Here is a 57140-nt window from a genome sequence, read left to right as displayed (position 1 = left end):
GAAAATGATATTTTCGATCTCGTGTACCACGCCACCAAGCTGGCTCTGGCTCAACCGGGCACCGGCGAGCGGCTGTTCGCCTTCGAGGAACCCAAAAACGAGAAGAACAACGAAAAATCCAACAGTTTAGAAAAAGACGAAAATTCGAGCGAAAATACTGTAAAGAAAAACAACTTTACAGGGCTTTCTGCCATCATTCCGGGGCAGGCAGAGCCAGGCACGTTGGAACAGCACCCCAAAACGGCCCCTTCCGTGGCATCCGCTGCACCGGCGGCCCCGGCTCCGGCTGTGCCCGCCCGGCCCGTCCGCCCGGCAGCGGCAGAAGCGGACATCCTGCCGGGGCCGTCCACAGCACCTCCAAGCGAATACAGCTGGACAACGGTTGCAGCCTCGGCTCCCCTGAACCCGGATGTCAGCCTGCACAGCCCGAAGCGGCCGGAAGAGGAGGCAGACCTTGCCGAACCGGTTGCGCCGCGTTTCCGTGCGGCGTCCAGCGAGGCCCAGCTCGACATCGAGCCGGACGCAGACGACCTGCCCGGAGCACAGGACCACATGGCAGCATGGGACCCGGCCCCGCAGCCCAAAACGGCAGAGCCGGAACCCGCTGCGGCCGAACCTGCCGAAACGGAAGAAGCGTCGGCCCCCGCCGGGACGCCCGAACAGATGGGCTTTGATCTTCAGGAGGGGCCGGAGCCGCTCCGCTATGTGGGCGAACTTTTCCGCACCTACATCCTCGCAGAGCGGGGGGACGAGGTGTGCATCATTGATAAACACGCGGCCCACGAGCGTCAGCTCTTTGAAAAGCTGGCCGCGTCCTACGGCGATGTGCCCAGCCAGCTGCTGCTGGAACCGGTGGTGGTGGAGCTTTCGGCCGAGGAGAAGACGGCGCTGCTGGCCAACATCGACCTGCTGGAACGTGCCGGGCTGGAGATCGACGACTTTGGCGGTAATTCGGTCTTTCTGCGCGCGGTCCCTGCCGATGTGGAGCAGAGCAGCGCCGAAGACCTTCTCGTGGAGCTGGCAGCGAAGCTGGCCCACGGCAGCCGCGACGCCCTGAGCGAAAAGACCGAGTGGGTGCTGCATTCTATCTCCTGCCGTGCAGCCATCAAGGCGGGGGACAAGTCCTCGCCGCAGGAACTGCTGGCGCTGGCCGAAAAGATCCTTTCCGGCGAGGTGCCGCCGTTCTGCCCGCATGGCCGCCCCTGCGTACTCAAATTGACCCGGAAGGAGCTGGAAAAGCAGTTTGGCCGAATCGTTTGAAAAAACACCCGGTCCTCGCTGTGGTCGGCCCGACCGCGACCGGCAAGACCGCGCTGGGCGTTGCGCTGGCCGAGCAGTTCGGCGGCGAGATCATCAGCGCAGATTCGATGCAGATCTACAAAGGCCTCGATATCGGCACCGCCAAGGTGACGCCGGAAGAGACCCACGGCATCCCGCATCATGCCGTCGATCTTCTGGAGCCGGACCAGACCTTCAGCGTGGCGGATTTCACTGCGCTGGCCGGAACGCTGGAAGCCGACCTCTCCGCCCGCGGAAAGCTGCCCATCCTTGTGGGCGGCACAGGGCTGTATGTTCAGAGCTTCCTCTACGGCGTCCGCTTCACGGCCGAAAAAGCCCCGGACGGTCTGCGAGAGCAGCTGGCGGCGGAACTGGCTGCAAAGGGCGGTGCTGCCATGTACGAAGAACTGAAGCAGGCCGACCCGGAAGCTGCTGCGGCTATCCACCCGAACAATCAGGTGCGGGTGCTGCGGGCGCTGGAACACTACCGCGTCACAGGCCGACGCCTCAGTGAACAGAAGGCGGAGTCTCTCCCGCCGGAGCGGCCCTACCGCGCACTGGTGCTGGGGCTGGACTTCCCGGAGCGCGCCCAGCTCTACCGCCGCATCGACCTGCGGGTGGACCGGATGATGGACGCGGGCCTTCTGGCCGAGGCCGAAACCGTGTTTGCAAACCGGGCCCGCTTCAAAACGGCGGCGCAGGCCATTGGCTATAAGGAATTCTTTCCCTACTTTATGGGTGAGTCGGAACTGACACCCTGCGTGGAGAAGCTCAAACAGGCTTCCCGCAACTACGCCAAGCGTCAGCTGACTTGGTTCCGCCACATGGACGGCGTGGTCTGGCTGGACGCAGCGGCACCGGACCTCCAGGCCCGCGCCACTGCACTGACGCAGGAATTTATCACGAAAGGATGAGCAGAATGCAGGAAGAGAAGGAAAAACGTGAGCTGCCCGGCGCACTGAAGACGCTGGCAGGCGTTGCCATCGTCTTTTTGCTGCTGGCGGCCGTGTATGTCTTCTATCAGGCCATGCAGGTGCTGTTCCCGCCCAACACCTACGAAACGGCCCTTCTGGCTACGGTGGAAGACACGGTGGATGCCGAGGGTGTGCTGCTGTTCAACGAGAGCTATGTGGCCGGGGACGGCACGCTGGGCTACCTTGTGGCCGATGGTGAGCGCGTCTCGGCGGGCACTGCGGTGGCCGAAGTCTACAGCGATGCTTCTCAGGCCGGTCTGCGCCAGCAGCTGACCCAGATCAACGACCAGATCGACCTGCTGCAGAAATCGCAGAACACCACCTCGGCGCAGATGGAATCCCTGCGCAAAGACCGCTCGGCGGCGCTGTATGATCTGATGGATGCGCTGGATGCCTCCGACTACGAGGACACCGACGCCCAGACGGAGGACTATCTGCTGGCCCAGAACAAGCTCTGGATCATCACCGGTGAGGTCTCCACCTTCTCGGACCAGATCGCCGCGCTGGTGCAGCAGGCGTCCAATGTGCAGGCCCAGCTGGGCAGCCCCACCCAGATCACCGCCCCGCAGACGGGCTATTTCATCCGTTCGGCCAGTTCCGGGCGGCTCAATGCCGGCATGGAGGACATCCTTGCGCTGGGTGCTGCGGACCTGAAAGCCTACATCGAGTCCTCCCCGGAGATCAAACTGGACGGCTGTGCGGGCAAGATCGTCTCCGGCTTCACCTGGTACTACGCGGGCATCTGCTCGGCCAAACAGGGCGAAAAGCTGCTGGGCTCGGATGGAAAACCGCGGAAGACCTCGGTGGAGATCCGTTTCCCCGGCCAGGCGGAAACACCCCTCAAGGCCACCGTGCAGGAAGTGAACATTGACGCGGAGAACGACATGACCCGCTTCGTCCTCTCGTGCGAGGTCATCAACGGCGACGTGCTGCGGCTGAACCGGGCCAATGCGCAGGTCATCGTGGGGCAGAGCACCGGCCTGCGGGTGCCGCAGGCGGCGGTCCACTACCTCAAAGAGGACGGCTCCGAGGCCGAGGGTCAGGGCGAGAACTACATCCCCGGCGTCTACGTCAAGTACGGCAACCTGGCCCGTTTCTGCAAGATCGACCCCGTGGACGACCAGCACCCCCAGGTGCTGGATGGCGATCATCTCATCGTTTTGCCCAGCGGAACGGCCGGTTCGATCAGTCAGGTTCGCCTTTATGACGAAATAATCGTTTCCGGACAAAATTTGTATGATGGAAAGCTTTTGTAGTTATTGACATCTGAGGCAAAAAATCCGATAATAGATAAAGCTATTATTTGCATCTATTTGCAAAGAACGCCAGGCAGCGCCATGCTGCCCGAATGAAAGGAGCAGATTGTATGTCTTTTGTGGATAGTCTGAAGAAGGGGCTTTTCGGCAGCGAGGACGATTACGAGGATCAGTACATTGACGATGGCCCCCAGATGGTAAACAATAACAACGGTCTGGGCGTCGGGGCAGACGAAGAGGATGAGGAGCCCGCAGAGGGCACCCCCAGAAAGAACAAGGTGGTCAACATCAATGCCACCACTCAGCTCAAGGTCGTTCTGGTTAAGCCTGAGCGTTTTGAGGATGCCAGTACTATTGCTGACCACCTGAACAACAAGCGCACCGTGGTGCTCAATCTGGAGTCCACCAACAAGGAAGTGTCCCGCCGTCTGGTGGATTTCCTGTCCGGTGTTGCATATGCAAACAATGGCCAGATCAAGCGCGTGGCCAACAGCACCTTCATCATCACTCCGTACAACGTGGATATCATGGGCGATCTGCTGGACGAGCTGGAGAACAATGGTGCGTTCTATTGATCCTGCCCCCAAAGCCGTGCGGGGCTTCGTCCCCGCCCGCAGCGATGAAGAGCGCTATCTGATGCGGCACATCGAGGATCTGGCCCGCACGGCGGAGAGCTGCGGCATCCCGCGCTATTCCGCCTTTCTGAGTGACCGGGAGCAGGATCTTGCCAGAGCAGCGCTCAACCGCGCCGCCGTCCCGGAAAATGTGTATCATTTCGAGGGCGGCTGGCCCGGTGCAGAGCGTCGGCTCCTCTGCCTGGAACCGGAGGGCAGCTGGCCGGACAGCCCGCTGTGCTGTGTCCGGCTCACATGCCGGGTGCAGGCCGGGGCTGCTCTTCCGGCGCACAAGGATTACCTCGGCAGCCTGATGGGGCTGGAATTGCGGCGGGAGGCGCTGGGCGACATCGTCCTGCCCTCCGATGCGCCGGGCACGGCCTATGTCTTTGCGCTGGAACCGGCGGCGCAGCTCATCTGTCAGGAACTGCTGCAGGCGGGCCGGGTGGAGGTCACGACTCAGCTTCTGCCGCTGGAAGAGCTTCCGGAGTTCCCGCAGGCGGAGCGGACGCTGCAAACGGCGACCGTTTCTTCCCTGCGGTTGGATGCGGTGCTGGCAGCCATGCTCCACTGCAGCCGCAGCATGGCAGCGGAGCTCATCACGGCAGGCCGGGTGGAGATCAACCATCTTCCTGTGGAGAGCGTCCACGCCCCGGTGTATGAGGGCGATGTCTTCACCGTGCGGGGCAAGGGCCGCTTTGGTCTGACGGCACTGCCCGGAAAAAGCAGAAAAGACCGGGCGATCATCGAGTTTTTTCAATATTAAATGAATTTGGGAGGAAACTACTATGCTGACCTCGCAGGACGTGCGCAGCGTTCAATTTGAAAAAAACCTCCGCGGCTATCGCACCGAAGAGGTGGACCGTTTCCTGGATAAGGTCGAGGAGCAGCTCCGGCAGGACGATGCCCTGGCCGAGGAGCTGCGCAAGCAGATCGCAGACCTGACAGCGGAAAACCAGCGTCTCCACGAAGAGATGAAGAACTACGAGGCGGACGGCGACATGCTCAAGAGCGCGCTGATCAATGCACAACGCATGGGCGAAAATGTCATCCGCGAAGCAAACCAGAAAGCAGAAGAGATCATCCATCGTGCAAATCTGCGCGGTGATGATATCATCCGCGATGCCAACGAACTGCTGCAGAAGGCCAGTGACCGCGCGGATGAGATCATCAACGAAGCGAACGATAAAAAGCTGGCAGAGGAGCGCGAGTATGACCGCGTGCGTCTGGAAGTGACCCGCTTCAAGTCTGATGTGCTCAACCTGTACCGCAGCCATGTGGAGTCGCTGAGCCGTCTGCCGGAGTTCCAGAAGGAGGAGCCGGAGGCTGCCGAGCCCGCTGTGGAGGAAAAAGCAGAGGAGACCACTGCTGCGGCCCTGACCGAGGAAATCGAGCAGGCACAGCCGGAGGCCGATGCAGCCCCTGCGGACGCGGAAGCCGCAGAGGACGACAAGAGCGAGGATTTCTGGGCAAAGGATGAGAGCCAGCTCAAGATCAAGCTGGACCCGTCTCAGGCACCCGTTGGCGCAGAGGAAGAGGAAGAACCGGCAGAGCCGGATTATGCCGCTTTCAAGGGCGTCAAATTCAGCGAGTGACCGGAGCGTTTCAATAAATTAGAGGAGAGTGTAAACCATTGGCTAAGAACAAATCGCAGTACGATAGTACTCTGAACCTGCCCAAGACCCTGTTTGAAATGCGTGCCGGCCTGCCCAAGAAGGAGCCGGTCATGCTGAAGGATTGGGACGACAACGACCTGTACAATCAGCTCATGAAGCACAACGAGGGCAAGCCGCAGTTCATCCTGCACGACGGCCCTCCGTACGCAAACGGTAATATCCACATGGGTACTGCCCTGAACAAGATCATCAAGGATATCATTATCCGCGATAAGAACATGGAGGGTTTCCAGGCTCCCTATGTGCCCGGCTTTGATACCCACGGCCTGCCAATCGAGCTGAAGGCTCTGTCCTCCGTCGGTGATAAGAAGAAGGACATTTCCAAGCTGGAACTGCGCCAGATCTGCGAAAAGTTTGCTACCGAGCACATCGATATCATGAGCGACCAGTTCAAGCGTCTGGGCGTTATCGGCGATTTCGAGCATCCGTATCTGACCCTGAAGCCTGAGTTCGAGGCACGCCAGATCGAGATTTTTGGCGAGATGGCAAAGAAGGGCTACATCTACAAGGGCCTGAAGCCCGTGTACTGGTGCCCGGACTGCCGCACGGCTCTGGCAGAGGCCGAGATCGAGTACGGCGAGGACGACTGCGATTCCATCTTCGTGCGTTTCCACGTCTCTCAGGATCCCAACGGTGTGCTGGCAAAGCACGGCATCCCGATGGACAAGACCTACTTCGTCATCTGGACCACCACCACTTGGACTCTGCCCGCTAACGAGGCGATCTGCCTGAACGGCCAGTTCGAGTACTCCTTCGTCAAGATCGGCGATGAGTTCCACATCATGGCCACCGAACTGGTCAAGAGCGTCATGGACGCCTGCCACATCGAGAACTACGAGATCGTGGGTGAGCCGGTCCCCGGTACCGAGTTCGAGCTGATGCGCTACAACCACGTTTACCTGCCCAAGGAGGGCTGGGTTATTCTGGGCGATCACGTCACGCTGGAAAGCGGTTCCGGCTGTGTCCATACCGCAGGCGGCCACGGCGTGGACGACTTCAACGTCTGCCAGAAGTATCCGCAGGTGCCCATCACCGTCCCCGTGGACGATGGCGGCTATCTGACCGAGCTGGCCGGCAAGTATGCGGGTCAGCGCGTGTGGGCTGCCAACAAGACCATTCTGGCCGATTTGACCGAGTCCGGTGCTGTCATGGGTCAGGTGCACATCAAGCATCAGTACCCGCACTGCTGGCGCTGCCATCACCCCATCATCTTCCGTGCAACGGAACAGTGGTTCTGCTCCATCGCAAAGTTCCGCGAGGATGTCTATAAGGCCATCGACACCGTTACCTGGATGCCGGATTGGGGCCATGACCGCATGAAGGGCATGGTGCGCGACCGCAACGACTGGTGCATCAGCCGCCAGCGCACCTGGGGCGTGCCCATTCCCGCATTCTATTGCAAGAAGTGCGGCACCTACCACATCACCGATGCCACCATCAAGGCTGTCAGCGACCTGTTCCGCAAGGAAGGTTCCGATGCATGGTATAAGTACGAAGCCGAGCAGATTATCCCCGCAGGCGAAGTGTGCGAAAAGTGCGGTGCTTCCGAGTGGACCAAGGACACCGACATCATGGATGTCTGGTTCGACTCCGGCTCCACCCACGCCGCTGTGCTGGAGGAGCGCCCCGAGCTGCGCTTCCCGGCTGATATGTATATGGAAGGCGGCGACCAGTTCCGCGGCTGGTTCCAGTCCAGCCTGCTGACCAGCGTTGCAAGCAAGGGCTGCGCACCCTATAAGTCTGTTCTGTGCCACGGCTGGGTCGTGGATGAGCAGGGCAAGCAGATGCACAAGAGCGCCGGCAACGGCGTGGAGCCCAGCGAGATCATCAAGGACTACGGCGCTGATATCATCCGTCTGTGGGTGGCTTCTTCCGACTACACCGTGGATGTGCGTGCCGGCAAGAACATCTTCAAGCAGCTGAGCGAGGCTTACCGCAAGATCCGCAACACCGCCCGCTTCATTCTGGGCAATCTGGACGGCTTTGATCCCAACACCGACTGTGTGGCTGACGATCAGCTGCAGGAGATCGACCGCTGGGCACTGGCTGCTCTGGATGACCTGATGGTCAACACCAGCGCAGGCTACGCTGTGTACGACTTCAACAAGGTCTATCATGCAGTGTACAACTTCTGCGTTGTTGCAATGTCCAACTTCTATCTGGATGTGACCAAGGATCGCCTGTACTGCACCAACGGCGCGGGCCGCAAGGCTGCTCAGACCACCATGTACAAGATCCTTGTGGCTCTGGACAAGATCATTGCTCCTATCCTGTGCTTCACCAGTCAGGAGATCTGGGACTTCATGCCCAAGACTGAGGGCATGAACAAGTACGTTGTCTTTGAGGAGATGCCCAAGGCCGGCCAGTATGCCGCCGATGAAGCCTTCAAGGCAAAGTGGGCACAGCTGATCGCCGTCCGTGATGAGGTGAAGAAGGTTCTGGAGCAGGCCCGTGCCGAAAAGGTCATCGGTGCTTCTCTGGAGGCTGCCGTCACCCTATACTGCAATGACGCGGTGTATGATCTGCTGAACAGCATCCCCATGGACGAGCTGGCCGACCTGATGATCGTCTCTCAGGTAGAGCTGGTCAAGGGCGAAGGCGGCGCTGCAAGTGCTGTCGAGGGCCTGGGCGTTGCTGCTGCACATGCCACCGGCGAAAAGTGCGAGCGCTGCTGGAAGTATTCCGCAGACATCGGCACCCATCCGGCTCACCCCACCCTCTGCGCCCGCTGCGCAAGCGTGGTGGAAGGCTAAGGCTTTTTCCGTTTGAACGCTGCGGCGCTCCTTTCGAGCAGGGGAGCGCCGCTTTTTGATATCAGAAGACCGGCGGGTCCGGCCCGCTGTTGGGAGTATTTCGTTATGGCTTATGTGATCTTTAACCTGCTGTGTGTGGCAGTGCTCATCGGCATCGACCAGGGCATCAAGTTCTGGGCGGTGCATGTGCTGATGCCCGTGGGCACTCTGCCGCTGATCCCCCATGTGGTGGAGCTGCGGTTCGTGCTCAACCCGGGCATGGCGTTCAGCCTGCTCAGCGGCAAGCAGCTGTTTTTGATCGTGGCCACCAGTGCTGCGCTGATCCTCGTCGCATACTGGCTGTTTTTCCGCAGCCGGAACGATCGCCTGCAGCAGGCGGCGCTGATCCTTGTGCTGGGCGGCGGCATCGGCAACCTGATCGACCGTGTGCTCAACGGCGAGGTTGTGGACTACATCAATCTGCTGTTCATGCAGTTTGCGGTGTTCAATTTTGCGGATATCTGCGTGTGTGTGGGCGTGGGCCTCTGGGTGCTGGTCATCTTCTTGGAGGAACTGCACTCCGGTGGTGCAAAGGAGCAGTGAGCCATGGAACAGCGTGAATTTGTGGTGGAGCAGGAGACGGCAGGCCAGCGCATCGACCGCTTCCTGAGCGGCGAGGACACCGGCCTTTCCCGGTCTGCTCTGCAGGCGCTGGTGGCCGACGGTCATGTGTTGTGCAACGGCAAGGCCCCGGTCAAGAGCCTGAAGCTCAAGGCCGGCGACATCATTCTGCTGGAGATCCCGGACGCCCGGCCCATTGAGGCCGTGCCGCAGGACATCCCGCTGGAAATCGTCTATGAGGACGAGCATCTGCTGGTGGTCAACAAGCCCAAAGGCATGGTGGTGCACCCGGCTCCCGGCAACCCGGACGGCACGCTGGTGAACGCGCTGCTGTGGCACTGCAAGGGAAGCCTGTCCGGTATCGGCGGCGAGATTCGCCCCGGCATCGTGCACCGCATCGATAAGGACACCAGCGGCCTGCTGGTGGTGGCAAAGGACGATGCAACGCACATCGGCCTTTCCCAGCAGATGGCGGTGCACAGTGTGGAGCGCGCGTATCGCACCATCGTGTACGGCGGCTTTGCACAAGATGAGGGCTTTGTGGAGTCTCATTTGGGCCGCTCAAAGACCGACCGCAAAAAGATGGCGGTCTACCCGGCCAGTGAGCCGCACACCAAATATGCCTATACCGGCTATCAGGTGCTGGAACGGCTGAACAACTTTACCATGCTGGAATGCCGCCTGAAGACCGGCCGCACCCATCAGATCCGCGTGCACATGGCATCCATCCAGCACCCGGTGGCGGGTGACCCGGTGTATGGCCCGCACAATTGCATCACCAGCCTGCACGGCCAGTGCCTGCACGCCAAAACGCTTGGCTTTGTGCACCCGATCACCGGCGAACATCTGCGGTTCGATTCGGAATTGCCGGAATACTTCACCCGCTTTCTGACCACGCTCCGTCAGCGCACAGGAGGAAACAACGAATGAGCAATTCCATCGAAAATACGCTGGTCCTCTGCGATCTCGACAACCTTCTTCTGAACGCAGAGGGCAGCCTGCCCCAGCTCCACCGCGATGTGCTGCAGCTGTTTGCCAGCCGCGGCGGCAAGCTGACCATCTACTCCCAGCGGTCGCCCAAAGTGGTGCGTTCTCTGCTGGGCGGGGTGCGGCTCAGCGCGCCTGCGCTGGTCTGCGGCGGTGTGCTGGCCTACAATTTTGCCGAGGGCACGGGCACGGCTCTGTGCAGCTTTGCCGGGATGGAGGAATCCGTCCTCCGGGTGCTTCCCAGTGTGCCGGGCGTCGGCATTGCTTTGCAGATGAAGAACGGCTCCACCCGTGTGCTGCGGATGAGCGAGTCTCTGGAAGCCCACCTGCGGCAGGAGTGGACCACCTTTGTGCTGAGCAATGCGGCGGACGTCCGGGGAGAGGATGTGCTGCGCATCCTGTTCTATCAGGACAAAAAGCAGGTCCCCCTGACGGCGCTGCTGGAAAAGGCGCTGGGCGAGGCCACCGTGACCCTCCGCGCCGAGCGGATGGGCCCGGATGTACTGGCGCTTCTGCCGGGCAGTGTGTCCGGCAGTGCGATGGTCCAGGCCGTCTGCTCCCCGGCAGGCTATTCTGCCGAGCAGCTGACCGTTCTGGCCGACTGCACCCAGATGGCAGAGCTGGTCCATCTGGCGGGGAACAGCGTCGTCCCCGCCGATGCCCCGGCTGAGCTGCGTCTTGCCGCCAGGCAGACCACCCTCACCGACCACGATGCCGGTGCTGCGGCGGAACTGCTCTATGGCATGGTGCGCTCTGCGGAAACGTCTGCGTAAAAGTTGTGTAAAGTCTCCTGTATTTTTCGTGCAGGGGGCTTTCTTTTTGGAGGAAAGTCAGGTACAATGAAGGAAACCGGTTTTCAGGCATCTGCCCGGCGGCACGAGCGGCTGTTTTTGCTGTGTGCGGCAGCGGCGGCTGCGGTCTGCATCCTGCTGGCGGCTGCCCTTGCGCCGCCCAGGCTGACGCCAAAGGCAGCATCCGAAACGCCCATGGTCCAGCTCATCCGGGTGGACCTGAACACAGCAGACCTCGAAACGCTCTGCATCCTGCCAAACGTCGGCGAAAAGCGAGCGCAGGCGCTCCTGGAATACCGCAACACGCATGGCCCGTTCCGGCATGTTGCGGATGCGGCCGAGGTGCCCGGCCTCAGCGAGAGCATCGTGGCTTCCTGGGACGGTCTGGCCTATGTGAGCTGAACAAACCCAGAAAAGGGGAGTAATTATGAAAGAGGATACCATTTTTATCAACCGGGAACTGAGCTGGCTGGATTTCAACCGGCGCGTTCTTGCGCTGGGCAAAGATAAAAATGTTCCGCTTGCAGAGCGGGTCAAATTTCTTGCGATCTACGGCTCCAATTTGGACGAGTTTTTTATGGTGCGCGTGGGTTCTCTGCAGGAGCGGGCCAGCCTGATGCGCGCCAAAAAGGAGCGGGACAAGCGCGAGAACAAGACGAACATGACCGCCGAAGAGCAGCTGACCGCCATCATGCCCAAGGTCGCGCATTTGCAGGAAGATTGTGATAAATATTACGAGAAGGCGCTGGAAAGTCTGGCGGGATGCGGTTATAAGAAGGTGGACTTCAACGCGCTTTCCAAGGAGGACGAGCACTTCTGGAAGAAGTACTTCCAAACGGAGCTGTTCCCTATCCTCAGCCCGCAGATCGTGGATAACCGCCATCCGTTCCCCTTTTTGCGGAACAAGGAGATCTATCTCGGCGTCCTGCTCAAGGAAAAAGGGGAGCAGAGCCTCGGCATGGTCCCCATTTCCAGCCAGATGGAACGGATGCAGGTCATCCGCCGGGACGGCCGCACGGAGTTTGCCCTGACCGAGGAGCTGGTGCTCCATTATGCGTCCCTCATCTTCGGCAAGGATGCCGTGCAGGAGACCTGCCTCTTCCGTGTTACCCGCAATGCGGATATCGACGTAAAAGAGGGCATGATGGATCATGATATCGACTACCGCGAGATCATGACCGAGCTGCTCAAGCGCCGCCGCAAGCTGGCGGCAGTCCGCCTGCAGGTCACGCCCACGGCCCCGCAGGAGATCGTCCGCATCCTCTGCGAGAAGCTGGAACTGACTCACAAGCGGGTGTTCGAGCAGAAAAGCCCGCTGGATCTGAGCTTTTTCTACAAGCTCACCGGCCGCATGGAAGCGGAGGGGCGGCCGGAACTGTTCTACCCGGCTGCACGGCCCATGCTGCCGCCGCCGGACTACGACCTTGCCGCTGAGGTGCAGAAGCACGATGTGCTGCTCAGCTACCCGTACCAGTCCATCCGGCCCTTCATTGCCATGCTCAAAAAGGCTGCCCATGATCCTGAGGTCATTTCCATCAAAATGACACTGTACCGTATGGCGCGGGAGTCCCAGATCGTGCAGGCGCTGATGGAAGCCGCTGAGAACGGCAAAGAGGTGGTGGCGCTGGTGGAGCTGCGCGCCCGCTTTGACGAGCAGAACAACATCGACTGGTCGAAACAGCTGGAAAGCGCAGGCTGTACGGTCATTTATGGCTTTGATGATTACAAAGTGCACTCCAAGCTGACCCTTATCACCAAGAAAGGCCCGCAGGGCTACAGCTATATCACCCAGATCGGCACCGGCAACTACAACGAAAAGACCAGTGAGCTTTACACGGACTATTCCTTCATTACGGCAGACCATGGCATTGGCGAGGAAGCTTCCAATGTGTTCCAGAACCTTGCCGTGCAGAAGCTGACTGAGGAGAGCGACCGGATGCTGGTAGCACCGCTGCGCTTCAAGAGCGTATTGCTGGAAGAAATGGATCGTGTCATTGCCGCCGCCCGCATGGGCCGTCCGGCATCCATGATCCTGAAAAACAATTCCATCAGCGACCGGGATATCATCCTTAAGCTGCAGGAAGCCAGCTGTGCCGGTGTGCGCATTGATATGATCGTGCGCGGCATCTGCTGCGTGCGCGCCGGCGTGCCCGGCAAGACGGAGAACCTGCATATCCGCAGCCTTGTGGGTCGTTATCTGGAGCATGGCCGCATTTACAGCTTCTTCGATGGTGCACATACCCGCATCTATATTGCATCCGGCGATTTCCTCACCCGCAACACCGAGTGCCGCGTGGAGGTGGGCGTGCGCGTGGAGGATCCCGTGCTGGTGCGGAAGCTTACCGACATTCTGCAGCTGCAGCTGCGGGATAATGTCAATGCCCGCGAGATGCGCCCGGACGGCAGCTACCAGAAGGTAAAGCCCGCTGAGGGCGAAGCACTGGTGAACGGCCAGATGGGCATGTATGAGCTGTTGAAAAATGACTGGACGGCCCGCAATGACGTTCCGGAGGAAACACCCGCCCGACCGGAACCGGTTCGTACTGCCGCCCCGGCGGAAACGCCTGCACCGGCTGCGGAAGCACCCAAAGCCCCTTCGGAGCCGACGCCGCTGCCGGCGGCAGAGCCTGCAAAGCCAGCCGTGGCGCCCGAAACCGCCCCGCAGGCGGAACAGACGGTGCACCATCCGGTCGCGTCCGCACATCCCGCCCCGCACACCCCGGCCAAGCCCCGCGGCGGTCTGATGGACCTTTTTGAACAGTTCCACCACTGGCTCCGCCCCAAGCGCTGAGACCACGCCCTCACAGAGAACGATGCTCTGTGGGGGCGTTTTTGTTCTCCGAACGGGATGAACGGCATAAAATACCCCAAGGGAGGAATGTGCGATGCGGGCAGAAATGGGACGAGCAGGCAGAAAGAAGATCCTCAGGCGGGCAGCGGCGACCGGAGTGCTGGCGGCGCTGTTGCTGGGGCTGGTGGCAGGCGTCGTGCTCCCGGCACGGGCCAAAAGTGCAGAACGGGCGGCCCCGGCGGGTGCGTCGCTGGAACCGGCAAAGCCGAGCGAAGCGCTCTGCTTTCCGCTGGGGACCACGGCATTCCGCGTTTCGGACGCCTATGGCTGGCGGGCAGACCCCTTCACCGGGGCAGAAGCCTTTCACCGTGGGGTAGACCTTGCCTGCGCAGAGGGGACGCCTGTGCGGGCGGCGCTGGGCGGCACCGTGACCGCCGCCCGCCGCAGCGGGACCTACGGCAACTACCTACGCATCTCGCACCCCGGCGGGCAGGAGACGGTCTATGCCCACATGCAGTATCTCTATGTCCGGGCAGGGGAGGTCGTGTCTGCGGGCCAGTGCCTGGGGACCGCCGGGCAGACGGGCCGGTCTACCGGTGCCCATCTGCACTTTGAATTTCTGACACAGGGCATCCGGTACGACCCGGCCAAAGCGCTGGGCCTGCCATGAAGCGGGCGCTGCGCATCGGGCCGCTCATCTTCCGGGACCCGGTCCTGCTCTGCGGGGCTCTCTATGTGCTGCTCTGGTTCGACGCCAGCGGCTTTCTGCGGCTGGGGCTGCTGGCGGCGTTCCTGCACGAGTGCGGGCACATTCTGGTCTACTGGGCGATGTTCCGCACGTTTCCGACCATCGAAGTGACCCTGACCGGCTTCTGTATGCGCACACGGGGCCGCAGCATGACGCCGCAGCAGACGTTTTGGCTGGCCGCAGCCGGGCCGCTGACGAACGTTCTGCTGGCAGCTCTCTGGGCCGTCCGGCTCGAACAGGAGGCCACCATCCGGGGCAGCGCGTTCTGGGCGGCAAATCTGCTGACCGGGGGATTCAATCTGCTGCCCGTTCCACCGCTGGATGGGGCGCAGATGGGCCTTGCCCTCCGGGAGGCGCTGCGGCAGCGAAATCAAGGATTGCAATTCCCTCGGAAATCGGGTAAAATAAAACGAATGAAAAAACGTTCTGTCAATGGAGGAACTTGATGTTTGATCCAAAACTGAAAGAAGCACTGGGACGGGTACAGAAGCCCGGTCGTTATACCGGCGGAGAACCCGGCAGTGTATATAAGGACAAAGAAAAAGTGGATGTCCGCTTTGCGTTCTGCTTTCCGGACACCTATGAGGTAGGTATGTCCTTCCTCGGCGAAAAGATCCTGTATGAGCTGCTCAACAGCCACGAAAACTGGTGGTGCGAGCGTGCTTTTATGCCGTGGCTGGATATGAAGGCCGAGATGGAGCGTCTTGGTCTGCCGCTCTACACCATGGAGAGCAAGGATCCGCTCACCGCTTTTGATGCAGTGGGCTTCACCCTGCAGTACGAGCTTTCCTATACCAATATTCTGGCTATGCTGGATCTGGCGGGCATCCCGTTCTATTCCAAGGATCGCGATGAAAGCTGGCCGCTGATCGTGGCGGGTGGCCCCTGCGCCTGCAACGCGGAACCCATTGCGGATTTTTTTGATGTGGTCCAGCTGGGTGAGGGCGAAAACCAGCTGCCCGGCATCTGCGCCGAGATCGAAAAGGCCAAGAAGGAGGGCGGCGTTTCCAAAAAGGAACTGCTGCTGCGCATTGCAAAGATCCCCGGCGTCTATATCCCGGCGTTCTACGATGTGGAATATTACGAAGATGGCCGGGTCAAGGCCATCAACCCCAATGAGCCGGGCATCCCGGCGCGCATCACCAAGGCAATCATCAAGGACCTGAACGAGTTTGCCCCGCCCACGAATTTCGTGGTGCCCATGGTGGGTGCCATTCAGGACCGCGCCAGCATCGAGGTGCTGCGCGGCTGTGTGCGCGGCTGCCGTTTCTGTCAGGCGGGCTTTCTGTACCGCCCCATGCGCCAGCGTGACGCGGGCCTTCTGAACAGGGCGGCGCAGGAGCTGTGCGCTAACACCGGCTATGAAGAACTGAGCCTTTCCAGCCTGTCCACCTCTGATCACGGCCAGCTGGAAGAGCTGCTGGACGATCTGAACGAGTGGGCACCCAAGGAGCATGTGAGTCTGTCGCTGCCTTCGCTGCGCGTGGACAACTTCTCCCAGAGCCTCATTGAAAAGACCACCAAGGTGCGCAAGAGCGGCCTGACCTTCGCCGCCGAAGCCGGCACCCAGCGCCTGCGCAACGTCATCAACAAGAATGTCACATGGGACGAGATCGAAAAGACCTGCACCATTGCATTCAACGCGGGCTATACCTCGGTCAAGCTCTACTTCATGATGGGCCTGCCCACCGAGACCATGGAGGACATTGAGGGCATCGCAGAGACGGCGCAGAAGGTGGTAGACCTCTATTATTCGCTGCCCAAGCGTGGCAAGGGCAAGGGTGTACAGGTGACCATCAGCTGTGCCTGCTTTGTGCCCAAGCCCCATACTCCCTTTGAGTTCGTGCCCATGGACACCGAAGAAATGCTGCGCGCCAAGCAGAAGCACCTGCTGGAAAGTGTGCGCAGCCGCAAGATCAAGGTCAACTACCACGACAGCACCACCAGCTTTCTGGAGGGCGTGTTTGCCAAGGGCGACCGCCGTCTTGCCCCGGTCATTGTGGAAGCCTACAAGCGCGGCTGCTACTTTGACGGCTGGGAAGAGTGCTTCAAGTACGACACATGGCTGCAGACCTTTGCAGATCTGGGCATCGACCCGGCATTTTACTGCCAGCGCCCCATTGGTCTGGACGAGGTAACGCCCTGGTCCCATATGGACTACGGTGTTACCCACGAATATCTGGTACGGGAGTACAAAAAGGCCCTTGCCGCCCAGACTACCCAGCCCTGCAACCGTGCCTGCCACGGCTGCGGTGCAAATCATCTGTTAGGAGGTCCCTGCTTTGATTACAGTAAGAATCTCGTTTGAGAAAAAGAATGAGGCCTCCTACATCTCCCTGCTGGACCTGCAGCGGGTGATGCAGCGTGTGCTCAAGCGCAGCGGCCTGCCGGTGTGGCATACGCTGGGCTTCAATCCCCACATCTATATGACCTTTGCCTGCCCGCTTTCGCTGGGGCAGGAGAGCGAGTGTGAGTGCGTGGACGTCAAGACCGAAGCGGAAGCCCCGGATTTTGAACAGTGGAAAGCGGCCCTCAATGCCATCATGCCCGCCGGTATCGTGGTCACGAAGGTGGCCCCCGTCGAGATGAAGGCCGACCTCATCGCCTATGCCTGCTTCGAGATCCGCTATCCGGCTGCGCGAAAGGCTGCACTGGAAGCGTACAATGCGCTGGAAAGCGTCCCGGTGGAGAAAAAGAGCAAGCGCAAGGTCAAGACGGTGGAACTGAAGGAATTCGTTCCTTCGCTGGATCTGACGGAAGAAGGGGAACAGGTGCGTTTTTCCATCTGCCTGCCCGCTTCACAGGAGCTTACCCTGAACCCCGCTCTGCTCACGGCGGCGCTGGAAGCGACCTTCGGCGTCCCGGCGGCGGAGGCCAGCATCCTGCGCACCCATTTCCTGACGGCAGAAAAGACACTGTTCACCTGAGAAGAATGTCTTTTGGGCAGAACAGAAAATTTTTGGGATTATTTTGGACGAATCGCTTGCATTTGCGGGCGATTTGTGATATCCTATTTAGGCGTTAGTGTCCGCTGAGACCACAGCGGGGTTAATGACAATATCATTAAACGGGCGGTCCTCTGACGGCAAAGTGCCGTGTATGAACGTCTAAAAACAAATGGAGGATTCAAAAATGGACGCACTGAAGATTATTTCTGAAGGCAGCATCAAGGCTGAAAAGCCCCAGTTCAACGTTGGCGATACCGTCCGCGTTGATGTTCGTATCAAGGAAGGCGACCGTGAGCGTATTCAGGCCTTTGAGGGCACTGTGATCGCAAAGAAGCACGGCGGCGTTGCTGAGACCTTCACCGTTCGCCGCGTTGCTTACGGTGTTGGCATCGAGCGTGTCTTCCCCATCAACAGCCCCTTCGTTGAGAAGGTCACCGTTGTCCGCAAGGGCAAGGTCCGCCGCGCAAAGCTGTTCTACCTGCGTGGTCGTACGGGCAAGGCTGCCAAGGTCAAGAGCGATATTTGATCATCCCCGATTAGAAACGGGAGAAAAGGGACAACCTTGTTGTCCCTTTTTTCTTTATTTGTCGGGTATTGCCCGGCAAACTGGATTGAGAGGTGCATCGGGAAATGGAAAAACAGACGACACAGCAGCCAAAAACTGCGAAAGGCCAGGGCGCATTTGAATGGTACGAGGCATTGATCTCGGCAGCGCTGGTGCTGGTGCTGATCTTTTCGTTTTTCTTCCGCATCATTCAGGTGGATGGTGAGTCCATGGTGCCCACCCTGCAAAACGGTGAAAAGCTCATCGTCTGGGGTGCCGGGTACGAGACTCAGCGCGGGGATGTGGTCATTGTGGACAGCTATACCTCCTACGGCAAGCCGCTGGTCAAGCGTGTCATCGCCAAAGGCGGCGATACGGTCTCCATCGATTATGCGACCGGCACCGTCGCTGTGAACGGCGAAGTGCTGCGGGAGGATTACATCGCTGAGCCGACCTATCTCGGCTATGATGTGGAGTTCCCGTATACGGTGCCGGAGGGCACGGTGTTCGTGATGGGTGATAACCGCAACCAATCACTGGACAGCCGTTCCACCTATGTGGGCTGCATTGACGAACGGGACATTCTGGGCAGGGTGCTTTTGTGCTTTATGCCCTTTACAGATTTTGGGGTGGTAAAATGAACGAAATGGATACCCGCTTTGCAAACCAGTACAATATTCAGTGGTTCCCGGGCCACATGACCAAGACTCTGCGCATGATGGAGCAGGAGATCCAGCACGTGGATGCCAGCCTTGTGCTGCTGGATGCCCGCATCCCGCTTTCCAGCCTGAACCCGGAGATCGAGCGCATCACGGCCCGCAAGCCGAAACTCTATGCGCTGAACAAGGCAGATCTGGCAGACCCGGCTGTAACGGAAGAATGGATCAAGTATTTCCGTGCGGCAGATGCCGGCTGTGTGGCCATCAGCGCCAAGCAGAAGGGCGGTGCCAATGCGGTAAAGGCTGCCATTGAAAAAGAACTGGCGGGCCTGCTGGAACGCCGCCAGAACCGCGGCATGGGCGGTGCCAAAACACAGGTGATGCTGTGCGGCATCCCCAATGTGGGCAAATCCACCTTCATCAACACCTTTGCAGGCTCTGCCCGCGCCAAGGCGGCAGACCGCCCGGGTGTAACCAAGGGCAAACAGTGGGTCAGCACCGACAAATTTGACCTGCTGGATATGCCCGGCGTACTGTGGAAGAAGTTTGACTCCAAGACCATTGCGTCCAATCTGGCCTTTATCGGCTCCATCAAGGATGATATTCTGGATGTGGAAGAGCTGGCCATGAACCTGCTGGACGAGGTGCGCCGCAACTACCCCGACCTTGTGGCCCAGCGCTACAAGCTGGATGCCGAAACGCTGGCCCTGCCGCCCTACGAGCTGATGGAAGCTATCGGCCGCAAGCGCGGTCTGCTGGTGCGCGGCGGCGAGGTGAACACCGAGCGCTGCGCCATTATGCTGGTGGACGAGTTCCGCGCCTGCAAGTGGGGCCGCATCTCGCTGGAGCGTCCGCCGCAGCGGGATGATCTGGCTGATTTTGCCGAGGAGGATGACGAATGAAGCGCCGTTCCGACGAGGAGATCTCGGCTCCGCTGTATGAATACGATGCCGCTGTACGCAGTCAGTATGGCTGCTTTGCAGGCGTGGATGAAGCCGGGCGCGGTCCTCTGTGCGGCCCGGTGTGCGTAGCGGCCTGTATTCTGGACCCGGAGAATCCGGTCTTTGGCATCAACGACTCCAAAAAGCTTACCGAGAAAAAGCGGGAAGCTCTGTTTGATGAGATCATTGAAAAGGCGTTGGCCTACAAAATTGTTTTTGTGGGGCCGGAGATCATCGACCGGGACAACATCCTCAACGCCACCATGGGCGGCATGAAGCAGGCTGTGGAAGAGCTGGACATCGTGCCGAACCTTGTTCTCGTGGATGGAAACCGCACCCCGGCAGGGCTGCTGGTCCCGGCACAGCCGGTGGTCAAGGGCGATGCCACCAGTGCCAGCATCGGCGCAGCATCCGTCCTTGCCAAGGTCAGCCGTGACCGCTATATGCTGGAACTGGACAGACGGTATCCGCAGTATCAGCTGGCAAAGCACAAGGGCTACCCGACCAAGCTCCACTATGAGATGATCGCCCAGTACGGCATCCAGCCGTTCTACCGCCGCAGCTTCCTCAAAAAGCAGGGCTACTGGCCGGAGGGCAAGTGATGGATGCCGCCGAGACCGGCCGGAAAGGCGAGGCCGTCGCCGCGCGCTATTACCAGCAGCGGGGCTGCCTGCTGCTGGCCCACGATTACCGCACCCGGATGGGGGAGATCGACCTCATCCTGCGGGAGCCGGACGGAACCATCGTGCTGTGTGAGGTCAAGACCCGCAGCCCGGACCCGCTGGCAAGCCCCGCCTCCGCCGTTACACCAGCCAAGCAGCGCAGACTCATCCGCGCCGCAGAGCAGTATCTTCAGCAGACCGGGCAGAGCGATGCGCCCGCCCGATTTGATGTTGCCGAGGTGACCCCTCTTGACAGCGGGCGCTGGATGGTACATATTATAAGGGGCGCATTTACCGCGTGAGCGGGGATGCACCGGTGGGAAAAAGGCAGAAACCGGCGTTTGCCGCTGCCGACAAAAAAGGGTCATTGTGGACCCGCGGACGAAAAGGAGCGACAACAATGCAGTTTTTTAGTACCAGAGACCAAAACCGTGTGGTAAATGCTTCGCAGGCCATTGCACAGGGCCTGTCCAACGAGGGCGGTCTGTTTGTACCGGAAAGCTTTCCGAAAGTGGACGTTGCATCGATCTGTGCACTCGATTACCCCGAAATGGCTGCGGCCATCGTGGGCCAGTACCTGACCGATTATTCCCAGCCGTTCCTCACAGAGGCGGCAAAGACCACCTATGGCGAAGCATTTGACGGCAAGGCGGGCTATCTGGCCCCTGTGTCGGACGAGGTCTATTCGCTGGAACTGTGGCATGGCCCTACCTGTGCATTCAAGGATTATGCTCTGCAGTTGATGCCGAAGCTTCTGGTGGAAGCCAAAAAGAATCTGGGCCGCACGGAAAAGACCCTGATCCTTGTGGCGACCAGCGGCGATACCGGCAAGGCAGCTCTGGACGGCTACCATGATATCCCGGGCGTGGAGATCGCAGTGTTCTATCCCACGGGCGGCACCAGCGAGATCCAGCGCCTGCAGATGGCAACGCAGGAGGGCGCCAACGTGGCAGTGTACGCTGTGCGCGGCAACTTTGATGATGCACAGACCGGTGTGAAGAAGGTCTTTGGTGACACTGCCATTGCAGCAGAGCTTGCCAAGCGGAACATCCGCCTGTCCAGCGCCAACTCCATCAACTGGGGCCGTCTGGTGCCGCAGATCGTCTATTACTTTGCCGCCTATGCCCAGCTGCTCAAGGCGGGCAGGATCGCGCTGGGCGACGCGGTGGACTTCTGCGTACCCACCGGTAACTTCGGCGACATTCTGGCAGGCTACTATGCAAAGCGCATGGGCCTGCCCGTGGGCAAGCTGGTCTGCGCTTCCAACGAGAACAACGTGCTGACCGATTTCCTCACCACCGGCACCTACACCGCAAAGCGGGAGTTCTTCAAGACCACCTCGCCCAGCATGGACATTCTGGTGTCCTCGAACCTCGAGCGCCTTCTGTACCATGTCACCGGCAGCGACACCGAAGTGGCTTCCCTGATGAAGCAGCTGAACGAGACGGGTAGCTACACCGTCCGCCCCGAAACACTGGCCACCATCCAGGAGAACTTCTCCTGCGGCTGGAGCAGCGAAGCGCAGGTGGCAGGGGAGATCCGTGTCCGCTACGAGAAGGACAACTACCTGTGTGATACCCACACCGCCGTTGCGTTCCATGTGGCAGCGCAGAAAAAGCGCGAGGGCGTGCCCATGGTGGTGCTGTCCACCGCGTCTCCCTTCAAGTTCCCGCGCAGTGTGCTGGAAGCACTGGGCCATGCCGTCCCGGCCAACGATTTCGAGGCCATGCAGCAGCTGGAAGAGGCCACCGGCTGCACCGCTCCGGCCAGCCTGTCGGCACTGCGCCAGAAAGCGGAGCGCTTCCACACCGTCATCGACCCGGAGCAGATCGCACAGGTGGCGCTGCGCTATCAGGCGTGATCCGACCTAGAACAGGAGTAACAGAATGGCACTTTTTGTGCTTGGCGATACCCACCTTTCTCTGGGCGCTTCCAAGCCGATGGATATTTTTCCCGGCTGGAATGATTATGTGGAGCGCCTTGAGAAAAACTGGCGCAAGCTCATCAAACCAGAGGATACCATTGTATTGGCGGGCGATATCAGCTGGGCCATGCGCCTGACCGATACCCGCAGGGACTTCGCGTTTTTGCAGCAGCTTCCGGGCCAGAAACTCATCATGAAGGGCAACCACGATTACTGGTGGTCTACCGTGAACAAGATGAATGCCTACCTCAAAGCAGAAGGCTTTGATACCCTGCACATTCTGCACAACAACTCCTACACGGTGGAGGGCTACGCCCTCTGCGGCACACGGGGCTGGCTGTTCGATGTGGGGGAGCCGCATGACGAAAAGGTGATGAACCGCGAGATCGGACGGCTGCGCATGAGTCTGGATGCCGCCGAACCCGGGCTGGAAAAGCTGGTGTTCCTGCACTATCCGCCGGTGTATACCGGCACCAGTGCGCCGGAGATCGTGGCCACCTTAAAGGAATACAACATCAGGACCTGCTACTATGGCCATCTGCACGGCAATGCCATCCGCTATGCGGTGCAGGGCGATGTGGATGGCATCCACTATAAGCTGGTCAGTGCCGATGGGCTGCGTTTTTGCCCGTACCGCATCAATTAAAGGCGGACAGAGCGGGCAAAAAGAACAAAAAGTCAAAATTTGGGCTGGCAATTGTGTCAGGAGCGTGCTATAATAGTTTTTGACGCGATTGTTGCACCCAATTGAGCGCGCGCGTCCCCGCATTTCGCAAACAGCAAGGACGCGGTGCGCGGTTGCAGGGGAGGGGGAATACCCCGCTCCCAACGCAATAGAATTTTTGAGTGGAGGAAAAACAAATGAATTTCATCAAGTGTGAAAAGCTCGAGAAGAGCATGGCAGAACTGCAGTTCTCCATCGACGCAGAGGCTTTCAAGAAGGCTGTTGCCGATGTTTTCAAGAAGGAAGGCAAGAAGTACGCTGTTCCCGGCTTCCGTAAGGGCAAGGCTCCCCGCGCTCTGATCGAGAAGATGTACGGCGCTGATGTCTTTACCTATGATGCCATCAATGAGCTGTTCCCCGAGGCTTTCGAGGCTGCTGTCAAGGAAGCTGGCGTTGAGCCGGTCGGCCGTCCGGAGGTCAGCGTGGATTCTGCAAACGAGACCGAGGGCGTGACCCTGACCGTCAAGGTCGCTGTCAAGCCCGAAGTCAAGGTTGGTAGCTACAATGGTCTGACGGTTGAAAAGACTGTCCATACTGTTTCTGACGAGGCTGTTGAAGCTGAGCTGAAGCGTGTGCAGGAGCGCAATGCCCGTGAGCTGACCCGTGAGGGCGCTGCTGAGAACGGCGACATCGCTGATATCGACTTCGAGGGCTTCGTCGATGGCGTGGCTTTCGAGGGCGGCAAGGCTGAGCACTACAGCCTGACTCTGGGCAGCGGCAGCTTCATCCCCGGCTTTGAGGATCAGATCGTTGGCCACTCCGCTGGCGAAGAGTTCGACGTGAACGTTACCTTCCCCACCGAGTATCAGGCTGCCGAACTGGCTGGCAAGGCTGCTGTGTTCAAGATCAAGCTGCACGAAGTGAAGTACAAGGAGCTGCCTGCTCTGGATGACGAGCTGGCTAAGGATTGCTCTGAGTACGACACTCTGGACGAGTTCAAGGCTTCCATCCGCAAGAACAATCAGGAGCAGCTGGACAAGCAGGACGATCTGGCTGTTGAGAACGCTCTGGTGGATCAGGTCATCGAGAGCATGGAGGGTGAGATCCCCCAGGCAATGTATGATGCCCGCATGGACGAGATGGTCAATGACTTCGCATTCCGCGTGGAGCAGCAGGGCCTGCGCCTCGAGGACTACCTGAAGTATATGGGCCAGACTATGGAGCAGTTCCGCGCTTCCTTCATGCCGCAGGCTGAGAAGCAGGTCAAGATTCGTCTGGCTCTGGAGGCTGTTGCTGCTGCTGAGAACATCGAGGCTTCCGAGGAGGAAGTTTCCGCTGAGATCAAGCGCATTGCTGACCAGTACAAGATGGAAGAGGACAAGGTTCGTGAGCTGGTCAATGTTGACGACCTGAAGAAGGATCTGGCCATCAACAAGGCCATCGACTTCATCAAGAGCCACGCAAACATCGTGGAGAAGGCTGCTGAGGAAGAGAAGGCTGCAGACGCTGAGTAATCAGCTCCTGTGTTCCTTTGAAGCGGGCAGTATGCTGCACGGTTTCAATCAAAGGTTGTAAAAATTGACCGATACGGCAGAACCGGCAGGGAAACCGTATCGGTCAATTTTGCAAATACTATATTCCATTTCAGGAGGCGAACTTTATGAGTTTTGTTCCTTACGTTGTGGAACAGTCGTCCCATGGCGAGCGTTCCTATGATATTTTCTCCCGTCTTTTGAACGATCGCATCATCGTTCTGAGCGAGGATGTCAATGATACCTCCGCCAGCCTTGTTGTGGCACAGCTGCTGTATCTGGAAGGGCAGGACCCGGATAAGGACATCAGCCTGTATATCAACAGCCCCGGCGGCTCCATCAGCGCCGGCATGGCCATCCACGATACCATGCAGTATATCAAGTGCGATGTTTCCACCATCTGCATGGGCATGGCAGCTTCCATGGGTGCCTTCCTGCTGGCAAGCGGCACCAAGGGAAAGCGCTTTGCACTGCCCAACTCGGAAATTCTGATCCATCAGCCGCTGATCGGCGGGCAGGGCGGCGGCCTTTCCGGCCAGACCACCGATATCAAGATCCATGCCGAGCACATGGTGTATATCCGCGATAAGATGAACCGCATGCTCAGCGAGTACACCGGCCAGCCGCTGGAAAAGATCCAGCTGGATACCGAGCGCGACAACTATATGTCCGCACTGCAGGCAAAGGAATACGGCCTGATCGATGAGGTCATTGCCCACCGCTGAGGGATCGCTGAAACCAATCGGCGCAGCAGGGGAGAACCCCGCTGCGTCTGACGACCCAGGATAAGGAAAAACAGCTATGGCAAATAACAATTCCGGCAGAGACAAAAACGAAAAGGATCTGGTCTGCAGCTTCTGCGGAAAGCATCAGGACGAAGTGGAGCGTATGATCATCGGCCCCGGTGTCAATATCTGCAGCGAATGCATCGGCCTGTGTTATGACCTGCTCGCGGACAAGCCGGAGCATCCGGGCTCGAACCGCCCCAGCCGCGGCAATGCAAGCCGCGCCCATGTGCAGGCTGCGGACGACCTCTCGGTCAACATCCTGACCCCGGCCGAGATCAAGGAAGGTCTGGATCAGTATGTGATCGGTCAGGACGAGGCAAAGCGTGTGCTGGCCGTCTCGGTCTACAACCACTACAAGCGCATCCTCAGCGGCAAGGGCAGCGATGTGGAGCTGCAGAAGTCCAACGTGCTGCTGCTGGGTCCTTCCGGCGTGGGCAAGACCCTGCTGGCACAGACTCTGGCAAAAATGCTGGGCGTTCCCTTCGCCATTGCCGATGCCACCACCCTGACCGAAGCCGGTTATGTGGGCGAGGATGTGGAGAACATTCTGCTCAAGTTGATCCAAGCAGCGGATTTTGATGTGCAGAAGGCACAGATCGGTATTATCTATATCGACGAGATCGACAAGATCACCCGCAAGAGTGAGAACCCCTCCATCACCCGCGATGTGGGCGGTGAGGGCGTGCAGCAGGCTCTGCTGAAGATTTTGGAGGGCACTGTGAGCAATGTTCCTCCGCAGGGCGGCCGCAAGCACCCGCAGCAGGAGTTCATCCAGATCGACACCACCAACATCCTGTTCATCTGCGGCGGTGCATTTGATGGCTTGGATAAGTATATCCTGCGCCGCACCGATAAGTCCGCACTGGGCTTCGGCAGCAGCCTGAAGGATAATTCCAGCGAAGCGGAGAAGGCTCTGCTGCGCAAGGTGGAGCCCCACGATCTGGTCAAGTTCGGCCTGATCCCGGAACTGATCGGCCGTCTGCCGGTCATTACCGTGCTGGACGATCTGGACGAGGACGCTCTGGTTCGCGTGCTCAAGGAGCCGCGCAACAGCCTTGTGAAGCAGTATAAGGAACTTCTGAGCATGGATAATGTGGAACTGAACTTCACGGATGAAGCACTCCACGCCATTGCCCGCAAGACGATCGAGCGCAAGACCGGTGCCCGCGGCCTGCGCAGCGTGATGGAAAGCATTCTGCTGCCCATCATGTACGAGGTGCCCACCGATGCTACCATCATCCGCGTAACTGTGGATGAAGATACCGTGGAAGGCGGCGAAGCACATCTGGAATACGGCGCGGTGCGCAAGCGCTATAAAAATCAGACGTCCCTGAGCTGATCTGCCCACCCGGCAGGCTGCTCCGGGCCGCTGCCCCGCTGAAAGCTATGACTTTTGGCGGGGCTTTTTTTGAGATATGCTTGTTTTAAGAGCGGATATGAGCTATAATATTAAAGTCTGGACGGCTGGGCTGCGGCTCTCTCTGGCAGGAAGCTTCTTTTCAAAGCCCGGCGCGGACACTGTGGGAACAGGAAGTACGATAAAGGAGTGTGTTTTCAATGGCAACTTATTTTGAGATGAACCGCGACGAACTCGTAGCCGAAAAGGCAAAACTGGAAGAGCAATACAAAAACTTTCAGGCCAAGGGCCTCAAGCTGAATATGGCCCGCGGCAAGCCCGGCCCTCACCAGATGGATCTGGCCATGGACCTGCTGAAGATGAACGATTACACCACCGATGCTGGCACGGATGCCCGCAACTATGGCGAGCTGGAAGGCCTGCAGGAGGCCCGCGTGCTGTTTGCGGATGTCTTTGGCGTAAAGCCGGAGGAAGTGTTCGTGGGCGGCAACTCCAGCCTGCAGCTGATGTATAACCTCGTCAATATCGGCTATGTGTTCGGTTTCCCGGAGTCTCCGTGCCCCTGGTCTCAGGTGGAGAAGCGCAAGTTCCTCTGCCCGGTGCCCGGCTATGACCGTCACTTTGCTATTACCGAGGAGTTTGGCTTTGAGCTGGTCAGCGTGCCTATGACCCCCAATGGTCCGGATATGGACATTGTGGAAAAGCTGGTGGCCGAGGATCCTGACATCAAGGGCATCTGGTGTGTGCCGCAGTATTCCAACCCCGATGGCTACACCTACAGCGATGAGACCATCGAGCGTTTTGCCAAGATGAAGACCGCTGCGCCTGATTTCAAGATCTTCTGGGATGAAGCCTATATCGTCCATCACCTGACCGATGAGATCATCGAGACTCCGGTGCTGCTGAACGAGAGCAAGAAGTACGGCAACGAAAACCGTGTGTTCATGTTCACTTCCACCAGCAAGATCACCTTCCCGGGCGCAGGTGTCTCTGCCATTGCCTGCAGCGAGAGCAGCATGAAGTATATCTGCAAGCGCTTCTCGGTCATGATCATCAGCTACGACAAGATGAACCAGCTGCGCCACGTCCGCTTCCTGAAGAACAAGGAAGGTGTGCTGGCCCACATGGCAAAGCACCGCCGCCGCCTGATCCCCTGCTTCGATGCAGTGAAGACGGCCTTCTCCGAGGAGCTGACCCCCTGCGGGGATATTGCCCACTGGACGGACCCCAAGGGCGGCTACTTCATCAGCCTGTATGTGATGCCCGGCTGTGCAAAGCGCGTGGCGGGTCTGTGCAAGGATGCGGGCCTGACCCTGACCGGTGCCGGTTCTGCATATCCCTATCACAAGGACCCCGAGGATTCTCACCTGCGCATTGCGCCCACCTATCCCAGTCTGGACGAGGTGGAAACCGCTTCCGAACTGCTGTGCGTCTGCGTAAAGCTGGCCACCGTGGAAAAGCTGCTTGCGGATCAGGAAGCGTAAGCGTCCCCGTTGTTGAAGATCTCCCCGCGCGGCGGAACTCTGCCGCACGGCGGAGGTTTATTATATTTTGGAGGTTTCCCGATTTTTATGAAGACGAAAGGCAAAGCATGGCAGCTTGTTGTCACAGTGCTTCTGATCGCGGCGTTTGTCTACACGGCATTCTTCGGCGTTGCGGTCAAATATGGCGATGTGACCCGGACCTATATCAAGGGCGCGCAGGATATCCGCTTCGGTGTGGATATCAAGGGCGGTGTCAACGTCACCTTTGTGCCGTCGGATGGCTACGATGCTACCGAAGAACAGCTGGAAGCAGCCCAGCTCGTCATTGAGAACCGTCTCGTGGCGCTGAACGTGACCGACTATGAGCTGTATGTGGACAACAATTCCGACAGCCTGATCCTGGAATTCCCGTGGCAGTCCGGTGAGACAGATTTTGACCCGGAAGCGGCGATCGATGAGATCGGCACCACCGCCTATCTGACCTTCCGCGAGGGAAGCAGTGCGGACGGTGAGCTGATCCTGGACGGCTCCATGATCGAGAGCGCAGCGGCGCAGTACGGCCCGGTGAGCGGCAGCTCTTCGGAGTATTATGTGGCCCTCAAGTTCACCGATGACGGTGCCAAGGCATTTGGCGATGCTACCACCCGGCTCTACCAGAGCAGCGGCACCATCAGCATCTGGCTGGACGATGAAAACGTGAGCACGGCCACGGTCAACACCGCTATTACCGATGGCTCTGCCATCATTACAAGCTCGGCTTCCAATCCTTTCACGCAGGAGCAGGTCGTCAAGATGGCTCGCCAGATCAACTCCGGCGCACTGCCCTTTGCACTGACGGTGGACAGCTATTCCACCGTCAGCCCCAGTCTGGGAGAGAACAGCCTGAGCGCCATGGTTCTGGCCGGCCTGATCGCCTTTGCACTGATCGTGGTGTTCATGACGATGCTGTACCGTCTGCCGGGCTTCCTTGCATGTATTGCACTGGCTGGTCAGGTGGCAGCAACACTGGCGTTCGTTTCCGGTTACTTCCCGGTGTTTGAAAGCTTTACCATGACCCTGCCCGGCATCGCAGGCATCATCCTTGCCATCGGCATGGGCGTGGATGCCAATGTTATCACGGCAGAACGCATCAAGGAAGAGCTGAAAAACGGCAAGTCTCTGGATGGCGCGCTCAAGAGCGGTTTTGCCCGCGGCCTGACCCCCATCGTTGACGGCAACGTGACCATCGTCATCGTGGCCATCGTGCTGATGGGTGCCTTTGGCCCCTCGGACGGCATGTTTGCAAAGGCACTCCACTTTGTGTTCTTTGCCTTTGGCCCCTCCACCGCAGGCACTATTTATGCCTTCGGTTACACGCTGCTCACCGGCGTGCTGCTGAACTTTGTGTTCGGCGTGTTCGCAACCCGTGTGATGATCCGCGGTGCGGCATCCATCAAGGCACTGCGCAACCCTTGGCTCTACGGTGCAGAAAAGCCCGGCAAGGAAAAAGCCGAGAAGAAGCCCATCGACTTTGTGGGCCTGCGCAAGCGCTTCCTGACGATCTCCTCCTGCCTGATGGCAGCCATCGTGCTGTGCGCTGTGGTTTTGGGTGTCCATCTGGATACCGAGTTCACCGGCGGTGCCATGATCACCCTGAGCTACGAGGGCGAGTTCACCACGGCCGATGTGCAGAAGACTGCTTCTGCCGCACTGGGCAGCAAGGACCTGACCCTGCAGACCGGCGAGAATGTTGCTACCGGTGGCCAGACCCTGAAAATCTCGATGCCCGGCAACGAGACCGTGACCACCGATCAGGTGGAGAACCTGCTGGATTCCCTGAACGAGACCTACCCGGACAACGGCTTCGTTCAGCTGTCGCTAAGCAACGTCAGCGCTGCCATGGGCACCAAGTTCCTACAGAAGAGTCTGGTTGCCGTGGTGTTTGCACTGGTGCTGATCCTGCTGTACATCGCCCTGCGCTTCAAGAACATCGGCGGCCTGACCGGCGGCATGATGGCAGTGCTGGCGCTTGTGAACGACCTGATGGTGGTGTTTGGCACCTTTGTGCTGCTGCGCACCGCGCTGGATGGCAATTTCATTGCCGCCATGCTTACCATCCTTGGCTACTCCATCAACGATACCGTTGTGGTCTACGACCGTATCCGCGAGAACCGCACCCTGATGGGCAAAAAGGCATCCTTTGAAGAGCTGGTGAACCACTCGGTGAACCAGTCCGCCCGCCGCACCCTGATCACCACCATTACCACGGTGATGGCGCTGGGTGTTATGTGTATCGTGGCAAAGCTGTATGGTCTGGACAGCATCTTTACCTTTGCGTTCCCGCTGATGATGGGCATGATCAGCGGCGTGTACACTTCGCTGTGCGTTTCCACCTCTGCGTGGGTGCTGTGGAGTGAGCGCAAGACCGGCAAAAAGAAAGCGTGAGCTTCGCCCGAACGTGAACATGACCAAATCAGGAGGAACAGAACATGAAGTGTCCCTATTGCGGAGCCGAGGAATCCAAAGTGATCGATTCCCGCCCCACCGAAGACAGTGAGCGCATCCGCCGCCGCCGCGAATGCCTGAGCTGCCATATGCGCTTTACGACCTATGAGGTCGTGGAGACTGTTCCGCTTGTGGTCATCAAAAAGGACAGCTCCCGTGAGCCGTTCGACCGGCAGAAGCTGCTCAACGCCATGGTGCGTGCCTGCGCCAAGCGGCCGGTCAGCTACGAATCGCTAGAGCGTGCGGTAAGCAGCATTGAGCAGACGCTGCTCAGCTCCTACGACCGTGAGATCCCCAGCGTGCGCATCGGTGAGCTGACCATGCAGGAACTGAAAAAAATCGACGAAGTGGCATATGTTCGCTTTGCATCGGTCTACCGTCAGTTTGCAGACGTGGAAAGCTTTTTCAATGAGCTGAAAAAGCTGATGGGCGACCGGAAAAAGTAAAAGAATCCTTCAAAAAAGCGCACAGCCTCCGCCTGGATTTGGGCGGCAGGGCTGTGCGCTTTTTCGTTGCAGCAGATCGTTCGCATAATTTCGATTATGCGAACTGTTGAATTGCCTCAGAGGATGCGCCGGGCGAGCCAGGCCAGCGTTTCGACCTGGACCTGAGCGCGGCGCAGCTCCCCGAACGCTTCTTCGGGGGCGTTCCATTCCAGATGGCCGTCGGCGGCGCGGAGGGCCGCTTCCAGTTCGGTGAAGTCTTCCGTTTTGAGCAGGTGGTTCATCCCCTCACGCATCCGGTCGCAGAGGTCGGCCCCTTCGGCAAGGGCTTGACGGGCCCCGGTCAGGTCGTCTTCCCGGATGGCTTCCATCGCATGGTCGATGTCGCCGGAGATGTCTTCGGCGAACATCTGCACCCGGAAGCTGCTGTAAAAGGCCACCGCGAGCAGGGCGGCCACGATGCCGAGGCAGGCGTAAATGCGTTTCATGCGTCCTCCTTTCTGAGCGGGCGGGCCGTGCGGCGCGGCTCTTTCTTCAGCAGAAAGTAATCTTCGGTGTCGTTGCCGATCAGAAGCAGGATCTCCTCCACCAGCAGGGTGTTGGCCTGCGCCGTGCGTTCCAGCCACGCGCGGTCCTTGCCGCACCAGCGCAGGTTGTCGTCCAGCACCTGCCCATCCAGCACAAAGGGGATGGTCGCCTGACTGTGCTGGACCTTGAGCGCCAGGTCGGAGAGGGTGGCAGGCTCTCTTTCGGGGCGCAGCGCCACCGAAAGGCTGCCGTTCGTCTCCACAACGGCGTAGGAGACATCCCGTGGGTCAAAGACATCCTTGCCGCGCAGGGCCTCCATCAGGTCAGCCGTCGTCAGCCGCAGAGTGCGCAGGGCATTCTGGTCGATCTGCCCATCCAGAATGACCGTCTTGGGCCGGCCGGACATCAGGTTGAAGAATTTCTGGCTGCGGAAGCTCAGCACGGAGCCCAGCAGTTCCAGCGCTGCAATGAGAAACAGCGGGATCAGGCTGGATGTGATGGGCACCTCTTCCGATTCAATGGAGATGGATGCCAGATTGGAAATGAGAATGGTGGACACCAGTTCTTCGGGCTGCAGTTCGCCCAGCTGGCGCTTGCCCATCAGCCGCATGGCAAACAGAACGCACAGATAGATCAAAACGGTGCGAACGATCAAGAGCTTCAAGGCGGAATACCTCCTGTGGGAATAACCGGCGCGGCGGCGGGTATCCTACTGCAAAAGGGGGATGGGACCATGCAGCTTTCCGAACATCTGGAAACGAACCTCGCGGCGCTCAACGCTAGGTTGGGCAGCTCCGCCGATTTTTATGCGAAGCGCATCGAGCTTTACCACATTCGGGGTGCGATTCTGCTCTTTGACGGGATGGCCAGCCTCGAATCCCTGTGGGAACTTCTGCTGGACGCCGCCAGCCGCCAGACGCCGCCGCTGCGGCTGGGCGCGCTGCCGAGTGGGGAACAGGTCTATGAGCTGCTCAGCCGCCACTCGGCATTGCCCGCCGAGAGCAGCCCCGTGGAGGGCTGGGGTGATCTGATGCAGCGCCTGACCGCCGGAATGGCGGTCTTACTGCTGGACGGCAGTGCGAAGGGGCTGGCATTTTCGGTGCAGAGCCTGAAATTCCGCTCGGTGGAGGAACCCTCCGGTGAAGGAGATCTCCGCGGCTCCCGCGAAGGCTTTGCCGACCTGCTGCGGGTCAATCTGAGCCTGCTGCGGCGGCTCATCCGTACCGAAGCGCTGGTGATGGAAGTGCAGCAGGCAGACTGCGCGATGAAAACGGAATATGCCGTCTGCTACTGCAAAGATAAGGCCTCGCCCGCCGCCGTGGAGCAGGTAAAAGAGACGCTGCGCCGCGCAAAGCCGCAGCTGCTGTTGGATTCGAGCTACTTTCTGCCCTGGCTGTTTCCCTGCCGGGTGCGCACAGCGTCCCCGGTGAGCTACACCGAGCGCCCCGCCGTGGCCTCCGCGAAGCTCTGTGAGGGGAAGATCGTCGTTCTCGTCAACGGGAGCCCATCCGCGATGGTTCTGCCGACCCTCTTCGGCGAAAACTTCGAGTGTCTGGACGACTACGCCCAGCCTGCGTTTTTTGCGTCCTTCCTGCGCCTTCTGAAATATGGTTCCTTCTACCTGAGCATCTTTCTGCCGGGTGTGTTCGTCTGTCTGGCGGTCTACCTGCCGGAGCTGATCCCACCGCAGCTTCTGTACAAGATCGAAGCGGCGGAGAAGGCCACACCGCTGCCGCTGTTTGCGGAAATGCTGCTGGTCATCCTGCTGCTGGAGGTCATCCGGGAAGCAGGTCTGCGGATGCCGCAGTCGCTGGGGCATTCGGTCAGTCTGGTCGCGGCGCTCATCATCGGGGACGCAGCCATCGCCACCGGTCTGCTGAGCACACCCGTCATTCTCATTGCAGCGGTTGCATCCATCGCCGTCTTCGTGGTGCCGTCCCTCTACGAAATGGCCACGGCTTTCCGCTTTCTGGTCCTGCTGGCGGCGGGAGCGGCAGGCCCTGTGGGGCTTGTGTGCGCGGCGTTGGTCGTTCTGCTCGCTCTGGCGCAGGTGTCAGCGCTGGGGGTGCCCTATTGTGCACCGGTGCGTTTCCCGCAAACCGCACTTTCTCCGGACGGTGTGACCCGCCGGACCTACCGCACCCTGTCCGCACATCCTTTTTCCATCTGGCAGAAACGGAGGTGAGCCAATGGAGCAAACCGGATCGTTCCGTGCCGCCGCGCCGCTCAGCGTTCTGACCGCGGTGCTGGGGCAGTGCATCACTTCCGGCAGCGCCATGCCAGCTCGGCTGTTGCTGCTGCAGGGGTTCCCCATGGCGCTGGGCATCGGCCTGCTTTCGTCCTGCTTGATGCCCGCCGAAGGGGAAGAGGGGCTTCGTTCCGAAACCGGCATCCGCCCCCGGCTGCTCTGTCTGCTTTTGTCCGTGTGGTTTGGCGCAGAGCTGTGGGAGACGCTTTGGCAGGCACAGCAGGTGTGCCGGGAGCAGTTTTCGTCCATGGCAGTCCTCGGCGTTCTGCCGCTGCTGCTGTGGGCGGGCTGGCAGCTGAAGCCGGACGTCTTTTCCCGCAGTGCGGGGGTCTTGTGGTGGGCACTGGCGCTGGCGGGTCTTGCCTGCGTTGGGAGCCTGCATGGCCAGCTTCACTGGGAGAATCTTTTCCCCGCAGCGCAACCCACAGGGGATCTCCGTTTCCCGCTTTATGCGGAATCCATCGCGTGGCCGCTTCTATTTGGAAAACGCGGATGCACCGGAAGGCGCTGCTTCCTGCTGCCGTTTCTGACGCTGGCGGGGCTGTTCGGTTTTGCGCTGGGGCGGGAACTTCTGTTCGGGTCCGGCCGTCCGCTTCCGGGGGATGAATTGCTGCGCACCGGAACGCCGGGACGTGTCTCCCGGCTGGATGCAGCCTTCCTGCTCGTCTGGCTGGCAGCGGCACTGTTCCGTGGCTGCTTTCTGGTGCGGGTCCTGCGGGAACTGATCTGCCGCCCGGAGGAGCAGGAAAAGGGGGTGCCGGAATGAGAGCTTCCCATGCACTGCGCTGGCTGGCAGGGGGCGTTCTGGTGCTCTGGTGCGGCGTCTTTCTGCGGATGGAGACCACCGAGAAAAGCATGGTGCGGGCACTCATCGTCCAGCCGAACCGCAGCGGCTGGGCGGTGCAACTGCTCTATCAGTTCCCGGAAGCAGCTGCGGATGCCTCCGACGCCGTGGCAGAAATCCGAAGCTGTTCGGCCGAGGATGCCACGCTGCCGCTCGCGCTGCACAAAGCCGAACGGGAACTGCCCAAAGCTGCAAATTACCGGCTGTGTGAATATCTTCTCTTTGACGAAACAACGTCACAAACTGACATTCTGGAACTGGAAGAGTTCCTGCAAACGGAACCCGTCAGCCGTCTGTCGGCACGGGTGCTCTTTGTCGCCGGTAGCGGGGCGCTGACGGAAGAAACTCCGCCGGATGGTCTGCCGGGCGGCGGGGCGGAACCGGAAGAGACTGCTGCGGCCCCGGAAACGTTTCCGGGAGCGCTTTTGCAGGCCGCTGAGGATACCGCCGCACGGGCACCGCATCTGTACGAGTGCGCAGCGGGGGCCGTGATCCCCATCTTAAAAATTGAGGAGAACGGGGTGACATGGCAGAAGGAGAGCTGCCTTTTGACGGTGCAGGGAAGCACCCGACTTTCCCCGAACGAGACGGCCATGGCGCAGCTCTTGCAGGAACGGACAATGCCGGTGGAGTTCGCACTGGAAGGGGAGACTGTCACCCTCCGGCGCTGTGTCGTTTCGGTGGAAGCGGATGGGGACGGGTTTTCGGTCACGCTGACCGGCCAGCGCAGGGCGGGCACACTGCCGGTCGAGGAAGGCGTGTGCCGCCAGCTGGAGGCGCTCTGCGAAGAGACCATCGTCCGGGCCTGGCAGTCGGGCGCAGACCTTCTCCGGCTGGGCGCAGTCCGTGCGCTGAAGGAAGGGCCGGGTGCCTTTTTTACAACAAAAAACGCCTGCCCGGAAGTGCGGGCAAGCGTGAAGATGCTGGATCTTTAATGGGCGGTCTCAAAGATGACGGTGATGGTCGTGCCGACATTGATCTCGCTTTCCAGCCGAATGCGTGCGTTGTGGATGCGCGCGATATGCTTGACGATGGCAAGGCCCAGACCGGTACCGCCGGTAGCCTTGCTGCGGCTCTTATCCACACGATAGAAGCGCTCAAACACGCTGGACTGTGCTTCTTTCGGGATGCCGATGCCATTGTCCTTGACGGTCAGGGTGCAGTGCCCATCCCGTGTGCAGGCGGTGATGAGCTGGACCTTTCCGCCGGGGCGGTTGTACCGGATGGCGTTGTCGCACAGGTTCTGGCATAGCTCGTCCAGCAGGCTCCGGCTGCCCAGCACAGGGGCGCTCTCGCCGAGGTAGGTCAGGGAGATGAACGACTTCTGCGCGTTCACCTTCTGGCGCTCGACGCACTCCTTGGCCACATCCAGAAGATCGACCGTCTCCATCTGGGGGGTGTCGTTGGTCTCCGAAACGTTGTCCAGACTGGAAAGCTGCAGGATATCGTTCACCAGCTGGATCATACGGCTGGCCTCCACATGGATCTTCTGGGCAAAGCCCGGCACATCCTCAGGCTTTGCAATGCCGGTCTCAATCAGCTCCGCATAGCCGGAAATACTGGTCAGCGGGGTCTTCAGCTCATGGCTGACATTGGCAGTAAACTCCTGCCGCATCTTTTCGTTGTTCTCACGGAGGATGCGGTCAGAGTGGATGCTTTCGGCAAAGGGAATCAGCTCCTTGTACGGCACATTTTCCTGGATGTGTTCCAGATCGTCCGTCATCTTCAGAATGGGCTGGACGAGACTCCGGGTCAGCAGACCGGCCATCATGGCGGCTGCGCCCATCATCACGATGCAGCTCAGCACGATGGCAGGCAGGGCCGCATCGTAGATGGACCAGATGGTCTCGGAATCCTGCGCCACACGGAGGATATCGCCATCCGGCAGAAGCATGGCGTAGTAATACGTCTCATACCCCAGCGTCTGGGAGTCGCGGCGGTCGCGGCCGACGCCTTTCTGCTTGGCCTGCTGGATCTCCGGGCGGCCCAGGTGGTTCTCCATCTGCTGGCTGGTCGCGGATTCAAACAGGACGCTGCCGTCCGAGGCGATGAGCGTGATGCGCAGATCGCCGTTGACATAGGCGGAGAGCTGGGCCGGATCGTCGATCTGTTCGCACCCGGCGGCAACGAGGCTGGCCTCGTTTTCCAGCGCCGCCCATGCCTGCTCCCGGAAGGCTCTGTGGAATACGAAGAGGCAGAGCACGGTGGTGCAGATCAGCCCGACAAAGCCCATCCAGAACAGCCGATAACTGATTTTTTCTTCCATGCTCCGTGGTTTCATTCTTCGTTTTCCTCCTCGTTGTCGGCCAGCTTGTAACCCACCTTGCGCACAGTGCAGATGTATTTGCCGGCATCCCCCAGCTTTTTGCGCAGGGTGCGGATATGCATATCTACAGTGCGGCTCTCCACCGAAATGTCGGTGCCCCACACCACCTGCAGAATGGTCTCGCGTGTCACCACCAGATTGGTGTTTTCCAGCAGCAAACGCAGCAGGCTGTACTCCTTGTAGGTCAGGTCGATGTGGGCGTCGTTCACCGTCACGATGTGGCGGGCGTTGTCCAGCAGGATCTCATGGAAGGCGTAGACGTTCGTCTTCTCCTCCGGGGCTGAGCGGCGCAGCGCAGCCCGCACCCGGCTCAAAAATTCCATGATGCCAAAAGGCTTTGAGATGTAATCATCGGCACCGCAGTCCAGCCCGCGCACGGTGTCCAGCTCGCTGGACTTAGCCGTGACCATAATGATGGGCAGCCTGCGCAGGGAAGGGGTGTTGCGCAGCTTTTTCAGGATGGAAAAACCGTCCTCACCGGGCAGCATCACGTCCAGGATGACCAGCTCCGGCACGGCAACATTCATGGCCTGCCAGAAGCTCTCGGACGATTCAAAGCTCTGCACGTCATATCCGCTGGACTGCAGGGCATACTGTTCCAGCTCCCGGATGGCGGCATCGTCTTCAACAATATAGATCATGCCTTGGGGTCCTCCTTTTCGCTTGCCACGGCGGGTTCACCGTCTGGGAAGAGATACCGCTCGCGGTAACGGTCCAGGCGGCGGCGGAACTGTTCGCTCTCCTTGGTGTCGTTGCCGTAGCGGAGATCGTTTAGATAGGCGTGGGTATCAAAGCTGTCCTGTGCAACCTCAATCTGTGCAACGGCTACGTTGCTGCAGTGGTCGCACACACGCTCATAGTTGGTCAACAGGTCATCCAGCACAAAGCCATATTCAATGGAGCAGCTGCCGGCCTGCAGGCGGGCCACATGCCGTGCCTTGATGGCGCGGACCAGTTCGTCCACAACGGTCTCCATGGGTTCCACCTTGCTGGCAAGATGCAGATCACCCTTGCGGAAAGCATCAGTGGTGCGGTTCAGAATATCCTGCACCGCATCCTCCAGCACCTGCAGCTCGTCGCGGGCATCCTGCGAGAACGCGATGTTCTTGGCGTGGATCTCTTCGGCAGAGCTGAGCAGATTCACGGAATGGTCGCTGATACGCTCAAAATCGCTGATGGTGTGCAGCAGGGTATTTACGCTCTGGCTGTCGGCATGGTTCAGCTCACGGCTGGAAAGCTTGACGAGATAGGTGCCGAGAGCGTCCTCGTAACGGTCTACCTGCGTCTCTTCCTCGCGGACTTTCTGCGCAAGTGTGTCGTTCCACTCATGAGTCAGGCTCATGGCCTGCATCACGCCCACACGGGCAAGCTCTGCCATATCCGCCGTGGCGGCGCGGGCGCGTTCCACAGCAACGGCGGGCGTCTTGAGCAGACGCTCATCCAGCAGGGCGAAGCTCTCTTTCTCGGCATCGTCCGGAATGGTGAGGATGGCCAGCTTTTCCAGAACGTTGGCGAACGGAAGCAGGACCGCCGTGGCCGCAATGTTGAACACAGAGTGGATGACAGCGATGCCCCACGCCGTGACGGTATCGTTGACAAAGGTGAAGTGCAGGACCAGATTCAGGCCATAGTACATTGCCAGAAAGAGGGTCACACCGATGATGTTGAAGTACAGATGGACCATGGCAGCACGGCGTGCATTCTTGTTGGCACCCACAGAGGAGATCAACGCGGTAACGCAGGTGCCGATGTTCTGACCCATGATAATGGGAATGGCACTGCCGTAGGTGATCACGCCGGTGGCGCTCAGCGCCTGCAGAATGCCCACGCTGGCGCTGGAGCTTTGGATGATGCCGGTAACAAGGGCACCCACCAGAACGCCCAGAAGGGGGTTGGAAAAGCGGGTGAACAGGCTGGTGAACCAGACTTCATCCTGCAGCGGGGTGACCGCATTGGACATGGTGGTCATGCCAGTCATCAGCACGGCAAAGCCGATGAGGATGGTGCCGATGCCCTTCCGCTTTTCGCTCTTGCCCATGTAGAGCAGGATGCCGATGAAGGCCAGCAGGGGGCTGAACGAGGTGGGCTTGAGCAGCTGGATAAAGAAGCTGTCGCCCTGCAGGCCGGAAAGGCTCAGGATCCAGCTGGTGACAGTGGTGCCCACATTGCTGCCCATGATCACGCCGATGGCCTGATGCAGCTCCATGATGCCGCTGTTGACAAAGCCGACCACCATGACCGTGGTAGCGCTGGAACTCTGGATCACAGCGGTGACGCACAGGCCAAGGAAAAAGCCTTTAAGGGGGTTGTCAGTCAGCTTGCTCAGGATCTTCTGCAGCTGGCCGCCGGCCTGCTTTTCCAGTGCTTTGCCCATGATGTCCATGCCGAACAGGAACAGGGCAAGACCTCCAAGCAGGGAAAAAACGTTGAAGATTGTCATATGTGCGTTCCTCACTTTTAATTGACGTGAAATTCTCCTGATTCTGAGTATAGACACGCAATGTAAAATCGGAAATCGGCAGAGTGTAAAATTCATGTAAAGCGACAGACTTTTTCCGCTTTTCGGGGCTTACTTCCTATTATAAAGGAAAATCCGGTGGATGCAACCGTGAAACGCAGGAACTTTTCCCAAAAGAATCATTGTAATCCGAAACCATCTCGTTTATAATAAGAGAAGGAATGCCTGCGGGAGGGTCTGCCCGCAGTTGAGGAATACACGCAGGAGGAAGAACGATGGCGAATTTTACCGTTTCGCTCAAGAAGCTGACCGAAAAGGTCAGCATGGATGTGGTCTACGCTCCGCAGGACCTCGAAAATATCAGCGTCGAGATCGCCGAAGTGAACCGCCCGGGTCTGTTTCTGGCGGGCTATTACGATTATTTTGATAAGCTGCGTCTGCAGATCATGGGTCTGGCCGAGATGAACTTTCTGTCCGGCCTTTCACCGGAAAAACGCTACGAAGCGCTGGATCAGCTGTTCCGTCAGCAGCCGCCGGCTGTTATCGTCTGCCGCAGCGAGGAATTGACTCCCTTCCCGGAGATGCAGGAGCTGGCCCAGAAGCATGGTGTTGCACTGCTGCGCTCCAACGAGACCACCTGCACTCTGATGGGCAGCCTGATCAGTGTGCTGAATCTGGAACTGGCACCGCGTATCACCCGCCATGGTGTGCTGGTGGAAGTGTACGGCGAAGGCATCCTGATCCTGGGCGACAGCGGCATTGGCAAAAGCGAGCTTGCCATCGAGCTGGTCAAGCGCGGCCACCGCCTTGTGGCAGATGATGCGGTGGAGCTGCGCAAGGTGTCCAACCGCCAGATCATGGGTACTGCCCCGGAGAATATCCGCCACTTCATTGAGCTGCGCGGCATTGGCATCGTCAATGTGGCCCGTGTGTACGGCGTGGGCGCGGTCAAGCTGAGCGAAAGCCTTGACCTTGTGGTTCAGCTGGAAGCATGGGACCCCACTAAGAACTACCAGCGCACCGGTCTGGAAAACGAATACTACGACATTCTGGGCGTCAGCATTCCCAGCACCAGCATTCCGGTCTCACCCGGCCGCAATCTGGCTGTCGTGCTGGAAACTGCAGCCATCAACAACCGCCAGAAGAAGATGGGTTACAACGCCGCCAAGGAGCTGCTCATCCGTCTGGGCCTCGAAGGTACCATCGAATAAGATTCTCATACGAAAAGGAACGAAGCGTTTATGGAACGATTGAAACAACAGCTGCAGGCCGAAGGCATTGCCTACCGGGCAGACGAGCCGCTGGCAGCCCACTGCACCTTTAAGATCGGCGGCCCGGCGGATGTGTTCGCCCTGCCGGAGACCGAAGAGCAGCTCTGCCGCGTGATCGCACTCTGCAAAGAGCAGGGCGTGAAGTACTACCTGCTGGGCAACGGCAGCAACATTCTATTTGAGGATGCCGGTTACCGGGGCGTGGTCATTGATACCATGGCCCTGAAAATGGGCATCGGCTTTCTGGAACAGGTCGCGCATCCGGGGGCAGCGCCGGGCGAGGTCTATGATGCTGTGGTCGCCGGTGCGGGCCTGAAGCTTTCGAGTCTGTGCACCGCCGCACTGGAAGACAGCCTGTCCGGGCTGGAATTTGCCTACGGCATCCCCGGCACGGTGGGCGGTGCAGTGTATATGAATGCGGGTGCCTACGGCGGCGAGATGAAGGACGTGCTGCAGTCGGTGCGGTATCTGACGCAGGACGGCGACATCGTGGAGGCAGAGGCTGCCGCGCTCGACCTTTCCTACCGGCACAGCATCTTTGAGGAAAACGGCGGCTGCATCCTGAGCGCAAAGTTCCATCTGAAGCGGGGCGACCCGGACGCCATCAAAGCCCGGATGAACGAGCTGATGGCCAAGCGTGTGGAAAAGCAGCCGCTGGATAAGCCCAGCGCCGGCAGCACCTTCAAGCGCCCGGCGGGTGCTTTTGCGGCTGCGCTGATCGACCAGTGCGGCCTGCGCGGCTATCGCCACGGCGGCGCAGCCGTCAGCGATAAGCACTGCGGCTTTGTGGTAAACCTTGGCGGCGCTACCTGTGCTGATGTGCTGGCACTTTGTGACGAGGTGCGCGCCATCGTAAAGGAAAAGACGGGCTACGACCTTGAAAAAGAGATTCGTGTCGTGAAAGCATAAGAGGGAAGAGAAATGGATCTGCTGATCGTCAGCGGACTTTCCGGTGCAGGCAAGTCGGTGGCTATGAATGCGCTGGAAGATATCGGTTTTTTCTGTATAGATAATGTTCCGGCCGGACTGCTGCCCAGCATCACTGCATTCTCGGAAGCGGGCGACAGCCAGCTGGAGCGGGTGGCTCTTTCCATGGATGTGCGCGGCTGCCGCACCAGCGAAGAGATCGAGAAGGCGCTCGACCTGCTGGACCAGCAGGGGATCGCCTACGAGATCCTCTTCCTCGACGCACCGGACGATGTACTCATGCGCCGCTACAGCGAGACCCGCCGCCGCCACCCCATCAGCATTGCCGAGGGCATTTCCACCCGGGAAGCTTTCCAAAAAGAACACCAGATCCTCCGCCCCTTTAAGGAGCGTGCGAATTATATCGTGGATACGGCGCTGCTCTCCACCGCGCAGAACAAGGAGCGCATCTGCGAACTCTTTGTGCAGAACGGCGGGGCGAAAAGCGCGATGCGCCTGACCGTGATGTCCTTTGGATTCAAATTCGGCATCCCGCCGGAGGCAGACCTTGTGCTGGATGTGCGCTGCCTGCCCAACCCCTTCTACGTGCCGGAACTCAAGCATAAGACCGGCCTTGATCAGGATGTGGTGGATTTTGTCATGAGCCACCCGGAAGCACAGGAACTGCTGCGCCGGTACGAAGCATTTCTGGAATATGCACTGCCGCTGTACGTCAAGGAGGGCAAAAGCCAGCTGACCATTGCGGTGGGATGTACCGGCGGCAAGCACCGTTCCATTACATTTGCGCGTAAGATCGCGGAATACTGCGAGGGCCTGGGCTACCAGCCCGGCGTCCAGCACCGCGATGCCTCCCGCTGAACGGCAGATCGAAGAAGGAACGACAAGATGAGCTTTGCATCCCAGGCACGGGAAGAAATCGCGCAGCACAGCCTGCAATTGCAGAAAGACTGCTGCGTCCGCGCAGCGGCCTACGGCATCGCCTGCTTTGCCAAATATTTCGACGCCAAGGGCCTTGTGCTCCAGACGGAGCAGGAGCTGACCGCCCGCGTGGCCGAGCAGTTGTTTGCCCGCTGCGGCGTCCGGGGCACCATTCTGGAAAAGAGCCGCCCCAGCGGGGTGGTATACGAGTTTGGCATCCGGGAGCCTGAACAGGTGATGCGGTTGCATGAACTGTTCGGCACCACGGGCAGCGAGACCAGCCTGCAGATCGACCCCCGCCTTATCCGCTGTCAGACCTGCGTCAGCGCCTACATCGGCATGGCATTTCTCTGCGGCGGAACCGTCACGGACCCAAAAAAAGAATACAACATCGAATTTTTAACGAGCCGCACCAATCTCGCCAGAGACTTTGAAGCGCTGCTGGCAGAGCATGAGTTTGCACCGCACCGCACCCGCCGCAACGGCGTGAACCTGATCTACGTCAAGAGCTGCGCCAACGTGGAGCGCATTCTGGCGTTTATGGGGGCGGCCCAGGCGGCAACGCAGATCAATGCGCAGAAGGCCGTCAAGCAGATGCGGAACCAGACCAACCGACAGACCAACTGTGATACGGCAAACCTTGGCAAAACGGCCCGCGCCAATGCGCAGACGCTGAAGGCCATCCGCTTTTTGCAGGAGCAGAATGCGCTGGAGACCCTGCCGGAAGTGCTGCAGCAGGCGGCGGCCAAGCGGTTGGAAAATCCGGACCTCTCGTTGACGGCGCTCTGTGCCTGCTTTGACCCGCCGGTCAGCAAGTCGGGGCTGTCGCATCGGATGAAAAAGCTGGAACTGCTGGCGCAGACCATGCGGGAACGGATGGAACAGGAGGAAACGACGTGAGCGAGATCAGCGAAAACAATCACCTGGGGCGGGATTTCGTCCACCTCCATATCCATACGGAATACAGCTTGCTGGATGGTGCCTGCCGCATTGACCAGCTGATGGATCGCGTAAAAGAGTGCGGACAGACCGCCATTGCCTGCACCGACCACGGCGTGATGTACGGCTGCGTGCAGTTTTATAAGGCTGCAAAAAAGGCTGGCATCAAGCCCATCATCGGCTGTGAGGTGTATGTGGCCACCCGCACCCGCTTTGACAAGGTAAATAAGATCGACGGCAACAACCACCTGATCCTGCTGTGCAAAAATGAGACCGGCTACAAAAACCTGATCAAAATGGTGTCGGCCGCCTTTGTGGAGGGCTTCTATTCCAAGCCCCGCATTGATAAGGAACTGCTGGAAAAATATCACGAAGGTCTGATCTGCCTGTCGGCCTGTTTGGCAGGCGAAGTTCCACAGGCCATTCTGGCGGGGGACTACGAGCGGGCAAAAAACGCGGCGCTGTGGTACCGGGACCTGTTTGGCGAAGGCAATTACTACATTGAGCTGCAGGACCACGGCCTGGAAGAGGACACCATCGTTCTGCCGCAGCTCATCAAGCTTGCACGGGAGACCGGAATTCCCATGGCAGCCACCAACGACTCCCACTATCTGCGCAAGGAGGATGCCAAAATGCAGGGCATCCTGCTCTGCATCCAGACCGGCAAGACCATTCAGGATGCGGATAAAATGGAGTTCCAGACCGACGAGTTCTATGTCAAAACGACAGACGAAATGTACGAGCTGTTCTCCATGGTGCCGGAAGCCTGCGAGAATACCGCCAAAATTGCCGAACAGTGTAACTTTGATTTTGATTTTGGACACACTAAAATTCCATATTACAAAGCGCCGAACGGTATGGATAATCAGGCGTTTTTTGAAAAGCTCTGCTGGGAAGGTCTGGAGCGCCGCTACGGCCCCAATGTTCCGCAGGCCAACAAAGACCGTCTGGAATACGAGATCGGCGTGGTCAAAAAGATGGGCTACACGAACTACTATCTTATCGTGTGGGACTACGTGAACTACGCCAAGAGTCAGGGTATCCCGGTAGGCCCGGGCCGTGGCTCCGGCGCAGGCAGCATTGCGGCTTACAGTGTGGGCATCACGGATATCGACCCCATCCGTTATAACCTGATCTTTGAGCGCTTCCTGAACCCGGAGCGCGTCAGTATGCCAGATTTTGATGTGGACTTCTGCTACGAGCGCCGTCAGGAAGTGATCGATTACGTCAACCGGAAATATGGCGCCGACCATGTGGCTCAGATCGTCACCTTTGGCACCATGGCCGCCCGCAACGCCATCCGCGATGTGGGCCGCGTGATGGGCATTCCGTATCAGCAGGTAGATGTTGTGGCAAAGCAGGTGCCCATGGAGCTGAAAATGACGCTGAAGCGTGCGTTGGAGGTATCGCCGGAACTTAAGCGGATGTACGATACCGACCCGCAGGTCACAGAGCTGATCGACACGGCCTTGAAGGTGGAGGGCATGCCCCGCCATGCTTCCACCCATGCGGCGGGTGTCGTCATTACCCCGGAGCCTACGGACTACTATCTGCCGCTGGCCACCAACGACGGCCTGCCTGTGACCCAGTTCAACATGACCGAGATCGAAGAACTTGGCCTTTTGAAGATGGACTTTCTGGGCCTGCGCACGCTGACCGTCATTCATGACGCGGAAACTGCTGTGCAGAAGCACCGCCCGGAGTTCTCCATCCAGAAGCTGGATTACGACGACCCGGACACCTACAGGATGCTGGGGCAGGGAGACACCGAGGGTGTGTTCCAGCTGGAATCTTCCGGCATGAAGCAGGTGCTTGTGGGCCTGCAGCCGCAGAACCTAGAAGACATTATCGCTCTGATCAGCCTGTACCGTCCCGGCCCCATGGATTCGATCCCCACCTACCTGCGCAACCGCCACGAGCCGGACAAAATCAGCTATAAGACCCCACAGCTGGCCCACATTCTGGATGTGACCAATGGCTGCATCGTCTATCAGGAGCAGGTCATGCAGATCTTCCGGGAGCTGGCAGGTTTTTCTTTTGGTCAGGCAGACAATGTCCGCCGTGCCATGAGCAAAAAGAAACATGCCGTCATGGAGGCCGAGCGGGAGCACTTTGTGTACGGCTGCACCGATCCCGGCAACGAATGTCCCGGCTGTGTGGCAAACGGCATCTCTGAGAAAGTGGCCAATGAGATCTACGATGAAATGTCCAGTTTCGCTTCATATGCGTTCAATAAGAGCCATGCGGCCTGCTATGCCTATGTGGCATTCCAGACGGCCTACCTCAAGTGCCATTATCCCAGTGAGTTCATGGCGGCTTTGCTGACCAGTGTGCTGGATAACACGGATAAGGTCATTGAATATTCCGGCGAGTGTGCCCGCCTTGGCATCAAGGTGCTGCCGCCGGATATCAACATCTCGAACGGCGGCTTTACGCCGGATGCCAGGGGGCAGATCCGGTTCGGGCTGAACGCGGTCAAGAGCGTGGGCCGCAACCTTGTGGAACGCATCGTGGAAGAGCGTGGGGAAAAGCCCTACGCCAGCCTGTATGATTTCTGCAAGCGGCTGTACGGCAACGAAATGAACCGCCGGGCCGTGGAAAGCCTCGTCAAGGCGGGCGCGTTCGACAGCATGGGCGAGAACCGCCACAGCCTCGTGGAGGCCGTGGATGGCATCATCAAGAGCGTGGAGAGCGACTCCCGGCGGAATCTGGACGGACAGCTCGACCTGTTCTCGCTGATGAGCGGGGGAGCACAGAGCACGTCGAAGGATGTATATGAGATCCGGCACCTCGAAGAATACTCCCATACCGAACTGCTGCAGCAGGAAAAAGAGGTCAGCGGCCTGTACCTGTCCGGGCACCCGCTGGATGCGTACCGGGAGCAGTCGGCAAAATTTGCGACCCATTCCATCAAGGCCCTGACCGGCGAGGAAGCGCATGGGCTGGACAATGCCCATGTCCGCATCGTCTGCACTATTGTCAAGAGCCGGATGATGACCACCAAGTCGAACAGCCTGATGGCCTTTACCAGCGTGGAAGACCTGACCGGCACGATGGAGGTCATCGTCTTCCCGAAGGTGCTGGAGGTCTTCCGGGATGCCATCCGGGAAAATGCCGTTGTGGTCATCGAGGGGCGTCTGTCGGTCCGCGAGGACGAGCCGTCCAAGCTGATGGCTGAAAGCATCTCGCCCATTGAAGGCTACGACCCCAAGCACCCGCAGGCGAACCGCCCGGACCAGATGCGGGATGCGGCCCAGCGGCTCTATATCCGTCTGCCGTCGCGCAGCTGCCCGCAGTATGCAAAAGTCGTCAATCTGCTGGAGATTTTTGACGGTGATATGCCGGTCATCTTCTATCTGGAGGACACCAAACAGAAGCTTGCGGCCCCCCGCAGACTGTATACTTCCGGCCATCCGCTCTTCTTCCAGGAGCTGCGGCGTCTGGTCGGTGAAAAGAACATTGCAACAAAATAACATGCCGTGGAACGAATCGTACAGATGTAACTTTCATAAAAATCATCGCAGCTTCGCAGCAAAGCATACTTTAACAAAATTTTAACAGAGTTTCAAAAAGGTATTGGATTCACAGGAAAACTGTGCTATAATAATTCAAGGCAAGTCGTATCAGAAATGAGCAAAGCAATGGAGCAGTGTCAGGAAGAAGGGGCACTGCTCCGAGGTGAACGAAGAAACAAATTGGAGGGAAACTCTCGTATGGAAAAGCAGATCAAAACGATTGGCGTATTGACGAGCGGTGGTGATGCTCCTGGCATGAACGCTGCCGTGCGCGCCGTAGTCCGTACCGGCCTGCATAAGGGTTACCGCATGATCGGCATTCAGCGTGGCTACAATGGCCTGCTGAACGGCGAATGCTTTGAGATGAACCTGCGCAGTGTGTCGAACATCATCTCTGCAGGCGGTACCATTCTGTATACCGCCCGCTGTCTGGAATTCAAGACCAAGGAAGGTCAGGACAAGGGTGCAGAGAAGTGCCGCGAACTGGGCATTGATGCGCTGGTGGTCATTGGCGGCGACGGTTCTTACCGCGGCGCTCGTGAGCTGGCCCACCGCGGCATTCCGATGATCGGTCTGCCCGGCACTATTGACAACGATATTTCCTGCACCGATTACACCATTGGCTACGATACCGCCATGAATACCGCGCTGGAGATGATCGACAAGCTGCGCGATACCACCCAGAGCCACGACCGCTGCAGTGTGGTCGAGGTCATGGGCCGCAACGCCGGTTATATTGCTCTGAATGTTGCAATTGCTTCCGGCGCTATGGCTGTTCTACTGCCGGAGAAGGAATTTGACATGCAGCACGACATCCTCGATAAGATCACCGAGACGCAGCGCACCGGCAAGCGTCACTTCATTATTATCGTTGCCGAGGGTGTCGGCCATGCACAGGAGATCGCAAACGAGATTCAGGCACGCACCGGCATCGACTCCCGCGCCACCATTCTGGGCCATGTCCAGCGCGGTGGTTCTCCCACTCTGCGTGACCGTGTGAACGCTTCTGCAATGGGCTACCATGCCGTGTGCCTGCTGGAGCAGGGCAAGTATAACCGCATCGTCGGCATGAAGGGCGAAAAGCTGGTGGATTACCCTGTGGATGAAGCTCTTGAAATGACCAAGACGCTTGACCCGGTGCTGATCGACGTGTGTAACACCATTTCCATTTGATCGTTTCTATTCTATCATACCGCAAGTCTGAAGGAGCCATCCTTGCCAAAAGAGGATGGCTCCTTTTTGCTGAGTAAAGCGCAAACAAAGGAGAACCCATGAACATTACAGTTTATCTTGGAGCAAATGAAGGAAACACCCCGACGCTGAAAGCGGCCGTGCAGGAGCTTGGCCGCTGGATCGGGGAGAGTGGGAATGCGCTGATCTACGGCGGATCCCGAAGCGGACTGATGGGTGCACTGGCGGACAGTGTATTGGCTGCGGGCGGCGATGTGACCGGCGTGGAGCCGGAGTTCTTTGTCAAAGGGGAACTTCAACACGATGGCCTGACCGAGCTGATCGTCACCAAGGACATGACCGAGCGCAAGACGAAGATGATCGAGCTGGGCGATGCCTTCATCGCATTCCCCGGCGGCACCGGCACGCTGGAAGAGATCGCAGAGGTAATGTCCAAGGTCTCGCTGAAACATCTGGATGCGCCCTGCATTCTGTACGACCTGGATGGCTATTATACCGGCCTGCGGATGCTGCTGAGCCACATGATCGAAACGGGCCTGTCGTCTGAAGAACGGCAGAAAGGAATCTATTTTGCAAAGGATCTCGCGGAAATCAAGACGATTTTGAACCGTTGATTTCACAAAACGAACCGGATTGAAATAACGAAGATGCGATTGAAATTTAATAGATAAAACAAAGAGTAAATCGCGAAAAAGCAACCTGCAACAAAATTTCATCTGCATCAAAAACGCATATGACGAAAAGAATACAAATCGTATAGCTTGTTTGAGCGGCACATTTCTACAGCGAAAAATTGACTCGAATGCCGCGCCGTTTTATGCTATAATAGCCCATAGAAAAGGAGCGTGGAGTATTTGGAACTGGAGCAAGCGCAGAAGCGCGTGGAAGAACTGCGCGCGGTGATCGAAAAGAACAACCGCCTTTATTACGATCAGGATGCCCCGGAGCTTGAAGATTTTGAGTATGATGCTCTGACCCGGGAACTGAAAGAATTGGAAGCGCAGTTTCCGCAGCTGGTCACACCCAACTCACCGACGCAGCATGTCGGCGGGACCCCCAGCGGACGGTTTGCCAAGGTCACACACGCGGTAAAAATGGAAAGCCTGCTGGATGCATTTTCGTATGATGAGCTGCGGGATTTTGACCGCCGCGTGCGGGAAGCCGGCATAGAGCCGGAGTATGTGGTGGAGATCAAGATCGATGGCCTTTCCTGCAGTCTGGAATACGAAAACGGTGAGCTGGTTCGTGCCTCTACCCGCGGCGATGGCGTGGTGGGCGAGGACGTGACCGCCAATGTCCGCGCCATTCGCAGCATTCCCAAAAAGTTGAAGGATGCACCGGAATTTCTGGAAGTGCGCGGTGAGGTGTATATGCCGCATGGCGCGTTCCAGAAGCTGTGTGCAGAGCAGGAGCTGCAGGGCGCAGCGCCCTTTAAAAATCCGCGCAATGCGGCTGCCGGTTCGCTGCGCCAAAAGGATGCAAAGATCACCGGAAGCCGGGGCCTTTCTATCTTTGTTTTCAATGTGCAGCAGATCCGCGGCAAAACGCTTACCAAACATGCCGAAAGCCTGGATTACCTCAAGAGCCTTGGCCTGCCGGTCTCGCCGCGCTATCATATCGTGCATGACATTGAGCAGGCCATTGCCGAGATCGAGCAGATCGGCCAGAACCGTGCCAAACTGGATTTTGATATGGATGGTGCAGTGATCAAGGTGAACGATTTTGCACAGCGCGATTTGATGGGTTCCACCAACAAATTCCCACGCTGGGCAATTGCGTTTAAGTATCCGCCAGAGGTAAAGGAGACAACGCTGCGCAGCATTGAGGTCGCAGTTGGCCGCACCGGTGTTCTTACCCCGACGGCCTGCTTTGACCCTGTCTTTCTGGCGGGTACTACCGTTGCCCGCGCGACCCTGCACAATGAGGATTTTATCCATCAGTTCGGCCTTTGCATCGGCGATACCATTCAGGTGCGCAAGGCGGGTGATATCATCCCGGAGGTCATCGGTGTGACCCGCCATGAGGAAGGCGCACAGCCCTATGAGATGCCCACGGTCTGCCCCTCCTGCGGTGCGCCAGTCGTTCATCTGGAGGATGAAGCAGCTCTGCGCTGTGTTAACCCCGAGTGCCCGGCACAGGCACTGCGCAATATCATCCATTTTGCTTCCCGCGATGCAATGGATATCGAGGGCCTTGGCACAGCAGTTGCCACCCAGCTGGTGGATAAGGGGCTGGTGCACTCGGCGGCTGACCTTTACACCCTCACGCTGGAGCAGCTGCTGACGCTGGATAAGTTCAAGGAAAAGAGTGCGACCAATCTGCTGCAAGCCATCGCGCACTCCAGGGAAAACAATCTGGATAAGCTCCTGTTCGGCTTTGGCATCCGCAACATTGGCGATAAAGCTGCAGTCCTGCTGGCAGAGCATTTCGGTACGCTGGAAGCCATCCGGGAGGCGACCGAGGAACAAATCAGCGAGATCGATGGGTTTGGCGGCGTAATGGCGCAGAGCGTCGTGGAATTCTTTGCAAAAGAGGGAACGACCGACCTTGTCCATCGTCTGGCCGATGCCGGATTGAATATGCAGTGGAAGGGCGAACCGAAGGGTGATAAGCTGGCAGGAAAAACGCTGGTGGTCACCGGCACGCTGGAAACTCTTTCCCGCAATGAGGCGGAAGCACTGATCGTGAAAAACGGTGGTAAGGCCAGCGGTTCTGTTTCAAAGAAAACGGCCTATGTTGTGGCCGGAACAGCGGCAGGCTCGAAGCTGACCAAAGCACAGGCCCTTGGTGTGCCGGTGCTGACCGAAGCAGAGTTCCTCGCTTTGCTGAACGAGGAACCAAAGCCGGAAGCCTGAATCTTTCCGGCGTCCTGAATAAAAGAAGAACCCCATCAAACGCCCGTACAGTGGAACACGCTGTGCGGGCGTTTGTGCTGCCCGGTTCTATCTTCCGCCCGGCTGCATACAGTGATGACAAGAGACGCGGAAGGAGAATGCAGGATGGACGAGTATTATCAGGTGGTTCAATCGCTGCCGAGCTGGCTGGCCCGGCCGCTTCTGGACATGCCGTCGGCCCTTGCGCCCGATGTGCAGGAGCTTCGGCTGCGGGTGGGCTGTGCACCAGCGTTCACGATGCGCGGGGCAGTCTGCACACTGCAGGAAACAGCGCGGGAGCTTGCCTCCTTGCAGCGGATGCTTCTGACGCCGCAGCAGATGGAGGAAATCTTGTTCACGCTGTGCGGCGGGTCGGTCCACACGCATCAGACGGAGATCGCGCAGGGGTATGTGACGGGTCCCTCCGGGTGCCGGGCTGGCCTTGGTGGGCGCTTTCTGCAAAACACGGAACAGGGCGTCGTTTTGCAGGAACTGACCTCCGTCAACCTACGCATTGCGCGGGAGAAAACTATCCCGCTCCCAGAGGAACTGTGTGCAGCCTTGCAGACGCATTTCATCGGGATGCTTCTCGTAGGCGAGCCGGACAGCGGCAAGACGACGCTGCTGCGCAGCATGGCGCGGGAGCTTGTCTGCCAGAAAAAGCTGGTATCGGTCATCGACGAGCGGCGGGAGTTGTTTTCGGGCAGCTCCCGGCGGAAGTCCCCCGGTGAAGCGCTGGATGTGATCGCCGGCATCCCTAAGGAACGGGCTGTGCAGATGGCACTGCGCACGCTTTCGCCGCAGGTCATTTTGCTGGACGAGCTGGGAGGTCTGGATGAGGTGACAGCGCTCGAACAGGGGCTTTTCAGCGGCGTGGACTTTATCGCAACGCTCCATGCAGCATCTCCGGAAGAAGCGGTCGGACGCCCCCAGGTGCAGGCGCTGCAGGCGCGGGGTGCACTCCATGTGCTGGTCTGGCTCAAAGGGCGGGCGGAGCCGGGGCAGGTGCGGGAGGTGCGGTTTTTATGAGCAGTCTCTTTTTGCATGGCATCGGGGCGGTCTGCCTAGTATTCTGCGGCTGGTGCGTTGGCGATGGGGTCTGCATCCGTGCAGAGGCACATCGGCAGGCACTGCAAAAGACCATTGCCCTACTGGAACGCATCCGCCGGGAAATCGAATTTCGGCGTACGGATTTGAGATCTTTGCTTTGTGCTATGCAGCGGGAGGGCCTTGTGGGGCAGACAGAGCATTCGCTGCAAACGTTGGCTCTCGATCCGGCACTGACACGGCGGGAGCAGATCGCATTCCGGGCGTGCATGGCAGGTCTGGGCCATGCAGAAGCAGCGCAGGAATGCCAGCAGCTTGCATTTTATATTCAGCAGTTCGAGGCGTTTCAGACAGAGCTTGCACCGCAGCTGCGGCAAACGAACGAGCTTTCGCATAAGCTTGGCCTTGCGCTGGGGCTGGCGGCTGCAATTTTGCTGATTTGAGAGGATGAAAAAGATGGAGATCGACCTGATCTTTAAGATCGCGGCCATTGGCATCATCGTAGCGGTGCTGAACCAATTGCTGATCCGCTCCGGGCGGGAGGATCAGGCGATGATGACGACACTGGCAGGGCTGGTCGTGGTCCTGTCCATTCTGGTGAAACAGATCAGCACCCTGTTCGTGACCATCAAATCCCTGTTCGCACTATGAGTGCGGCGGCAGCGGCCTTTGGTCTGGCGCTTGTGGCAGCATTGCTTTATACGGTGCTCAGGCGCAGTGTCCCATCCTACGCGCTGCTGCTTTCGCTGGGGGCGGCATTGGTGCTTCTGGTGCGGGTCGGGTCTACATTCCGGGCGGCGCTCCTCGGCATCGTCCGCCTGGGGGAGCAGACGAACGGTGCAGCCTTTTCGTGCCTGATGAAGAGCGCGGTCGTCCTGCTTCTGACGGACTATACCCATACCCTCTGCGAAGAAGCCGGAGCGGAATCGTTGGCGTGGTGTGTCGGGCTGGCCGGCCGCTGTCTGGTGCTTGCGGCGGCGTGGCCGCTGCTGGAAGAAATTTTACAGCGGATCGGGAGTATGACGGGATGAACAACTGGGATGTGCGCCTTCCGGGCGCAGAGACGTGGGGGCCTTATCTGGAACAAAGCCCGGTATCGCCTGCGGCGTTTGCAGAAGACCCCTGGGAGGCACTGCGCAGTTTTCTGCCGGAGTCCCTGCCCTCGGCTCTGCATACCGCTGCAAGCGGATATGCGGCGGTTCTGACCTTTCTGGTGCTGGGCGCTGTCATCGCACTGCTGTTGGGCGGCCATGCGGATGGAACGCTGCTGGATCTCGTCTGCGCTGGGGGCTGCGGGGTCCTGCTATGGGAGAAGCTCGTGGCCCTTTCCGAAACGCTCTGCACCCAGATCGAAAGCTGGAACCGGTTTCTTCTGGGTTTTCTGCCAGTGTATGCAGGGGTCCTGACCCTGGGCGGCGAGAGCGTGGCAGGCGCTTCGGCAGGCGGTTTTCTTCTGACGCTACTGTGTGCTCTGGCGCAGGGGCTCACGGTGCTGGTGCCGCCGCTGCTCCAATGCTATCTGGCCCTGAGCATGGCCTGCTGTATCTGTTCGAAAACCGGGCTGGGGAGCTTTTGCAAAGCAGTTGGCAGTGCGCTGGAAAAGCTGCTGGGGTGGGCGGGCAAACTTCTGGTTGCCCTTTTGGGTCTGGAGCGCATCTCAACGCTGCAGCTGGATCGTGCGGCCCTTCGCACCGGGCAGCTTCTGACCGGGACAGTGCCGATCATCGGGGAGACGCTGCGCGATGCCTCGGAGACGGTGCTGTCGTGCCTTCAGCTTTTGAAAAGCGGGCTGGGGCTGGCTGCGCTGTTGACCATTGCAGCAGAATTCGTGCCGGTCTATCTGGGAATGCTTATCCAGCTGGGCCTGCTTTCCGGATGCGGACTTCTATGCGGCATGATGGGCAGTGAGCGCTGCCAGAACCTTCTGGAATGTTTTGCAGAGGCGCTTCGCTGCATGATGGCAGTGACGGCGCTGTTTGCGGGGCTTGCCATTGCAGGCACGGCACTGCTCTTTGTGGTAGGGGGTGGATGAAGTGCAGAACATCAAAGCGGCAGTGGCAGTTTTCTGCACGGCGTGTATCTGCGCGGAGCTGACCGCACAGCTCACAGGGCAGGGGTGGGCTCGGCGCAGCATAAAAGCGGTGGCTGGGTTATATATTTTAGCAGTGGTCCTCTGTGTGCTTCCGCAGGCAAAAGAGGAGTGGCAGACGTCCGCTCTCCCGGCAGCGTCTTCGGTGGAATTGGGAACACAGAAGGAGACCGTGCTTCGTGCGGCGGCGTCTCAGCTGGAAGAAACTTTGGAAGCCCGCTGCCGTGAGGAGCTGGGCACAGAGGTCGCCATCCGCATCGAGCTGGAAGAGACAGCGGAGGGCGTACAGGTCCATTCCCTGACGGTAACGCCGACGGGAGAGGTAGAAGAAACGCGGGACGCGGTAGAGGAACTTCTTCAACATACGCTGGGCGTATCGCCTGTGTGGAACGTACCCGGCGGGGAGAATGCGCCATGAAACAGCGGGGAGAAGGAACGACATTCGATTTCCGGGCACTGCTGGAAAAGCAGAACCGCACCCGACTGGCCGTGGTGCTGGGCGGCGCGGCGATGCTGTTGCTGCTGCTCTCCGAACTGCTGCCCGCAACGCCGCCTGCGGAACCATCCGCGGCGTCGGCTTTCCAGGCGTCAGCCTACCGGGAGCAGCTGGAAGCACAGCTCCAGGACCTGATCGGGCAGATCGACGGGGCCGGGGCCACGACCGTGATGGTGACACTGGAAACCGGGGAGGAGACCGTCTATGCTACGGACACGCAGTCGGGACAGACCCAAAGCCAGGAAACGCATGTGCTGTTGGATGACGGCACGGCTCTGGCGCAGACGATCTATTATCCGCAGGTGTGCGGGGTCGCGGTCGTCTGTGACGGCGGGGGAGATGTCCGGGTCGCTGCACGGATCACCGAGCTTGTGCGGGCATTGCTGGATATTTCGTCTACCCGGATCTGTGTAGAACAACGCCGGCCCTGACCGGCTGTTTCCGAACCATTAAGTCACAGAGACAAGGAGGAACATTTCCATGAGAGCTATTTCCAAGAACACCCGAAAAGTGACGGCGCTTACCCTGGCGGCGGCTCTGGTCGTTGCGGTCTATCTGAACTGGCAGTATGCGCGGGCGGGCGTCACGCTGGAGGAAAACGCCGTCCAGGTCGCGGCAGGAGCAGACACGGCGGACGAAGCCTCCGCGCCCATTCTGGACGGCCTGATGACCGAGGCGGAAGCCGTTTCCAGCGCCAACAAGAATTATGGAGAAGCACAGCTCGTCAGCGTAGCGAATCACAGCGGCTCCAAGTTTTTTGAGGAGGCCCGGCTCAAGCGGACCAAGGCGCACGACGAAGCAATGGACGCCGTGCAGAAAGCTTTGAAATCGTCGTCGCTCTCCGCAGAAGAGAAAAAGAGCTACACCCAGCAGTTGACCGGCAATCTGGAAGATCTGAATGCGGAGAATGAGATTGAAACGCTGATCAAAGCCAAAGGTTTTGCAGACTGCCTGTGCTTTTTGCAGTCCGGCCGGGCAGACCTTACCGTGATGACCTCCGGCGACGCACTGACGGCAGCGCAGGTGGCGCAGATCCGGGATATCGTTCTGAGCAAAAGCAGCGTGACGGCGCAGAACATCACCATCGTAGAGGTAAAATAAGAGAGCGGTTGCGGGGGTCCGCCGGATGTGGTAATATAAAGAGGAACAAACAAAGCGGGCCTGCCGCCCCGGCGGGTCCCACAGGAGCGTCTATGAAGGAACCAAAACTGAAAACTGTATATGTGTGTTCCAACTGCGGCGAGACAAGCCCCCGCTGGATGGGCCGCTGCCCAAGCTGCGGCAGCTGGAACACGATGAACGAAGATGTGGTCGCAGAGGCCCCCAAGGCGGGGCTTACCGGCGGAAAAGCCGCTGCCCCTGCCCGGCAGGAGGGAGTGACCTCGCTGACGGCGAAGCGCCTGTCGGAGATCAGCATGACCGAAGAAAAAAGCCGTATTCTGACCGGCATTTCGGAGCTGGACCGTGTACTTGGCGGCGGCATTGTGCTGGGCGGCGTTGTGCTTTTGAGCGGTGAGCCGGGTGTGGGCAAATCTACTATGCTTCTGCAGCTGTGCGGTGCTATTTCCAACCAGCACAGCGTTTTGTATATCACTGGCGAGGAATCGGTGCGGCAGGTCAAGCTGCGCGCTGCCCGGCTGAAAGTGCCGCAGGATAACATCTTTCTGGCAGCGGAGAATGATGTGGACGAGATCTGCGGCCTGATCGAAAAAGAAAAGCCGGATCTCGTGGTCATCGACTCCATCCAGACGATGCGCTGCATGGATATCTCGTCCTCCGCCGGTACGGTAAGTCAGGTCAAGGAAAGTGCGGCCCGCCTGCTGGCCGTGGCCAAAAAGCAGGAGATCCCCATGTTCATTGTGGGCCATGTGAACAAGGACGGTGCCATTGCAGGCCCCAAAGTCATGGAGCATATCGTGGATACGGTGCTTTACTTTGAGGGCGATAAAATGCTGCCGTACCGCATCCTGCGGGCAGCCAAAAACCGCTATGGCTCCACGAATGAACTGGGCATGTTCGATATGACGGGGCAGGGGCTGGAAGAGATCGAAAACCCCTCGCAGATGCTTCTGGAAGGGCGTCCGCTCGGCGTTTCCGGCAACTGCGTCGCCTGCACGATGGAGGGCAGCCGCCCCATTCTGAGCGAAATTCAGGCGCTTGCGACGAAAACGAATTTCCCGGCACCGCGCCGCGCCTGCAGCGGCTACGATTACAACCGCATGAACCTTCTCATTGCGGTCCTTGAAAAGCGCGCCGGGTATTTCTTCGGCAACCTGGATGTGTATATCAACATCGTCAGCGGCATCACGCTGCGGGATACGGCCTGCGACCTGGCGGTCTGCCTCAGCATGGTCTCATCGCTGCTGGACTGCCCGGTCAGCGACAAACTGATCGCCATCGGCGAAGTCGGTCTGGGCGGTGAGGTGCGCAGTGTGCCCAACCTGGAACAACGTCTGCGGGAGGCGGAACGCATCGGTTTTGAACGTGCCGTCGTGCCGAAGCACAGCCTCGCGCATCTGAACCCGGCGGATTATCCGGGCATGAAGCTCGTAGGGGCGGCTTATATCTCGGA

54 protein-coding genes (2 of these 54 cut by a window edge) are annotated in these 57140 nt (G+C 59.0%); 49 read left to right on the top strand and 5 right to left on the bottom strand.

Annotated features, from left to right (window positions below):
* The 29 genes from mutL to nrdR all read left to right on the top strand — a co-directional run.
* Window positions 1–1260, top strand: partial view of a DNA mismatch repair endonuclease MutL gene (mutL, locus tag ACNQFG_RS11390; protein WP_423404996.1) — the 3' portion only. It extends 930 nt beyond the left edge of the window; only the last 1260 of its 2190 coding nucleotides appear in the window; its start codon lies off the left edge, out of view; the stop codon is at window positions 1258–1260.
* Complete coding sequence (gene miaA / locus ACNQFG_RS11385; protein WP_423404995.1) at window positions 1257–2192, top strand: tRNA (adenosine(37)-N6)-dimethylallyltransferase MiaA; 936 nt, start codon at window positions 1257–1259, stop codon at window positions 2190–2192. The genes mutL and miaA overlap by 4 nt, the downstream gene beginning before the upstream one ends.
* A gap of 5 nt (window positions 2193–2197) precedes the next feature.
* The gene (locus tag ACNQFG_RS11380; protein ID WP_423404994.1) at window positions 2198–3508 is read left to right on the top strand and encodes an HlyD family efflux transporter periplasmic adaptor subunit; all 1311 of its coding nucleotides are present in this window, start codon (window positions 2198–2200) and stop codon (window positions 3506–3508) included.
* 110 nt (window positions 3509–3618) lie between these two features.
* On the top strand, window positions 3619–4083 hold the full coding sequence (locus tag ACNQFG_RS11375) for a cell division protein SepF (protein WP_423404993.1): 465 nt from the start codon (window positions 3619–3621) through the stop codon (window positions 4081–4083).
* On the top strand, window positions 4067–4888 hold the full coding sequence (locus ACNQFG_RS11370; protein WP_423404992.1) for an RNA-binding protein: 822 nt from the start codon (window positions 4067–4069) through the stop codon (window positions 4886–4888). Before ACNQFG_RS11375 ends, ACNQFG_RS11370 begins: the two co-directional genes overlap by 17 nt.
* A gap of 22 nt (window positions 4889–4910) precedes the next feature.
* The gene (locus tag ACNQFG_RS11365; RefSeq protein ID WP_423404991.1) at window positions 4911–5717 is read left to right on the top strand and encodes a DivIVA domain-containing protein; all 807 of its coding nucleotides are present in this window, start codon (window positions 4911–4913) and stop codon (window positions 5715–5717) included.
* A 38-nt stretch (window positions 5718–5755) separates the two neighbouring features.
* The gene (gene ileS / locus ACNQFG_RS11360; RefSeq protein ID WP_423404990.1) at window positions 5756–8551 is read left to right on the top strand and encodes an isoleucine--tRNA ligase; all 2796 of its coding nucleotides are present in this window, start codon (window positions 5756–5758) and stop codon (window positions 8549–8551) included.
* Window positions 8552–8656: 105 nt separating this feature from the next.
* Window positions 8657–9133: a signal peptidase II gene (gene lspA / locus ACNQFG_RS11355; protein WP_423404989.1), complete on the top strand. Its 477-nt coding sequence runs from the start codon at window positions 8657–8659 to the stop codon at window positions 9131–9133.
* 3 nt (window positions 9134–9136) lie between these two features.
* Window positions 9137–10081: an RluA family pseudouridine synthase gene (locus ACNQFG_RS11350; protein ID WP_423404988.1), complete on the top strand. Its 945-nt coding sequence runs from the start codon at window positions 9137–9139 to the stop codon at window positions 10079–10081.
* A complete protein-coding gene (locus tag ACNQFG_RS11345) occupies window positions 10078–10911 on the top strand; it encodes an HAD hydrolase family protein (RefSeq protein ID WP_302275950.1) in 834 nt (277 codons plus the stop codon). Before ACNQFG_RS11350 ends, ACNQFG_RS11345 begins: the two co-directional genes overlap by 4 nt.
* Before the next feature lie 66 nt (window positions 10912–10977).
* Window positions 10978–11331: a ComEA family DNA-binding protein gene (locus tag ACNQFG_RS11340; protein WP_423404987.1), complete on the top strand. Its 354-nt coding sequence runs from the start codon at window positions 10978–10980 to the stop codon at window positions 11329–11331.
* Window positions 11332–11356: 25 nt separating this feature from the next.
* On the top strand, window positions 11357–13720 hold the full coding sequence (gene ppk1, locus ACNQFG_RS11335; protein ID WP_423404986.1) for a polyphosphate kinase 1: 2364 nt from the start codon (window positions 11357–11359) through the stop codon (window positions 13718–13720).
* Window positions 13721–13814: 94 nt separating this feature from the next.
* A complete protein-coding gene (locus tag ACNQFG_RS11330) occupies window positions 13815–14390 on the top strand; it encodes a M23 family metallopeptidase (RefSeq protein ID WP_423404985.1) in 576 nt (191 codons plus the stop codon).
* The gene (locus tag ACNQFG_RS11325; RefSeq protein WP_423404984.1) at window positions 14387–14914 is read left to right on the top strand and encodes a metalloprotease; all 528 of its coding nucleotides are present in this window, start codon (window positions 14387–14389) and stop codon (window positions 14912–14914) included. Before ACNQFG_RS11330 ends, ACNQFG_RS11325 begins: the two co-directional genes overlap by 4 nt.
* Window positions 14914–16776: a TIGR03960 family B12-binding radical SAM protein gene (locus tag ACNQFG_RS11320; RefSeq protein WP_120079332.1), complete on the top strand. Its 1863-nt coding sequence runs from the start codon at window positions 14914–14916 to the stop codon at window positions 16774–16776. The genes ACNQFG_RS11325 and ACNQFG_RS11320 overlap by 1 nt, the downstream gene beginning before the upstream one ends.
* Window positions 16751–17395 (top strand): TIGR03936 family radical SAM-associated protein, encoded by a 645-nt coding sequence (locus ACNQFG_RS11315; protein ID WP_423404983.1) that lies wholly within the window; start codon window positions 16751–16753, stop codon window positions 17393–17395. Before ACNQFG_RS11320 ends, ACNQFG_RS11315 begins: the two co-directional genes overlap by 26 nt.
* 205 nt (window positions 17396–17600) lie before the next feature.
* Window positions 17601–17942 (top strand): 50S ribosomal protein L19, encoded by a 342-nt coding sequence (gene rplS, locus ACNQFG_RS11310; RefSeq protein WP_022257134.1) that lies wholly within the window; start codon window positions 17601–17603, stop codon window positions 17940–17942.
* Between the two features lie 104 nt (window positions 17943–18046).
* The gene (gene lepB / locus ACNQFG_RS11305; protein ID WP_423404982.1) at window positions 18047–18601 is read left to right on the top strand and encodes a signal peptidase I; all 555 of its coding nucleotides are present in this window, start codon (window positions 18047–18049) and stop codon (window positions 18599–18601) included.
* Complete coding sequence (ylqF, locus tag ACNQFG_RS11300) at window positions 18598–19521, top strand: ribosome biogenesis GTPase YlqF (RefSeq protein WP_005941918.1); 924 nt, start codon at window positions 18598–18600, stop codon at window positions 19519–19521. Before lepB ends, ylqF begins: the two co-directional genes overlap by 4 nt.
* Window positions 19518–20162 carry a ribonuclease HII gene (locus ACNQFG_RS11295; RefSeq protein WP_423404981.1) on the top strand — a complete coding sequence of 215 codons (645 nt, stop codon included), beginning with the start codon at window positions 19518–19520 and terminating at the stop codon, window positions 20160–20162. Before ylqF ends, ACNQFG_RS11295 begins: the two co-directional genes overlap by 4 nt.
* Window positions 20162–20524 (top strand): YraN family protein, encoded by a 363-nt coding sequence (locus ACNQFG_RS11290; RefSeq protein ID WP_423404980.1) that lies wholly within the window; start codon window positions 20162–20164, stop codon window positions 20522–20524. The genes ACNQFG_RS11295 and ACNQFG_RS11290 overlap by 1 nt, the downstream gene beginning before the upstream one ends.
* 98 nt (window positions 20525–20622) lie before the next feature.
* Entirely contained in the window at window positions 20623–22083 is a 1461-nt protein-coding gene (thrC, locus tag ACNQFG_RS11285; protein ID WP_423404979.1) for a threonine synthase, read from the top strand.
* Window positions 22084–22108: 25 nt separating this feature from the next.
* Window positions 22109–22792: a metallophosphoesterase gene (locus ACNQFG_RS11280; protein ID WP_423404978.1), complete on the top strand. Its 684-nt coding sequence runs from the start codon at window positions 22109–22111 to the stop codon at window positions 22790–22792.
* A gap of 215 nt (window positions 22793–23007) precedes the next feature.
* The gene (tig, locus tag ACNQFG_RS11275; RefSeq protein WP_423404977.1) at window positions 23008–24324 is read left to right on the top strand and encodes a trigger factor; all 1317 of its coding nucleotides are present in this window, start codon (window positions 23008–23010) and stop codon (window positions 24322–24324) included.
* A 146-nt stretch (window positions 24325–24470) separates the two neighbouring features.
* The gene (gene clpP / locus ACNQFG_RS11270; protein ID WP_005941935.1) at window positions 24471–25067 is read left to right on the top strand and encodes an ATP-dependent Clp endopeptidase proteolytic subunit ClpP; all 597 of its coding nucleotides are present in this window, start codon (window positions 24471–24473) and stop codon (window positions 25065–25067) included.
* Window positions 25068–25143: 76 nt separating this feature from the next.
* Entirely contained in the window at window positions 25144–26469 is a 1326-nt protein-coding gene (gene clpX / locus ACNQFG_RS11265) for an ATP-dependent Clp protease ATP-binding subunit ClpX (RefSeq protein WP_423404976.1), read from the top strand.
* 218 nt (window positions 26470–26687) lie between these two features.
* Window positions 26688–27971: an aminotransferase gene (locus tag ACNQFG_RS11260; RefSeq protein ID WP_423404975.1), complete on the top strand. Its 1284-nt coding sequence runs from the start codon at window positions 26688–26690 to the stop codon at window positions 27969–27971.
* Between the two features lie 87 nt (window positions 27972–28058).
* Window positions 28059–30395 carry a protein translocase subunit SecF gene (gene secF, locus ACNQFG_RS11255; RefSeq protein ID WP_423404974.1) on the top strand — a complete coding sequence of 779 codons (2337 nt, stop codon included), beginning with the start codon at window positions 28059–28061 and terminating at the stop codon, window positions 30393–30395.
* Window positions 30396–30439: 44 nt separating this feature from the next.
* The gene (gene nrdR, locus ACNQFG_RS11250) at window positions 30440–30901 is read left to right on the top strand and encodes a transcriptional regulator NrdR (RefSeq protein WP_423404973.1); all 462 of its coding nucleotides are present in this window, start codon (window positions 30440–30442) and stop codon (window positions 30899–30901) included.
* 116 nt (window positions 30902–31017) lie between these two features.
* Here the strand turns inward: nrdR and ACNQFG_RS11245 are convergent, their stop codons facing one another.
* Both ACNQFG_RS11245 and ACNQFG_RS11240 read right to left on the bottom strand, forming a co-directional pair.
* Complete coding sequence (locus ACNQFG_RS11245) at window positions 31018–31386, bottom strand: DUF4363 family protein (protein ID WP_270476532.1); 369 nt, start codon at window positions 31384–31386, stop codon at window positions 31018–31020.
* On the bottom strand, window positions 31383–32090 hold the full coding sequence (locus ACNQFG_RS11240) for a DUF421 domain-containing protein (RefSeq protein WP_423404972.1): 708 nt from the start codon (window positions 32088–32090) through the stop codon (window positions 31383–31385). Before ACNQFG_RS11240 ends, ACNQFG_RS11245 begins: the two co-directional genes overlap by 4 nt.
* A gap of 69 nt (window positions 32091–32159) precedes the next feature.
* On the opposite strand from ACNQFG_RS11240, the gene ACNQFG_RS11235 reads away from it, so the two are divergent.
* From ACNQFG_RS11235 to ACNQFG_RS11225, 3 genes are read left to right on the top strand one after another with little or no spacing between them, the layout of a single operon-like run.
* Entirely contained in the window at window positions 32160–33611 is a 1452-nt protein-coding gene (locus ACNQFG_RS11235) for a spore germination protein (protein ID WP_423404971.1), read from the top strand.
* A 4-nt stretch (window positions 33612–33615) separates the two neighbouring features.
* A complete protein-coding gene (locus ACNQFG_RS11230) occupies window positions 33616–34440 on the top strand; it encodes a hypothetical protein (protein ID WP_423404970.1) in 825 nt (274 codons plus the stop codon).
* Window positions 34437–35453: a hypothetical protein gene (locus tag ACNQFG_RS11225; RefSeq protein WP_423404969.1), complete on the top strand. Its 1017-nt coding sequence runs from the start codon at window positions 34437–34439 to the stop codon at window positions 35451–35453. Before ACNQFG_RS11230 ends, ACNQFG_RS11225 begins: the two co-directional genes overlap by 4 nt.
* Here ACNQFG_RS11225 and ACNQFG_RS11220 read toward each other — a convergent pair.
* The 3 genes from ACNQFG_RS11220 to ACNQFG_RS11210 are packed head-to-tail and all read right to left on the bottom strand — an operon-like array spanning window position 35450 to window position 39284.
* Entirely contained in the window at window positions 35450–36799 is a 1350-nt protein-coding gene (locus ACNQFG_RS11220) for a sensor histidine kinase (protein WP_423404968.1), read from the bottom strand. The genes ACNQFG_RS11225 and ACNQFG_RS11220 overlap by 4 nt on opposite strands.
* Window positions 36796–37485: a response regulator transcription factor gene (locus ACNQFG_RS11215; protein ID WP_423404967.1), complete on the bottom strand. Its 690-nt coding sequence runs from the start codon at window positions 37483–37485 to the stop codon at window positions 36796–36798. Before ACNQFG_RS11215 ends, ACNQFG_RS11220 begins: the two co-directional genes overlap by 4 nt.
* Window positions 37482–39284, bottom strand: a complete 1803-nt coding sequence (locus ACNQFG_RS11210) for a Na/Pi cotransporter family protein (RefSeq protein WP_423404966.1) — start codon at window positions 39282–39284, stop codon at window positions 37482–37484. The genes ACNQFG_RS11215 and ACNQFG_RS11210 overlap by 4 nt, the downstream gene beginning before the upstream one ends.
* A 293-nt stretch (window positions 39285–39577) precedes the next feature.
* Between ACNQFG_RS11210 and hprK the strand changes: the two genes are divergently transcribed.
* From hprK to radA, 17 genes are all read left to right on the top strand, one after another.
* Complete coding sequence (gene hprK, locus ACNQFG_RS11205) at window positions 39578–40513, top strand: HPr(Ser) kinase/phosphatase (RefSeq protein WP_423404965.1); 936 nt, start codon at window positions 39578–39580, stop codon at window positions 40511–40513.
* 30 nt (window positions 40514–40543) lie between these two features.
* Window positions 40544–41482, top strand: coding sequence for a UDP-N-acetylmuramate dehydrogenase (murB, locus tag ACNQFG_RS11200; RefSeq protein ID WP_423404964.1), 939 nt, complete (start codon window positions 40544–40546; stop codon window positions 41480–41482).
* Between the two features lie 12 nt (window positions 41483–41494).
* On the top strand, window positions 41495–42358 hold the full coding sequence (rapZ, locus tag ACNQFG_RS11195; RefSeq protein WP_423404963.1) for an RNase adapter RapZ: 864 nt from the start codon (window positions 41495–41497) through the stop codon (window positions 42356–42358).
* A gap of 27 nt (window positions 42359–42385) precedes the next feature.
* Window positions 42386–43318, top strand: coding sequence for a DNA-binding protein WhiA (gene whiA / locus ACNQFG_RS11190; RefSeq protein ID WP_423404962.1), 933 nt, complete (start codon window positions 42386–42388; stop codon window positions 43316–43318).
* Complete coding sequence (locus ACNQFG_RS11185; RefSeq protein ID WP_423404961.1) at window positions 43315–46830, top strand: DNA polymerase III subunit alpha; 3516 nt, start codon at window positions 43315–43317, stop codon at window positions 46828–46830. Before whiA ends, ACNQFG_RS11185 begins: the two co-directional genes overlap by 4 nt.
* Window positions 46831–47070: 240 nt before the next feature.
* Window positions 47071–48045 carry a 6-phosphofructokinase gene (gene pfkA, locus ACNQFG_RS11180; RefSeq protein ID WP_423404960.1) on the top strand — a complete coding sequence of 325 codons (975 nt, stop codon included), beginning with the start codon at window positions 47071–47073 and terminating at the stop codon, window positions 48043–48045.
* Between the two features lie 98 nt (window positions 48046–48143).
* Entirely contained in the window at window positions 48144–48677 is a 534-nt protein-coding gene (locus tag ACNQFG_RS11175; protein WP_423404959.1) for a TIGR00730 family Rossman fold protein, read from the top strand.
* A gap of 231 nt (window positions 48678–48908) precedes the next feature.
* A complete protein-coding gene (gene ligA, locus ACNQFG_RS11170) occupies window positions 48909–50918 on the top strand; it encodes an NAD-dependent DNA ligase LigA (protein WP_423404958.1) in 2010 nt (669 codons plus the stop codon).
* A 144-nt stretch (window positions 50919–51062) separates the two neighbouring features.
* Window positions 51063–51965 (top strand): ATPase, T2SS/T4P/T4SS family, encoded by a 903-nt coding sequence (locus tag ACNQFG_RS11165; protein ID WP_423404957.1) that lies wholly within the window; start codon window positions 51063–51065, stop codon window positions 51963–51965.
* On the top strand, window positions 51962–52426 hold the full coding sequence (locus ACNQFG_RS11160; protein WP_423404956.1) for a hypothetical protein: 465 nt from the start codon (window positions 51962–51964) through the stop codon (window positions 52424–52426). The genes ACNQFG_RS11165 and ACNQFG_RS11160 overlap by 4 nt, the downstream gene beginning before the upstream one ends.
* A gap of 13 nt (window positions 52427–52439) precedes the next feature.
* Window positions 52440–52634 (top strand): stage III sporulation protein AC, encoded by a 195-nt coding sequence (gene spoIIIAC, locus ACNQFG_RS11155; RefSeq protein WP_302277311.1) that lies wholly within the window; start codon window positions 52440–52442, stop codon window positions 52632–52634.
* On the top strand, window positions 52631–53014 hold the full coding sequence (locus tag ACNQFG_RS11150) for a SpoIIIAC/SpoIIIAD family protein (RefSeq protein ID WP_423404955.1): 384 nt from the start codon (window positions 52631–52633) through the stop codon (window positions 53012–53014). Before spoIIIAC ends, ACNQFG_RS11150 begins: the two co-directional genes overlap by 4 nt.
* Entirely contained in the window at window positions 53011–54015 is a 1005-nt protein-coding gene (locus ACNQFG_RS11145) for a stage III sporulation protein AE (protein WP_423404954.1), read from the top strand. The genes ACNQFG_RS11150 and ACNQFG_RS11145 overlap by 4 nt, the downstream gene beginning before the upstream one ends.
* A gap of 1 nt (window position 54016) precedes the next feature.
* Window positions 54017–54490 (top strand): hypothetical protein, encoded by a 474-nt coding sequence (locus ACNQFG_RS11140; protein ID WP_423404953.1) that lies wholly within the window; start codon window positions 54017–54019, stop codon window positions 54488–54490.
* The gene (locus ACNQFG_RS11135; RefSeq protein ID WP_423404952.1) at window positions 54457–54999 is read left to right on the top strand and encodes a stage III sporulation protein AG; all 543 of its coding nucleotides are present in this window, start codon (window positions 54457–54459) and stop codon (window positions 54997–54999) included. Before ACNQFG_RS11140 ends, ACNQFG_RS11135 begins: the two co-directional genes overlap by 34 nt.
* A 49-nt stretch (window positions 55000–55048) precedes the next feature.
* Entirely contained in the window at window positions 55049–55669 is a 621-nt protein-coding gene (locus ACNQFG_RS11130; RefSeq protein ID WP_423404951.1) for a SpoIIIAH-like family protein, read from the top strand.
* Window positions 55670–55761: 92 nt separating this feature from the next.
* A protein-coding gene (radA, locus tag ACNQFG_RS11125; protein WP_423404950.1) for a DNA repair protein RadA crosses the window boundary here: on the top strand, window positions 55762–57140 show its 5' portion. 34 nt of this gene lie beyond the right edge of the window; the window shows 1379 of its 1413 coding nt (coding positions 1–1379); the start codon lies at window positions 55762–55764; its stop codon lies off the right edge, out of view.

This window comes from Faecalibacterium prausnitzii (genome assembly GCF_049532945.1).
Classification (GTDB): domain Bacteria; phylum Bacillota; class Clostridia; order Oscillospirales; family Ruminococcaceae; genus Faecalibacterium; species Faecalibacterium prausnitzii_N.
The sequence above is the reverse complement of the archived record's forward strand: the minus strand, read 5'-3'. Positions and strand labels throughout refer to the sequence as shown.

What these genes read in the sequence shown, in the direction of transcription:
- ylqF (WP_005941918.1), top strand. Translation starts at nt 18,598, where the DNA reads ATGAACGAAATGGATACCCGCTTTGCAAACCAGTACAATATTCAGTGG.
- secF (WP_423404974.1), top strand. Translation starts at nt 28,059, where the DNA reads ATGAAGACGAAAGGCAAAGCATGGCAGCTTGTTGTCACAGTGCTTCTG.
- ACNQFG_RS11290 (WP_423404980.1), top strand. Translation starts at nt 20,162, where the DNA reads ATGGATGCCGCCGAGACCGGCCGGAAAGGCGAGGCCGTCGCCGCGCGC.
- ACNQFG_RS11130 (WP_423404951.1), top strand. Translation starts at nt 55,049, where the DNA reads ATGAGAGCTATTTCCAAGAACACCCGAAAAGTGACGGCGCTTACCCTG.
- clpX (WP_423404976.1), top strand. Translation starts at nt 25,144, where the DNA reads ATGGCAAATAACAATTCCGGCAGAGACAAAAACGAAAAGGATCTGGTC.
- ACNQFG_RS11215 (WP_423404967.1), bottom strand. Translation starts at nt 37,485, where the DNA reads ATGATCTATATTGTTGAAGACGATGCCGCCATCCGGGAGCTGGAACAG.
- ppk1 (WP_423404986.1), top strand. Translation starts at nt 11,357, where the DNA reads ATGAAAGAGGATACCATTTTTATCAACCGGGAACTGAGCTGGCTGGAT.
- ACNQFG_RS11260 (WP_423404975.1), top strand. Translation starts at nt 26,688, where the DNA reads ATGGCAACTTATTTTGAGATGAACCGCGACGAACTCGTAGCCGAAAAG.
- ACNQFG_RS11160 (WP_423404956.1), top strand. Translation starts at nt 51,962, where the DNA reads ATGAGCAGTCTCTTTTTGCATGGCATCGGGGCGGTCTGCCTAGTATTC.
- whiA (WP_423404962.1), top strand. Translation starts at nt 42,386, where the DNA reads ATGAGCTTTGCATCCCAGGCACGGGAAGAAATCGCGCAGCACAGCCTG.
- ACNQFG_RS11225 (WP_423404969.1), top strand. Translation starts at nt 34,437, where the DNA reads ATGAGAGCTTCCCATGCACTGCGCTGGCTGGCAGGGGGCGTTCTGGTG.
- lspA (WP_423404989.1), top strand. Translation starts at nt 8,657, where the DNA reads ATGGCTTATGTGATCTTTAACCTGCTGTGTGTGGCAGTGCTCATCGGC.
- ACNQFG_RS11365 (WP_423404991.1), top strand. Translation starts at nt 4,911, where the DNA reads ATGCTGACCTCGCAGGACGTGCGCAGCGTTCAATTTGAAAAAAACCTC.
- ACNQFG_RS11210 (WP_423404966.1), bottom strand. Translation starts at nt 39,284, where the DNA reads ATGACAATCTTCAACGTTTTTTCCCTGCTTGGAGGTCTTGCCCTGTTC.
- ACNQFG_RS11375 (WP_423404993.1), top strand. Translation starts at nt 3,619, where the DNA reads ATGTCTTTTGTGGATAGTCTGAAGAAGGGGCTTTTCGGCAGCGAGGAC.
- ACNQFG_RS11330 (WP_423404985.1), top strand. Translation starts at nt 13,815, where the DNA reads ATGCGGGCAGAAATGGGACGAGCAGGCAGAAAGAAGATCCTCAGGCGG.
- ACNQFG_RS11150 (WP_423404955.1), top strand. Translation starts at nt 52,631, where the DNA reads ATGAGTGCGGCGGCAGCGGCCTTTGGTCTGGCGCTTGTGGCAGCATTG.
- clpP (WP_005941935.1), top strand. Translation starts at nt 24,471, where the DNA reads ATGAGTTTTGTTCCTTACGTTGTGGAACAGTCGTCCCATGGCGAGCGT.
- ACNQFG_RS11230 (WP_423404970.1), top strand. Translation starts at nt 33,616, where the DNA reads ATGGAGCAAACCGGATCGTTCCGTGCCGCCGCGCCGCTCAGCGTTCTG.
- ACNQFG_RS11280 (WP_423404978.1), top strand. Translation starts at nt 22,109, where the DNA reads ATGGCACTTTTTGTGCTTGGCGATACCCACCTTTCTCTGGGCGCTTCC.
- ACNQFG_RS11345 (WP_302275950.1), top strand. Translation starts at nt 10,078, where the DNA reads ATGAGCAATTCCATCGAAAATACGCTGGTCCTCTGCGATCTCGACAAC.
- ACNQFG_RS11220 (WP_423404968.1), bottom strand. Translation starts at nt 36,799, where the DNA reads ATGAAACCACGGAGCATGGAAGAAAAAATCAGTTATCGGCTGTTCTGG.
- ACNQFG_RS11245 (WP_270476532.1), bottom strand. Translation starts at nt 31,386, where the DNA reads ATGAAACGCATTTACGCCTGCCTCGGCATCGTGGCCGCCCTGCTCGCG.
- ACNQFG_RS11380 (WP_423404994.1), top strand. Translation starts at nt 2,198, where the DNA reads ATGCAGGAAGAGAAGGAAAAACGTGAGCTGCCCGGCGCACTGAAGACG.
- ACNQFG_RS11350 (WP_423404988.1), top strand. Translation starts at nt 9,137, where the DNA reads ATGGAACAGCGTGAATTTGTGGTGGAGCAGGAGACGGCAGGCCAGCGC.
- spoIIIAC (WP_302277311.1), top strand. Translation starts at nt 52,440, where the DNA reads ATGGAGATCGACCTGATCTTTAAGATCGCGGCCATTGGCATCATCGTA.
- tig (WP_423404977.1), top strand. Translation starts at nt 23,008, where the DNA reads ATGAATTTCATCAAGTGTGAAAAGCTCGAGAAGAGCATGGCAGAACTG.
- thrC (WP_423404979.1), top strand. Translation starts at nt 20,623, where the DNA reads ATGCAGTTTTTTAGTACCAGAGACCAAAACCGTGTGGTAAATGCTTCG.
- ACNQFG_RS11175 (WP_423404959.1), top strand. Translation starts at nt 48,144, where the DNA reads ATGAACATTACAGTTTATCTTGGAGCAAATGAAGGAAACACCCCGACG.
- ACNQFG_RS11320 (WP_120079332.1), top strand. Translation starts at nt 14,914, where the DNA reads ATGTTTGATCCAAAACTGAAAGAAGCACTGGGACGGGTACAGAAGCCC.
- ACNQFG_RS11370 (WP_423404992.1), top strand. Translation starts at nt 4,067, where the DNA reads ATGGTGCGTTCTATTGATCCTGCCCCCAAAGCCGTGCGGGGCTTCGTC.
- ACNQFG_RS11145 (WP_423404954.1), top strand. Translation starts at nt 53,011, where the DNA reads ATGAACAACTGGGATGTGCGCCTTCCGGGCGCAGAGACGTGGGGGCCT.
- murB (WP_423404964.1), top strand. Translation starts at nt 40,544, where the DNA reads ATGGAACGATTGAAACAACAGCTGCAGGCCGAAGGCATTGCCTACCGG.
- ACNQFG_RS11295 (WP_423404981.1), top strand. Translation starts at nt 19,518, where the DNA reads ATGAAGCGCCGTTCCGACGAGGAGATCTCGGCTCCGCTGTATGAATAC.
- ACNQFG_RS11165 (WP_423404957.1), top strand. Translation starts at nt 51,063, where the DNA reads ATGGACGAGTATTATCAGGTGGTTCAATCGCTGCCGAGCTGGCTGGCC.
- rplS (WP_022257134.1), top strand. Translation starts at nt 17,601, where the DNA reads ATGGACGCACTGAAGATTATTTCTGAAGGCAGCATCAAGGCTGAAAAG.
- pfkA (WP_423404960.1), top strand. Translation starts at nt 47,071, where the DNA reads ATGGAAAAGCAGATCAAAACGATTGGCGTATTGACGAGCGGTGGTGAT.
- ACNQFG_RS11325 (WP_423404984.1), top strand. Translation starts at nt 14,387, where the DNA reads ATGAAGCGGGCGCTGCGCATCGGGCCGCTCATCTTCCGGGACCCGGTC.
- nrdR (WP_423404973.1), top strand. Translation starts at nt 30,440, where the DNA reads ATGAAGTGTCCCTATTGCGGAGCCGAGGAATCCAAAGTGATCGATTCC.
- rapZ (WP_423404963.1), top strand. Translation starts at nt 41,495, where the DNA reads ATGGATCTGCTGATCGTCAGCGGACTTTCCGGTGCAGGCAAGTCGGTG.
- ACNQFG_RS11340 (WP_423404987.1), top strand. Translation starts at nt 10,978, where the DNA reads ATGAAGGAAACCGGTTTTCAGGCATCTGCCCGGCGGCACGAGCGGCTG.
- lepB (WP_423404982.1), top strand. Translation starts at nt 18,047, where the DNA reads ATGGAAAAACAGACGACACAGCAGCCAAAAACTGCGAAAGGCCAGGGC.
- hprK (WP_423404965.1), top strand. Translation starts at nt 39,578, where the DNA reads ATGGCGAATTTTACCGTTTCGCTCAAGAAGCTGACCGAAAAGGTCAGC.
- ACNQFG_RS11235 (WP_423404971.1), top strand. Translation starts at nt 32,160, where the DNA reads ATGCAGCTTTCCGAACATCTGGAAACGAACCTCGCGGCGCTCAACGCT.